The sequence below is a fragment of the Bradyrhizobium sp. USDA 3397 genome, from assembly GCF_054060965.1.
In genome coordinates, this window is record NZ_JBSSDS010000001.1 from 2,689,338 (window position 1) to 2,747,008 (window position 57,671).

Consider the following 57,671-nt stretch of genomic DNA (forward strand, 5'->3'; position numbering starts at 1 on the left):
GAAGCCGCCGTCAGGCACCGTGCTCAGTCATAATGGCAGACATAAATCTTTCGCACGGTCTCGATCGTGCGCCAGACCCCGACAAAGCCCGGCTTCATCACAAAGCTGTCGCCGGCGCGGAAAGTCTTCGTCTCGCCACCCTTTTCCTCGATTTCGATAAGACCCGAGATGATGTGGCAGAACTCGAAGGTGGTGCCCTTGATCGAATGGGTCTCGCCGGAGGTTGCCTCCCAGACGCCCGTCAGCACTTTCTCACCCTTCGAGGCGTCCTGCGCCCAGGTCTTGAAGGACGGATTGCCCGAAATGAGCCGTTCGGGATCCGGCACGGCCTTCTTCGGTGCGAAGTCCGGATTGGTGTCGATGGCGATCAGAAGTGACATGGCATCTTTCCTGTTAGTAGCCGAGCGTTCGATCGACGAGGCCGATCGGATTTCGTCCGGCGCGGTGGCGCCGGATGTTCTGTATGACGGATTGCGCGGCCGTATGCGGCTGCGTCACGGACGCGATATGCGGCGTGATGATTACCTTCGGATGCGACCAGAGCGCATGGGCTTCCGGCAGCGGCTCGGGATCGGTCACGTCGAGCATCGCTGCGGCGAGGCGCCCGCTGTCGAGTGCTTCGATGAGTGCGCCCTGGTCAAGCTGCGGACCGCGGCCGACATGAAGCAGCCTTGCTCCAGCCGGCAGGAGAGAGAACAGTTGTGCGTTCAAGATGCCGCTTGTTTGCTCCGTCAGGGGCAGGAGACAGACGAGAATGTCCGTTCCTTTCAGGAAGCTGCCAAGCTGACCATCGCCGTGGAAGCAGGCGACGCCCTCGATCTTCTTGTTGCTGCGGCTCCACGCGGCAAGCGGAAATCCAAACGGCTTGAGGCGATCAATCGCAGCTTGCGCCAACATGCCGAGGCCCAGAAAGCCGACGCGCCGATCGGCAGCCTCGGTCGTTGCAAGAGCCTGCCATAGGCCTCTTCCCTGCTGCTCCCGATAGGCAAGCATCTCGCGATGGAGTGTCAGCACCCCAAGCACGACATACTCCTGCATCATGCATATGATGCCATCCTCGACCATGCGCACGAGCTTGACGTGGCCAGGTATGGTCTCTGGCTTGAACTGGTCGACCCCGGCGCCGATGGAAAAGAGCATTTCCAGATTTCGAAAGCGTGAGACGTCGTCTGGCGCGTTCCAGGTTATTAGGTACTGTATCTTTTCCGGCTCGAAGCATTCGCTGGAATGATAGAACCCGAGATCAGGGAGCTCGCGCGCAAAGGCCTGCCGGAAAATAGCCGCCCGAGCAGCATCGGAATTGAAAAGGAACGCCATCGACGTGGTCCTCTCAGGTCCTCGCCCGGGATGCGGCGCGTTGAGACCGGCATGGCCGGCCACCGAGGGCTGGAAAGGCGGCGAGCCCTCCAGCGAAGCCTTCAACGTTCACTGGGGCTCACCCTGCGTGCTGTTGCCGGATATCGATAGGCGGCAACCAGTAGCTTTCCCTGCTGAATCGAGTTGCACTGGCGGCGAAACATTCCGAATACCGCCTGCCAAACAGGCGAAACCTGCTGGCGTTCCGCGCTATGCTGCTGCAAAAGAGGGCTTGTGCGGCACGCAGCAGAAGGCCGGCGGGCATAGGCCGCAGGCTTTGAGCCCCGCAAAGGAATGGATGAGCTAAATGGGACGAACGGTACGCGTGAAGTCCTTTGAACTGATGGCCAAGGACATCAACGACGTTGATGTGAAGCTGCTCCACGCGCTTTCGATCGGTGTCGGCTGGCCGCATCGCCCCAAGGACTGGGATTTCCTGCGCCGCGCCGGCCACGGCATCGTCGCCGTTGATGGCATAGACCGCGTTTTCGGCAGCGCGATGTGGTTCCCTTATAGCCAGGAATTCGCGACGATCGGCCTGGTGATCACATCGCCTCGAACCCAGGCACAAGGTACTGGCCGCTGGCTCATGGAACAGGTTTTCGAGCGGTGCGGCGACCGAAATTTGGCCCTCAACTCAACCCATGCCGCCTATCACCTGTATCTGTCGCTGGGGTTCACGAAGGAAGCCACCGCATATATGTGGCAGGGAGAACTCGTCTCACCACCTCCGCCGGTGCCGGCTCTCGACGGTGAATTGACTTCACTGTCCACGGCGAGCATCGGAGAGATCGCGGCACTGGATGAGCGCGCCTTCGGAACTAACCGGCAGAAGCTGCTCGCATTGCTTTCCGATGGCGCGTCAATCTCCGTCTTGCGCCGCGGCGGAGAGGCCGTCGGTTTTTCGATGAAGCGCGAATTCGGGCGCGGTCATGTGATCGGCCCGATCGTCGCCAGCAACGATTGTGACGCGATCCATCTCACCGCCGTGCATCTGAGGGATCTCGCGGGACAATTCGTCCGCGTCGATACGCGGGAGCAGACGGGTCTGTTTGCCGACTTCCTTCAACAGAGCCGCCTCGCGATCACCGAGACCGTCACGACGATGTCTAAGGGCCGGCCATTCCTGAACCGCAAGGAAAATGAGCCATGGGTGTACGGGCTGGCCGGTCACGCTTTGAGCTGAGGCTATGAAGCGAGCTCGGTAAGAACGGGTGCCAACGGTGCCGATCGCGACCCTACAGAGATGGGCCGTGGCCAGGGCGACCAGCAGATGGACGAGTCGCTCGCGAAACGGACCCAAGCGCACGAAATCGTCGTTTGGCGTACAAAACCGCGCAAATGGCGGAGAGAGTGGGAGTCAAACCCACGATCTTCGATCATTACGCGTCGAACAGCTGAGATTGCAAGTAAGCACCCGCCGGCCTGCTGCCCTCGGAAATCCAGATTTTGCAAATGCGCCACAAGCCTGCTCACGTTGGCTGTGGTGAGATTTTTCTTGATCTCGCGGTGCACACATCGGGCCCACGCGGCCCTCTAACCAATTGAAAAACTTAAACTCTCGCTCCAATCCATCATCGGAGCGACCGAGCTGCTGCCCACTGATGCCGGCTGGCAGCAGAAATCGCGCCGGGCAATGGCAGCAACTCAAGAACCCGAACTCTTAGTGATGACTCGGGTGAGCCCATCGCATCGCCAAGTTCCGGTTGATCGCTGCTCAAAAGCCCGTTTGAAAAATCAGCTGCAAACGGTTTTTCTCGCCAAGTCATTGATTTGCTTGGTGGGCGCACCAGGGCTCGAACCTGGGACCCGCTGATTAAGAGTCAGCCTTGGGTTGAGAACAATCAATGACTTGCTGGTCGCACGACCGGGCTTATCCAACTGAAAGTGGGCGTTCGTCGCACGATCAAAGTGCTGCATTTCACCGGCTACCATCCGCGCGGTCGGAGCATCCGCGGGGTAAACCCTGGCATCTGGTTGGCGCCGTATCTCTTCCAAGCTACCGTTAGAGCGGCTCACGCGACGGATTGGACCCTTTTCCGTTCCGATTGATCGGATCCTCGGGTACCCTCATTCCGCCGCGTCGGCGGAACTGGCGGAGTTGATAGATGGCTGCATGGAGAGCGGAGGTGGGCCGGCTCGATAAGCAGATGGATCCGTTCCACCCTGCCGCGCATCTGACGACGGCGGATCGCGTCCCCGACAATCCTGGGCTTGAGCAAGTCGACACGTCGTCGTCCGTTGAACCGGCCCGAGAGAAGGCCGCCTCGTCGCCCGCGCATTTTGGGTCGGGCCGGGCGGGGACCGGCGTAACGGGCTCTACCAATTGGATCGACCGAGCACGTCGCATCTGGCGACGCCATCTCCAGCGCGATCAACTCCCCCGAACGACCGGGGGATCGACGGGAAACTTCGAGCGCTGGTTGATCGCACTGCTGAGCGTCGGCTTCGTCGTGAGTTGCGTTTGCGCCATCATTGTCTTCATGCAGGTCAACGCGCGCAAATTGGAGATCGCGACACTGCAACGTGATATCATCGCACTCAAGCTGCGCGTAGCCAGGCTCGATCAGATCGCAAGCACGAATGAGATGCGCGAAAAGGCAAGCAGTGGAATACCCAAACCGCCGTCGGAGATCCAAGCCGACCAGGCTCCGCTCATCCTGTCACGTGAAGAGATTCAGCTTGTCCGAGACTATATCAAGCCTGCACCAGTTGCTGGCCCCGCGACTGAGACGACAAAGGTCGGCGATCCCGTCGTGGGAGAAACCGTTCCCTTTTCCTCTCCGATCACGGACAAGGTGCGGAAGCTGCTCGGCGCGAGATTTACCGTTCGCAATGGCGTTGTTGTCATCGTCCGCAGCGGCAGCCGTCACGCTGATGCTGTGATTGGGCCCAATTGACGGGAACTGGCCGCGATTGCAGTAGTCGATCGCCCTCTTAAGGCTGGTTGTTTGGTGGTCTTTCAATGAACCGCCGGCTGCCATTGAGAAGCTCGAGGTTATTGGCGATAACCGGGTTGCCTGGGTCGAGCGAATAGGCCTTCTCAAACTTTCGGCGCGCCGCACTCAGATTGCCGCGCAGCATGTACGAATATCCCTGGTCATTCAGGACCTGCACGGTTTCGCCGCCCAGCCGGATCGCTTGGGCATAGGCCTGGTCAGCCAGATCAAACCGACGTATCCGATCATAGCTCGCCGCGAGTCCAACCCAGGCCGTCACGTCCTTCGGCGATTTCTCGACCGCATCCCTGAAATAGCGATTAGCTAACCCGTAGCTGCCGCGGTTGAAATGCTCCAAGCCCAGCCGTACCGGCTCGTCCGAGGGATAATATTTGACGTCGGTCGGCTCCTGCACCGGGTCCCCGCCAGGCGGCTCGACGGGAGCGACGACGGCAGCCTGCCTCAGCGTATGATCACACCCCGCAAGGCCGATCCCCAACCAGCAACAGGTCAGCATGAAGATGATACGTCGCATAACCCCTTGGCCCCCCGCACGTCGCAGCAACTTCACTGCGCCGTTCGCAAACAACATCGCCAAAACCACGCACTAAAAATCGTTACCTGCCGCCTACGCCTACTCCGCCGACCGGCACTGATACTCCTGCAGTCGATCCAGCCCCCAATCCTTCTATGTTGACGTTCTGGGTTGGGGCAGTCCGCACGCCCATTTGTTTCGTCGCATCGCCAATGTCGGGAAGCTGATCCACTGGCTGTTTCGTGTTGCCATAGCGAGTCACGGCGGCGCCCACGCGCCGGGCGTCGTGCACGATCCTGCGATCACCGACGTTTCGCGGCCATGGATGGATTGTGTGGGTGACCGCGTTGACCTCCTTGGCATTGCCGGCACTCATCGTGATGGTGTCTGAACGCTGGAAATAGCGGTCCACCTCGTCATGACCGGCCACCCCGTAACATCCCCCGAGCAGCAGCGGTGCGAACAGAGCCAGATACCTGATGGTCATCTCCCGCTTCCTTCTCAGTTGAGCGTTTTTACGACGGGCTGGTTCGCAACAGCCGGTGCCGGAATGGTCGCAGTGATCTCGGGAGCGATGATGTGACCATAAGGTCCTTTAACGTCGCCGCCGGAGTTAACGTAGTCATTGTAACGCTTGCGGACTTCCATCTGGCCATTGAGGAAGAAATCGACGTCGTTGGCCGGAAGGCGAGAGTCGAGCGGCGACGCCAGTTGCTGACCCGGTGCGGCCGGTGCGACCAGGCGCGGCGTCACGATGATGACGAGATCGGTTTCCTCCTGCTGGTACGACTTGCTGCTGAACAAGGCTCCGAGCACAGGCACGGAGCCGATCCAGGGCAATTGCGAAACGTCCTGACGGTTGCGGGTTTGCAGCAAGCCGGCGATCGCAAAGCTCTGGCCGTCCCGCAGCTCCACCGTGGTCCGTGCATCGCGGCGGGTCAACGCCGGAACTGTCGTCCCCTGAATCGTCACTGCATTGGCGAAATCAAGCTCGCTGACCGACGGCTCCACCCGAAGGTTGATGACCCCCCGCGAGAGCACGGTGGGGACAAAGGCCAGCTCGACACCGAACTTCTTGTAGTCGATGGTGATGGTCGGAAAGCCGGCTGCGGTCGTGTTCGGAATCGGCACTGGAAACTCACCACCGGCCAGGAAGCGCGCTGCATCTCCGGAAAGCGTGGTCAAGTTCGGCTCGGCCAACCTGCGAGCCAATCCTTTGGTTTCCAGCGCAGAGATCAACAAGTCCACCGAACCGCCATTGCTGGTTCGGACGATGCTGGTCAACAAGCTTCCGAACGGGATCGGAGCTATGCCGCCCGCTGTGCCAAGAAGCGTACCAGCTGTTCCGAGTAACGGCAGGCTACCGGTTGGGGGAGCACCGACAGGGCCGCCGCCAATACCTAGGGGACTATTGGCGGTGTTGATACCACCAATCGGTCGCCGGCCCGCCGTAGTGCTCAAATTGCCACGTCCCGTATTCGCGACGTTGGTCCCGTTGGCATTCGCTGCGTACAGGTTCACACCGAGGTCGCGGCCGGCATCCCGGGTGACCTCGAGAAAACGCACCTCCAGCATCACCTGCTGCGGCGCCGCGACACTCATCGCGTTGACGACAGTGCCCCCCTTCGCGACTGTGCTGGTGGCGATCGCCATGGCCCGCTCGGCCGTAACCGCATCGGCGGCCGTTCCGCTGAGCACCACCTGGCCCTCGGAAGCCGAGACGCGGATCCCATGCCCGCCAGTGCTGCTGCGGATGTTCTGCTGGAGATTGCCGGTATCGATCACGACCTCGACGTCGAGGATGCCGATCTGCTTCATCGAGGAGTCGAGCAGGATGACGTTGGTGGTGCCGGTCTGCTTGCCCTGGACGTAGATCAGGTGATCGCTGAGCGACTTCACGTCCACAATGTCGGGCGAGCCGGCCACGATCGTTGCGAAAGCCGTATCGACCTTGAAGGTGCGTGACTTGTTGACCACCACCTTGACCCGCTGGACGTCGTTCATTTCGCTGACGAAGACGCCGCCGCCGGAGGAGCCCCGCCGGTCTGCCGCCATCGCGCGGTCAGCGGACGCAAAGGAGGCGAGCGCCGCGCCAAGACCCATCACGCTGAAGGCGAGAAGCTCCCTTATCTTACCTGAAATGCGATCGCCACCCATTCGAGTCCCCCAACTGCGATCCGCGGCTCCCCCGCAAATCTACGTGCTCGACATCCCCAATAGTTCCCCTCTGCGCACCACGCCGCAGAGCTTACAAGATGTCCGACTACAATTCGTTACTTCGCGTTTCCAAGATCATCGTCCTTGATGCTGCCTGCTTGCAAGAAGAGACGCTTACCGCTCAGCCTCAAGTGGCAAAGAAAACTTTCCAATGTTGCGGGCGCGCATCATTTCTCTCTGCAGCTCCGTTCAGAACTGCTGCAGCACGACCACGTTTGCGCGAGATTCCGTCGTGGCTCACGATCGAACGGCGTCGGCTCGTCGTCTCCAAACGGCACTTGGCCAGGCTCAGATTGCTTTGGCGCAGTTCGATTCCGAGGGGTTTGTCCAGCTCGAGCACCGACCCGAGGCGATGTCGGCCAAGATGGGTAAGGCACGTTGCCATATTTTGCCTAAAAGGGAATCTGCGTTGACGCGCTCGGCGCATTGAGTGCTGTGCCCCATATCGGCATCAGCATGGTGAAGCCGGCTTGAGAAGCGGTCACGGTCAAGTTGCTGCCGCTGGATGCCACGCTCAGCGTCGGCGTGAGACCGCCGCGATACAGGAACGGCGCGGCAGTCTGTTTAGCGGTCGTGGACATCGGATCGCCCCCGCAGATTGACGGCGACTGAGGCGGGCTTTGAAGCAAGGCGGGCGTGTAGCAGCTGATCATGACCGCTCGGGCCCCGGCGCTCGCGAGCGTCCGCAAGGACTGCATCGTGATCGCATAGCGTCCGAGATCGAAGATGGCGAAGATCAACATAAAAAGGGACACAAAGGCGAGGATGAACTCGAACGATGCGATGCCCCGCTGATCGAGCTTTCTCATCACTGCACCAAGCGGACAACTTGGGTGTAAGGGACGGTGACCGGATTACATCCATCCGTGCTCAGGAAGCCGCCACCGCCCATGGTGAGTGTCTGGGCGATCACTTGTGAACAGGTCGTATTGGTACTTTGTGTCGCTCCGTTCCAGGTCACGTCGACATGCGGGAAATACATCGCACCACCCAGCCTTACCGTACCGCCGGTGATGTTGACTTTATTACTGCTCTTGCTCGGCGCCTGATCATCAATCAGAACGCCGTTCAGATCGGAAGAGAAGGTGTTGGTGTAGGGAGCGGACAGCTCAACGCTGGCGCCGCCAGAGATGGAAATGCTCGAATCCCCGAGTAATACCAGAGTGACGCCTTCGCCCGTGCCTGCCGGTGGCCAGGGTCTACAGGCATTGCAGGTGATGGTTCCGCCATTGAACTTTATTGTCCCATTGTAGAAAAAGTACGTGCCCGGACTAAAATCCACCGTGTCCCCGGTCGTGCACGTTAGGTTGCGGTACAGGTTAGTGCTGCTCGGCGGAGTGTTGGGCGTCAACGTACCACTGCATGCCAAATCGTTTGGCCTTCCGCTCGATGTCAAGCTATTGAACGATTGGCTATCCAATTTGCTGAGCGGATTGTTGGCGTACGGCATGAAATAGTTGTGCGTGACGCCGGGATCGGCGCAGGTGCTGGCTGGACTACAGCCCGTTACGCCCAAGACGGCCCACCCCGAACCGGTGAAAGAGGCAGTGCTGGCAAACTGTACACTGGCATCCGACATTATCGGGCAGCCCGTGCCGTTGTTGCTGACGTTACCGGCAATTTTAAGCGCCCCTCCGCCGCCGTTCGGATCAGGTCCGAGCGCCAAGGCGCACACCTTGCTCGGCAGTTCGACCAGAGCGATGGCTTGGGCGGGGATGTTGACGGTCGTCAAACCCAGCACTGCCGATAAGTAGGCCGGCTGTTGCTGACTGACGAGGGCGCGAACGGCGTTACCGCCGCCTCCTGCGGGCGGCGTTGTGAACGCACCCGCACTGTAGCTGCCGATATCGATCTGCACGGCGCGCGAGATTCCTGCTGGAAGGCTTGTCGCACAGTTGGTGCCCGGATAGGCCGTGTCACCGGAGTTGCAGAACCCGTTCTGCGCCGCGAATTCCTTTGCTTGATAATCCACTGATGTATCGCAGAGCACACCAGCATTGTCGCATGCAAGTCGCAGGGCGCCCGAGTAGGCCGCTGCATCGGCGGCATTCTGCGCGTGCTGCCTGGTGACGTACCACGATCCCGCCTCGGCCCCGAGTGCGACCACGCCGATGAGCGGAATCAGCGCGATCACTGTCGCGAATGCGGCCGAGCCTCGTCTGGAACGGAGCAGACTGCGCATGAGAACACCTACTGGAAACGTTCGGAGTAAGGCAGCGTGTACGTGCAACTGCTGGGGCACAGCACCGACGTCAACACAATCGGGGCCAAAGTGACGGTCGTCGAAAACGTAAAGTACTTGGGAGTCAAACCAAGGTTGCCGGAGTTGCAAGCTGTGCTTCCGCACATGACCTGGATGTTGCCGATGGTATGCCCGGCGACCGTTGTCTGCAGCGTCGACACCCAGGTCCCCGGGTTCGCCGGGTCGGGCGGACTCTTGTATTGAATGTATTGTCCGAATGAGCGCAAGGCCGACCACGCAGAGATAAACCGGAAGCCCGCGGCAGCGACGTCGGCGAGCGGCATCAGCAGGAACGACACCATGAAAATGTAAACGATGACTGTCTCAAACGCGACGGCGCCGCGCTGATCGGCGACGAAGGACCCTCTACGATACGCGCGCCTGCCTCCACGGGGACTTGCCACGTGCGATCGCGTCACCCGAGCCGCAGCGATCTGAACCATGTCCACCACAATCCGGCCACGCATAGCCGCTCACCAAACGTAAGGAATCACTCGCCAACGTGATGCTTCGTAACTCGAATATTCAGGGCAATTGCGCCGAAGCAGGTCTTCCTCGTAAAGGATTCGGCAGACCTGAATGCCGATATGCAGGACCAGGACGATCACCGTGACCGGTGTCAGGTATTGCAGCACGACGCCCAGCACCACGATTTCTTCTGCGACATAGAGCGGGTGCTTGATCCATCGATACGGACCGGTCTGGACCACCGAGCGCGCCTGTGGCACCAGGCTGAACGACCGACCCAGATGTCGGATGGTGACAAGCATCATGATCGTGCCGACCAGCACGCAGGCGGTCGATGCCAGGTTGGGCAGCGTGTCGTCGGTTTTGCCGAGGAAGCTGATCGTCCATGGCAGATAGCTGCCGACGAAGGCAGCTATTCTTGGAAGCAGGCCATCGGCATGCGCCTTTGCCGGTGAGCGCGTCATGATCAACAGTGCCAGGAGCATGTAGAAGATGCCGAGGCAAAAGCTCGACAAGAGCGAGGGCCATGGATCGTGCAGCGACGCCCCAATCCTGACGGCGACGCAAAGAGCCAGCAACAAGAACCACAAGCTGCCAAGCAGCCGCATGATCCGGTCGTAAGATCCGCTCTTGGAGAGGGCAATTGTGGTCATGGCTACTTTCCGAAGCTGGCGAACGAACGCACGAGGTGAAGAACGGGACTTCCCCCCATGATGACGAACATGGCTGGGAGCAGGAACAGCACCATCGGAATGGTCAGCTTGGCGCCCAACTTGTGCGCCCTTTCTTCCAGCTTGGTGATGCGTTCCCGCCGCAGGTCGAGCGCGATACTGCGCAGCGCCTGGCCCAACGGCGTTCCGTACTGCAAGCTCTGGCTGATCATCGTGCCAAACCGGCGAAGACCATCCGAAGTGACCGCCAAGTTCTCGAATGCTTCGACGCGACTTGGCAGTATCCGGAGATCATCAAGGAGTCGGTGCAGCACCCAGGCCATGGCAGGATTGGTCGACTTCATTTCTTCGGCGACGCGCCCCAGCCCGCTTTCCAGGCCCATTCCCGCCTCGCTGCACACGATCAGCAAATCGATCATATCCGGCGTACCCAGCCGAATGGCAGCATCAAAGCGCCGCTTCATCACCGACAGAGCCAATCGCGGACCCAAGATTCCGATCACTACACCCATCAGCGTGAAGACCAGCACGTCGGCAGGTCTCCTTCCCGAAAGTTGCGCCAGAAGCAGCGCAATGACCGGCAGCGCGAACATGCTGACGATCTTGATGCCGATCCAGATCGGCAAGGTTCTATGATGATTGAAACCAGATGAGTGGAGGACCGTTCGTAGCTCCTCCAGATTCTCCTCGGCGTAGAAGCGCCGATAGCGCATGCCCAGCCACGAGAACCAACCGGTCAGGTCTTTGAAGGGGGCTGAACGGTAAGGGATACCCATCACGGCGCTTGAGACCCGCGTGTCCAATGCACGGACGTGTAGTTCGCGGATGATCAACATGAAGGCCGCCGTTCCAGCTACGACTGCGAGGGCCGCCAGCCCGAGACCGAAAGTCATAGTTCTGTTTCCCGCCTGACCATCCAACTTATCACCAGATGCCCGATGAGCACCGAGACTACCGCGTAAGCCAGAAGCTTGTTTCCGGTCGGGTCAGTGAACAGCAGATCGACGTTCTGCGGATTGGCCGCGTATAGCAATGCTCCGGCAATCAGGGGCGAGATCGTGAGTGCTCGCGAGGAAAAGATCACTTCTCCCGCCAGCGCCTTGGCGCGAGCAGCGAGCGCAACACGCTGACTCACCGTGTCGCCCAGCGTCTGCAAGGTCTCGGCCAAGCTGCCGCCGGACTTCAATTGAACCGCAAGTGTCACCGCAAACATCGCATACTCTGCCACTTGCGTTCGCCGATAGACGCCTTCGACGGCTTCCTCCGGAGGTCTTCCCAGATTCATTTCGCTGCACACGATTGCAAATTGTCCGGACGTCGGTTGCGGCATTTCGCGCGCGATGGTGCGAAATGCTTCGTGCACAGGCAGACCCGATCGAACCGTACTCGTCACCAGCTGAATGGCGTCAGGCAGCTGCCGGAAAAGTTGACTGGCGAACCGACGTTGCTGCCAGCCAAACAGACCTCGCACGACTACCACGGCGGCAATCGCAGCCGCGACACACACGTAGAAAACGGAAAATCCCAGCAGGCGATTAGCGTAGAAGATCGCTGCTACGGCGATAGCGGCAGCAAGCAGCACATACGCCGGATGCCAGGCGTGAACCATCTCGGGCCTGTAATTGGCCAAACGGTGGAGAAGCAGATACCGGGAGCCGGTCTCCGCCCGGCGAATGGATGGCAGACTGGCCGGATGGGAGGCCGGTAGAGCGACCGCCAGCCGGCGGTCCATGCGTCGCTCCCGGCCGTCGAGCCATAACGAGCCGACGGCTGCGCACATCGCGAGCACCAGAACAGCGACGATCACGGCCTCAGGTATCATATCTGCCTCACTGCCTCGGCCCAGGCGCGATCGAGCCCGAAATAGACGAGACGGCTCTTGAATTTCGGGACTGCAAGGGTGGCCCGGTAAGTGCCCGAGATCCGCCCATTGTCGTCCTCCTCCTGGTATTCGAAAGTTGCGATGTCGTTGGTGGTGATCACATCCGATTCCAGCCCCATCACCTCGCTGATCTGGATAATGCGACGTTGCCCATCGCGCATGCGTTCGACTTGCACGATGAGATCCAGTGCAGCGACAATCTGAGTTCGAATGGCTCGCGACGGCAGATTCACCTGCCCCATCTGCACCATGTTCTCGATGCGGGTCAGGGCGTCGCGAGCACTATTGGCATGGACCGTGGAGATCGAACCATCATGGCCGGTGTTCATCGCCTGCAGCATGTCAAACGCTTCGGCGCCGCGCACCTCGCCCACGACGATCCGGTCAGGACGCATGCGCAGCGCATTCCACAACAGATCGCGCTGTGTCACCTGCCCCGTGCCTTCAAGGCTGGGAGGCCGGGTCTCCAGGCTGATCACGTGCGGCTGCTGGAGCTGCAACTCCGCCGCATCCTCGATGGTGACGACGCGTTCGCTGTGATCGATGAACTGGCTCATGGCGTTGAGCAGCGTCGTCTTGCCGGACCCGGTGCCGCCGGAGACCAGGACATTGAGCCGACACCGGGCGGCAATCTCCAGCAATTGTCCGACGGCTGCCGTCATCGAGCCGTTTTCGATCAGTGCGGCGATATCCAGACGGCGGCTCGGAAACTTTCGAATCGAGATGCAGGGGCTGTGGATCGCCAGCGGCGGGAAGATGATGTTGACGCGGCTGCCGTCGGACAAGCGGCAATCCACCATCGGACTGGATTCGTCGATGCGCCGTCCAACTTGCGCGGCAATTTTCTGGGCCACCGATGCGATGTGATCATTGTCGCGGAAGCGCACCGCGATCCGCTCCAGCTTGCCGGCTCGTTCGACATAAACGTTACTAGGCCCGTTGATCATGATGTCGTTGATCGATTGATCGAGCAGAAGCGGACGCAGCGGCCCATAGCCGGTCATGTCGTCGGCAATCTCGTCCGCCAGTTGAAGCTGCTCGCGACCCGACAGTTCGAGCCGTTCCTCATTGGCGATGCCATGGATGATTTCCTCGATCTGGCGCCGAAGGACGTCACGCGAAACAGTTGCGGCCACCGATGGCTCAATCTGCTCGATGACGCGTTCGCGCAGTGAAGCTGGCATCACCGGCCGGTCAATCGAAGCCTCGTCGCGCCTTGAGGTTGATGCAGGCACGCTTGGCGTCGTTGCAGCCAAGCTCGGCGTCGATGCAGGCAAGCGAACCGGCGTTTCCTCGTCGCGCCTACCAAACCTTCTCATAGCCCCAGCAGCCTCCTCAGCCGTCCCTTCTGCTCGGCGCCGAGCCCCGTGATCTCCCGTACGATCGGCGCGAGATGGCGTCGCAGTGCAGATACGTGCTTCAGCGCGGGTATTCCGAGATTGACCGCCTGGGTCATGCCCTTCCCGAGATCGGGTACGACCATGTCAGGCTCTGTCCCCAACGCCTTGACCACTGCGGCCCTGGGAAGGCCGCCCGGGCGATTGGCACGGTTCAGCAAGGTGAAGACCCGATCCCTGCCGGCAATGTTGGTGACGGCGGTCCGTAGTGCGTGGGCATTGCGAAGTCCGGTCACCTCCGCCTCCAGCAGCACCAGCACGTGCCGGGAAAGAGAGATCACCGGATGGATGGATGACGGAAACGGGACCGGGACATCGACAACGATGTAGTTGAATCGTTGGCGGAGCAGGCCAAGGACGTGCCTCACGCCCGCTTCGGTGATGTCGAGCTGAGCATCCAGCTCCTCATCGGCGGAAATCAGGCTAACCCGCTCGTTGACTGCAATTGCGGCGCGCTCGAGGAACAACGTGTCCGCCCGCATCGGGTTCTCCAGGGCGATGCGCAGGCCTGGTCCGGGCTGAACACCCAGCATCACGGCTGTTTCGCCGCCTTGAAGATGAAGATCGAGCAGCGCGACCTTGGCCTTGGTGGTCTCGGCCAGTTGCAGCGCGAGATTGATGGCGATGCTCGTTGCGCCGGCACCGCCCTGCGCGCCGCAGATCGAGATCACATGCCCGCCTCGGTCGGTCGGCGCCGGCGCACGATCGCCAAGCAGCTTTGGGCGCAGCTGGTCCAGCACCATGTCCCGCGTGATCGGTCTCGGCAGGTACTCGGTCAGGCCGAGCTCCATAAGCGCGCGATAGAAGGTGATCTCCCTGCTTTCACCGATCAGAGCCACCCGGACATCGGGCGGACAGACGCCGGCCAGCCGCTCCAGTTCGGCAAATGGATCATCGATTCCACTGATGTCCGTCACCAGGGCGAATAGTTCGGTGTCCGTTTCGAGCATCCGTATGGCATTGCGGATCGTGCCCCGCTTGATCGAAATGTTGCTGCCTTCAAGGCCCTTGCGCAGAGCCGCGGCACTCAGTTCGTCATTGACGAAGCAGACGATTCGATTGCGCGCGACGACAGACGTTGGTTCTTCAGGTGTACTGATGGCCGCTATGTTAACGCTCATCAACGTTTCTCCAGCAACTTGCCTGCCTGAACCACCATCGTCGCTCCGCGGCGAGACACTTCGGACCCGTCGCAGTTGATCGGAACGTCGCCGTCGGCAGATTCCTGTTTCCTGACCGAGTATTGCTTTATCTGACCACCGGAATGAACAACGACCGCTGCAGTCCGGCCGGCAATCGCATTTTGGCGGGCGATTTCCGGCGACACATCGCAGCTGGACATCGCGCCAGTGTCCGCCGTATCCCACTGTTCGACTGCGGCCCGCACCGCCAGGGAAAGCGTTCCGAGCTGCCTTGCGACCGTGATCTTCTTGACCTGGTCCGGGGCAAGCTCCAACGACACAGTCTGCGCTTGCTTGCCGGCCACCGAGCCGGCTACCGAGCTTACGGTTCGGCCACCCTGCATGATTTCCTGATCAATCGCGATGACTCGAACGTTTCCTAGAACGGTCTCGCTCAGGGCCCGGCGCGCGGGATCTGCCTTCTCGAACACCTGGGTCAACAAGACATCAACATGATCACCCGGCCTGATCAGCCCCGACACGCCAGACTCCTCGTCCACCTTGATGCTGATTGCACGGCTATCCGGTGCCAGGACGCTGGCCAGGAAGCCTCGATCCCGAGGTCGCAATACGTCCTGCAAGGTAATGGGACTGCCAGCGTCGACGAACTTGCGAACCAGAGAGCCGGGAAGTCCGGCCTTCGAGTCCGGTGTTTCCAGGATCGCTCCTGCAGGGAGGCGTTCAGGCGACACCGAGCGCACGGCGAAATCGTCTTCGCGGGTCAATGTACCTTTCGACAGGGGACGTGCCGCGACAAAATACCCGACAGTCGAAGCAGGCGCCGGCCCTTGCGCCGTAACGGTTACAGGAACCTGTTTCGGCAGGTTCATGTTGTAGGCGATCAGCCCGAATGCGGTGGTTGCGAGCAAGAGCACCAGGATGATCGAGAGGCGCAACGTGGATGACATGTCAAAATCCTCTGCTCGAGATGGTCCAGATGCCACCGCACGCTATCGCCACCCCGTAAGGCAGGGGCGCGTGTCGCACGTGGCGCCAGCGCTCGATCGCGTAGACGCGGCGTGCGAGCGACGATCCGACCGGCGCCAACCTCGGATATGGCAGGACGCGCATCACCAGATGCACCAGGGCAAGAACGCCCCCGGCCAGCGTGGTTACCGTCAGCAACTCAATCAAGCCCGTCGGCGGCAGGCCAATGGCCAAAGCTACCAGTAACTTGACGTCGCCCCCGCCAATCCCGCCACGCTGGTAGAGCGCGAGCAGCAGCAGGAACAGGATCGTCGCGGCGATGAGGGATTCGGCAAGTTGCATTGGGCTGGCAAGCTGACGGGCGATCCCGAGCAGCGCCAGCAAGAGACAGACGTCATTTCGGATCGTGCGGGTCGCGACGTCGAGCGTTGCGACATACAGCAACAACGAGATTTCCAGTATCGAGACGATGGAACAAACCCAGCTCATGCATGCCTCAGGGTGGTGGAAGGCACAGCAAGAATAAGAATGGAGAGAAATAACATTCGGAGGGGGACACATTCCGGTGCCCCCCTCTGGCCGGACGGCCGTATCAGACTGCCGCAGTAAAAGCGGTGGTGATCGCGGTGATCCCGCCTGTCAGCGCGGTTCCGATCGCACCGCCGGCACCAACGCCGAACACAGCCGACACTGCGCCGATGATGCAAACCGCGACGATGATGTACTCGAATGACACCACGCCGTCCTGGTCCGTCCGCAGACGCTTCAACGCTTCCTTGGTCTCGATGAAATGATGCAACATAGGAGGAATCCCTTCTTTCAAGATGGATTTTTCAGACACCTTGGCAACTTCAGCGGCTGCGGATTTATCTCCGGCCCCGCCAGCGACAAACTATTCATTAAATGTCTATTATCGTCAACATTTAATATATAATACATATTTCATATTAAGCTACCGCGAAATAACCCGTCGCGACGACCCAACAATCGACAAAACCGTCGCAATACAAATACGATAGCCGACCCAACAATTGAATCCCGACAAGAGCGCCGGCTGAGAGCCGGTAAAGAATCACCGGATTATTACGGATGAGCAGCGTTTAATAAGATTCATCGATGCTGCGCCCAGGCCGGGGCGCATGGAGCAAGTTTCGCCGACGTGCGGCGGCGCGGACAGCACATCTGTGCACGACGGGTGAGGTGATCCCTTCGAAAATTCCGATCGCACTGATCGCTGCCTGTAGCCGCATGATTCCCGTCAGTTGCACCGGTGTGCCGCAATCATAGAGGCTCCTGGACCCCACCTTGCGAGGCGGACCATCGCGGGATGGTGGTACGCTCTAGAGCGTAGCGCGCAGCCAGGACCCGCCATCATTGTTACGGGCTCGGTAGCCGGCGCATCTGCCCTGGGTGCGGAGAAAAGCAAAACAAACGATTATTTTGTTATCGTATATAATCATGATGACTCCATCACAAAATTAAAAAATATGTTGGGAAAAAGAAAACATGGGAGGTTGGAATGGAAGCTGCCCGCCGCTTTCGCGCAATGGCCTTGCTTTGCCGTCAGACTGCCGTACTCCAACCTGCGCGAAGCTGGAAATTGCTTGCAGAGGCAGAGTACTGGGAGCATCTGGCGGCCGCGGCCATAGCTCATTGAGCTTCAGTCGGGCGTTCTTTGTCTTCCGTTTTTCGTCGACTTCCTAGTTAAGTCCTTTTCTGAGGCATGTGATGTCGAGTACGCGTCAAATTTCTTCTAGTGCTGTTCTGAGCGAACGGCACCAGGCGCTTCTGGAGGAGCTCAGAGAGGTGGAGAAGCTTCGAAGTAAGCTCCGACATCTAGAAACAGAACCAATCGGCAGAAGGCGGCGTACCAAAGCGAGCGGCAGAGCTAGAGCCGTTTAGAGACCCGCCGGATCCGAAGGATGACCCGGCTCACTCGCGCGATTCGATGCACGGATTGCCCGCGTTCCTCGCGTCCACCTCTACCTTGAAAGAGGACTGGGCGGCTTCATCTGCGCCTAGCGAGCCTCGGCGATGACGTCGCTACGACGCGTCGCCAACCAGCCAGGCCGGGATGCCTCACAACACTTGAACGAACTCGGCGGCGAGACCGGCCGCCCATTCAGGGTCGGGCGTTAGCTCCGACTTTCATTCGACGTTGCACTTCGGAACACCGCAACGAGCCGATCGCCTTCCCAAAGCTCAACGTCGTGCTCGTCATGCATTTGCTCGGCTCGGCGTCTCGCCGCCTGCTCGTCAATACAGTCGAGCTTTGCAGTGCAGATCACTTGCCGGCTGCCGTCCACCACGAAAACCTTATACCGCATGATGCCGTCCGATCCAAAAAGGTGACGATCATCGTACCCGAATGTCCAGCTAAGGCAGCGCCAAACTAAGTGCGATGCAACGGAACCATTGTACGTGTGGCAGTTCGGCGATACCTCGCGCGGCGGCAATACCTCGTATGTCGCCACCTCAGTGGCGTAGTCTCACTGCGTGCCGAAGCGTGTGGCTCGAGCTTAAGAGCGAGAGGCCACCAAGCGTCATCAGCAGCCCACCGAGCCAGCCCGTCCAGCTGCGCGCTTCGTCGTGCCCCTCTGCAGTGCGCGGGCCCAGCGGCATATCTTGAGGTGGGTCGGCAGGCGCGGCGGCGAGAAACTGCCCAACGTTGACTTGATCCGGCACGGAGTGTTCGTGCTTGAGCTGGTTGCGGGGAATATCTCCGACGGGAGCCTCCGACATCAGGGCAGCACCCGTGCCGAGATCGGAAGTGGCATCTGCTACCTGCATTTCCGTTACAGGCGTCTGAGATTGCTCGGGCGGTGCAGAGCGCAGCAACTCCGCGCGCGCATCAACGATCACGCTCCGCGTGGTCTGCGTGGTCCGGTTCTCGTCGAAACTGGCGCTACGGTCTTTGGCCGCGGGAGCCCGAATGGGCTTCTTCACCGTCGCGATGCCCTCGGCCAGGAACCAGCATCTGCGACGACCGTCCGTTCGGTAGACCCAATGCTGTCCGCCAATGGTCGAGGTACCGGGACGCGGCGCGCATTCGGCTTGCGGCGGAGAGGTGGTTACCGTGGGTTGGGACGTAGCAGTATTGAAGAAATCGGTTAGAGGATTGGAAGACGCAGGCGTCGCCGAAAAACCTCCGACAAGGAGCAAACTGGCGAAGTACAATCGCAACTGTCCGGACATCGGAAACTCCCGGGTGCGCCCCCGCTTGAGCCTTAGCGGCGACAACGGCCCCCATGCGGCTTAAATCGGGCAACGCGATGAATTAATGGTATTCTTGGCCACCTAATTGATATGCCGGTCCAGCACTCCAGGGATGCCTGCAACAAGGGGATAGGCCGATGGATTCATCGGGTCATCTGAGTTGCGCCGGCCTCGATCCGCGGCTTAGCCGCCCGGTCGATCGCGATAGTTGCGCCCGTTCCCGAACACCAAAGCAAAACTTGCCGAGGGATGAGTTCGTGGATGTCGCGATACGTGGACACCCCCGCTACGAATTAAATACTCCATCACGATATTACCATCGTCGCGCCTTTTTCCCTGCCACCTAGCGGATTTAAATGTGGATTGTACGATCAATATTTAACTGACGGCTTGCCTGCTCCCTGATTCCCGACTTGTGTGCCCGGGCCTTCTGCCCAAGATTCGGATTGGAGCCATGAACACCGCGCATTTTAATTCGCTCTCCGTTGACGAGCTCTGGACCCTTCACCAAGAGGTCGCCGCCAAACTCACTCAGAAAATGTTGGTGCAAAAAGCACGTTTGGAGGAAAGGCTGCGCAGCATTAGACTGGCCAGCGAGGTCACACGGCTCAATTACAAGCGCCGCCGTCCATATCCGCCCGTCCGTCCCAAATATCGCAATCCGAAGAACCCAGCGGAGACATGGTCGGGTCGTGGCAGGCAGCCGCGATGGCTGCGGCCGCAGCTTCGAAGCGGCCGAGACTTGGACGATTTCCTGATCGATCAGGCTTCAGCTCAAAAGCGGCAGACAAATTGAGCGCCGATTGCGGCATTTTGGGTTGGGAATGCTGGCGCCGGCTGTTTCCCGATCTGAGATTTTCACATTATCGTTTTAACGCGGGTCATGACTATGGTTGGAGCCATGGCCATAGCGACCGCACTTGCGATCGGGCTGACGGTCTCGCTGAATCGCTCGGGGGGCCCGCGGCGCAGTGAAGACATCGACGAGAACTCAAGCGCACGATGGCCCGACTCTAGTCGTGATGCTCTCTGAAGTGCCGCCTAACCGCATTCCACGCTCGAAGGGCTGGAAGGAGGAGGACGACGAAAAGAACTCTGATTGCAACTGGAGCCATCCGGCGCTGCAGGAGTGGTGGTTCGCGACCATCCGAGCGACCGGCCGTCCCGTTGATCGTCACGGGCGATGGAATTGCTGCGCGCCGAGTAGGTGCCGGTCTGCGCGAGGGCAGGACAGCTACAACGAACAGAACGTTCACCAGCAGCCATATTCCCACTATGAGAAGGAAACTACGCACGAGAACGACCATCGTTGATCTAATCTGCCGAGCTTGTTCCTGCCTCATACCCGGCACGCAGCCGGCAACGCTGCGTTCGCGGACGGAACCGCGTCGCCGCAGCCGGCACATTTGGCATCCGCCGATGCCGTTGGGCCTGTGCGCTTCGCGAACGCCCAGGATCGCTCGCAGCCTAGTCGGGCGCAACACTCGCGTCTGTGCGCTTTCGAACATTCAGGCCCTTCAGGTATGCTAGTCTATGCATCATCGGGCGAGAGCCGGACAGAGATGGCTCATCAGCCAGGACGGCCGACCTCAGCCTGCAATCCCTGAACCGGGGCTGGGTCATGGAGCATGGCTAAATATCGCAGCACTAAGAGCGGCGAATTAGCGGTGCACATAGAACCAGTATCGAGCTTCGGCAGTTGTCTCCCGGTGGATCCGAACAAGCAAACTGATTGTTCGGGCCGAGGATATTACTAAAAGCTACGCCGACACACATGAAGGACCTCCGACGACGTTTGGAAAAGGTCCGCGCTGACGCCAGAGAATTTACGCTGATGAGTCAGCGGGCGACGGACATAGAAAAGCGCGAGCTGTTCAAGCGCTTGGCGGATGAGCTCGCCTTCGAGGCTCTCGAGCTCGAGCTGATCGTGAAGAAAAATCAGCCACCTGATCCGTGCGACAAGCACGAGGTCGTGGAGTTTACGTTACCCTCTGAGCGAAAGCGCGGCTGACGCGAAAGAGGTTAAGCCGGCTAGTTCGTGCGTGCATAACGGATCTTTGCGCGTGACTCCGCCAGCGATCGCTGCGCCGCCGCATCGAACTGCGCATTGCGTTTCGCGGGCCAGATCCGGAACATTCTGCTTCTGGTTGTGGTTCTGCAGCAAGCGGTATCTTGCTGCGAGGGACAGAACACACCGTCCGTTTTGCCCGCTCCGATTTCCTATTCTACGACAAGCACGTGACCGACTTGTCTCATCGGATCTGCGCGCTGTATCGAATGGGTGAAGATATAGAAACTAGGGAAACACCGAATAGCAAACCGGCCGTGTCCAGGGCTCGAACCTGGGACCCGCTGATTAAGAGTCAGCCCCGGGTCGAGAACAATCAATGACTTACTGGTCGCGCCACTCTGGCTTGTCCGGCTGAAAGTGGGCATTCGTCGCACGATCTTAGTGTTTGCATTGCCTGATAGGCTTCCCACTATCAGCGAAGGTCCGTCACTCGTCCTGGTCGGTATCGCGATCTTCGCCGCGCTCAGGTCCCCGCAGCGTCTTTCTCCTCGCCGCTCCGGCGTCACTACTTGCCCAAGCGACGGCGACCCGCCCCAGCGCCTCATCCTTGGTGACGAGGCCTTCTTGCACGAGAACCACGGAACGCTGTTGCGCTCCGTGGTTCGGTTCAGTCCGCGATGGATCAGACGAAGCGGAAGTCGTCTGCCGAGAGCGAGCCCATCTGCACATTGGTCAGCGTCACAGCATTATCGTCATCGAGCGTCACGACGACGTTCTTGCCGACCTGTGTGGTATGCGACATCACGTCGGCAAAGTCGGCGAACAGGCTGTTTGAGAATTGCAGCACATCGGCCGACGCACCGGTGGTGGCGAAGTCGGTAACGGTGTCCTTGCCCAAGCCGGCGGCGAAGATGAACACATCGGCACCCGAGCCGCCCGACAGAATGTCGTTGCCGGCACCGCCCGCGAGAATGTCGGCTCCCGAGCCACCCTTGATGATGTCGTTGCCGGCACCACCATTCAACGTGTCGTTCTCGGAGCCGCCATCGATGTTGTCGTCGCCGTCGCCGCCGGAGACGACGTCGGCACCCGAGCCGCCCTTCAGCGCGTCGTTTCCGAGGCCACCCTCGACCACGTCGTTGCCGGAGCCACCGTCGACGCCGTCGTCGCCGTCGCCGCCGCGCAGCGTATCATTGCCGGCTCCACCGGCGATGACATCGTTGCCAGCTCCGCCATCGAACATATCGGCACCGTTGCCGCCTGTGAGATGGTCCGCACCGGCGCCGAGCATGAAGCCCTCGATATTGCTGAAATGGTCGGTGCCAATGCCTGCGCCGGTCGCGGTGCCGCTCGCCAGGTTGATCGTGACCGCACCGGTGGCGTCGGACAGATCCAGCAAATCCTGACCGCTGCCGCCGTCGATGGTGTCGTCACCGGCACCGCCTCGGAGTACGTCGTCGCCGAGGCCGCCGAGCAGCACGTCGTTCCCGGCGCCGCCATCGACGATGTCGTCACCCGCTCCGCCCTTGATCACGTCGCCGCCGTCATTGCCGTACAACGTGTCGTTGTCGGCACCGCCATCGACTTGGTCATTGCCGGCGCCGGCGTAGATGTAGTCGTTGCCGGCGCCGCCGAACAACACGTCATTGCCGCCGTAAGTGTAGTCCATGGCGATGGTGTCGCTGCCATCGGCACCATCGATGACGAAGCCGCCCGCGGATGTCGAGAGCGCGACGTCGTCGCCGACGCCGAGCAGGATCGTGCCGGTCACCGTGGCGCCGACGTAGAGGTTGACCTGGTCGTTGCCGGCGCCCATGTCGATCGCCGAACCGCCCGTCGCAACGATCGCCCCCGAGTTGTTCAGGGTGTCGCGGCTGCCGCCCATCGAGATGCCACCGACGATCCGCCCGGTGCTGTTGTTGCCGACGAAGTCCTCGTAGTCGCCGACGAGGTTGATCGCCTCGTTGCCGCGGAGGTCGAACCGGGCAGCGTCCTCCGGCGAAACCCCTTCCGGTCCGCGGCCATCGCCCTGGATCAGACCGTCATTGACGATGGTGGTCGCCCCCAGCGCGTTGCTGTTGCTGGAGTTGTCGACCTGGATCGCCCGGCCATAACCGTAGATCTCGCCGGTGGCGCTGTTGACGATCTCGCCGCCGCCGATCGCGATCGCTTCGGACACGTTCGGTTCGCCGTCATGATAGCCTTCGGCACCGAGGCCGGCAATTCGGCCATAGTTCAGCACCTGCACCAAGCCGTCGACGTCGATGGCGTCGCCATCGGAGTCGGCCAGTTCGGCGGAGCGGCCTTCCATCACTCCATGGTTGGTGATGAACGCCTTCTGCGCGAGCGACCCGTCGGTGTCCAAGTTCACGGCGGACCCGTTGCGGCCGATCATCGTGCCGCGATTCATGACGGTGACAGCGTTGTCACCGGTGACGGCATGCCGCGAAGCTTCCATCCAGCCGCCGGCATAGTTGTTGACCTTGCCGCCGGTGTCGCTCTGGAAGTCGATCAGATCGCCTCCGCCCACGAACGTCGGATCCGTCGTGATCGTCCCCCAGTTGTTGACGACGCCGTCAGTGCCGGGGCGGATCACGTCCGTATCGGCGTTGTGCTGGCGGATGATGCCCCCGGCAAGGTTGTTGATCACCGCCGACGCGCCGTTGTTGTCGAAGGTACGGAAATCGAGGACGCGGCCGTTCGCTTCGATCACGCCGGCGTTGTTGACGGTGATAGTCGCATCGGCATGACCGGCCCGTTCCGGGGTCAGCGCGCCGCGGACGACTCCGCCCGCCTGGTTGTTGAGGGTCAACGAGCCCGTCGCCCCCGCCGTGGTGGTGAGCGCACGGGTCGAGCCTGCGATCTCGCCGGCATTGTCGATGACCGCGACGCCACCGCCCTGCCAGACGATCGCGTTGCCGGACACCGCGAGCGCACCGCCGGCCTCGATGACGACGTGGTCGTTGTTGTCGACAATGAGGCTCGAAGCCAGCTTGGCGCCGTCCTGGATCGTCACGTTGTCGTACGACGCCGATCCGGCGGCCGACCAAGTGCCTGCTGCGACCAGCAGGTTTTCGACATCGAGCGTGGCGATCAGCTCCGCCGTGCCGCCACCGATCAGCTTGACCGTGTCATTGCCGTCGCCGCCGTCGATCGAACTCGGCGCGGCGTCGTCGGTGGAGACGATGATGAGATCGTCGCCGTCACCGGCTTCAGCAGTGTCGCCGGCGCCGGCCGCCAGCTCGTCGTTGCCTGCGCCACCTTGCAGGGTGTCATAGCCTTCGCCGCCGACCAGGACGTCGTCGCCCTCGCCACCGGTCAGGGTGTCGTCACCCTCGCCGCCCGCGAGCCGGTCGTCTCCAGCGTCACCGTCGAGCGTATCGTCGCCTGCACCGCCAAGCAGCGCGTCGTCGCCCTCGCCGCCGGACAGGGTATCATCGCCTTCGCCGCCGTCGAGCTGGTCGTCGCCTGCGAGCCCGGCGAGGACATCGTCGCCACCGAGGCCGGTGAGAACGTCGTCACCGATCGCGCCGGTGAGTTCGTTGTCACCCTCGTCGCCGACCAGCACCAGCGGTTCGGTTTCGAGCACCGTGTCTTGACGATAGTCGAGGTTCTGAATGCGCTCGTCGTGCGCCCGGTCGGTGTCGGCGACGTCGTAGGGCGTGTCGGAGTAGTTCGCCGCCATGTATTCGGCCAAAGCATCCTGCTCGGTGCCTTCGGCGGCGAAGTTCGCCACTTGCCCGACATCCGGGACCAGGTCTGGCGAGAGGTTGACGACGTTGGCAAACGTGGGATTGGCCGCGATGAAGCTCGCGAACGGATAGCCGTCGCCGCCGGTGAGCAGGAAGCTCAAGGTCACGACCCGGATCGCCATCTCCGGTTCGACTGCCAGTTCTCCATTGGCGACCAGCGTCAGCACCGCGTTGCCGTTGTCATCGAGCAGCGCTGCCGACTGCACGCGGTTGCCGGCCGGCAAGTCCTTGTCGAACGAGAACGCGATGCCGCCGACCTGGGCGAACTGGCCGGGCGTCGCGGTCGCGGTGGTCGCCGCCACGGCATGCTCGAGCACCTTGAGCAGCTGATCCGCGGTCACCGTGACCATCGACAGCGCGTTGTTGAAGCGCAGCGAGTTGGCGATATCGAGCTGCGACACCTCGCCCGCTTCCTTGCCGACGCTGGTGTTCGCCAGCGGCGGGCTCTCCACCGCTTCGCCGCCGACCGCATAGACGTAGCCGATCGAGTCGCGGATGCCGCCGCCGTTCTTGATCGAAACCAGCACGGTCGGGTCGACCTTCTGGGCGTACCACAGGTTCGCATCGGCGGTGAGGTCGCCGAGGTTGGTCTCCTCGGTGCGCGCCTCGCTGCGACGGCCCTCGAGATAGACGTCCGTCTTGCCGAAAGTGTTGCCGTCCTGCGCGTCGATGACGCCGCCCACCGCCTGGGCGATGTCGTTGACCAGATCGCCGCGGCCGCCGTCGGCAAACGCATCGGCATCGTCGGCATCTACGTCGCCGTCATCGTCGACGTCGACGGTAGTGTTGCCGTCGTACAGCGAGGCGACCACCTCTTCCGTGCTGGCGTAAGCACCGTTGACCGCCGTGTTGGCGGTGTAGATCACGTTGCCTTCAGCATCGAAATCGACCACCAGTCGTCCGACATAGGAGTACTCGCCGGAGGTGTTGACGATCAGCGTGGTATTGCCGTCGGCGTTTGCGGTGACGATCGGATAGGTGTCGGCAGCGGTGTCGCCGGCATGGAGCACGTCGGTCTCGTCCGCCAGCAGCGTGTGCGAGCCGCCGGCGACGATGACGTCGACGCCGTGCAGCAGGGGCGCAAGCGCCTTTTCGAGCGCGAGCTGCTGCAGATGGCTGACCAGGACGATCTTGTTGATGCCCTGAGCCAGCAGGCCGTCGATAGTCGGCTGCAGGATTGCTGCCAGCGCCGCCATGTCATCGACATTGTCGCCGATCACTTCGACGCCGCCGGTCGAGGAGATGCTCTGTACGATCTGGGTGGTCGCGCCGATCACGCCGATCTTTTCGCCGTTCTCCTCGATGACCGTGGCCGGCGCGATCTTCTTGCCGATACCCGCCGCCGGCGGGAAGCCAGTGTAAGCGTCAGCATCCTGGATCGTGCCGGTGTAGAGCGACGCGAGATTGGTATCGCCTGAGAAGTCCAGATTGGCCGAGAGATAGGGGAACTGCGCGCCGGGATAACCGGCGGTCTGCCTGATGATGTCGGCGAATGCCCTGGTGCCAGCGTCGAATTCGTGATTGCCGATCGCGGAGGCCTGCACGCCGATGATGTTCAGCATCGCCATGTCGGCGGTACCGAAGCCGGGCGAGATATTCAGCGTCCCGGCGGCGAGGCCGTAATAGGTCTCAAGTGCCGTTTCATATGCCTCCTTCAGCGAGCTGTCGCTGCCGGCGCTGAAGAACGGGCTGGGAATGAAATTGTCGCCCGACGACAGCGTGATCGAGTTCTCGTAGGTATCCTCGAGATAGTCGACAATCGCCGCGAAGTTGCCGGCGCGATCGACCGCGTTCAGGCCCGCCTCGAAGTCCGAGGCATGCAGAATCTGCAGCGTGTAAGCCGGGGTCGGCTCCTGCTCCCCGAGGTTGAGGCCTACGATCACCGGATCGTGGTCGGACACCCGGACCGGGGCGTCGCCGTCGAAGATCGATGTGTCGCGGTCGTAGTCGGTGTTGTAGTCGAGCGCATCGGCCTCGTCGGCGTTGATGTGCCAGGTGGTCACACCGGACACCTGCTCGCCGAGGCTGGCGTTGGCGAAGGCGTAGTCGAGCGTGCCGGTCTGGCCGTCGAACACATAGGAATATGCGTCGTCCTCACAGGCCTGCAAATCCTCATAGCCCGCGCTCTCGATGATCGCGGTCGACTGCTCCTTGGCGTAGCCGTTGAAATCGCCGAGCAGCATGACGTCGGGATCGCCCGAGCCGGTCGGATCGGTGGCTGCCCACGCGGTCAGCGCGGTGGCGGCCAATTCCCGCTGGTTCTGCCAGTTGCCCTGGCCATCGCCCTGATCGGAATCGGCGCCGGAGCCGGTACCGCTCTTGGACTTGAGATGGTTGGCGATCGCCGTGAAGGTTTCGCCGGTCGCAAGCTCCTCGAAGGTCACCGCGAGCGCATTGCGGCTGGTGTTCTCGCCGTCGAACACGGCGCCGACCGTGCTCTGCTCGAGCAGGCCGCCGAGGCCGAGGCCGGGCAGATCGGCGTCGTTAAGGATCTCGATAGTCGTGCCGTCGGCGATCTTCACCGCGGTGGTGTCGTAGATGAAGCCGACCGCGATGGCGTCGCCGCCGACGAACTGCTGGCCGGGATCGACCCAGGCATAGGTACCGGCCCCAGCCACGGCATTGAGCTGCTCGACCAGATACTTGATTGCGTTGCCGGACGATGCGGCGGAGAAGTCGTTCTCCAGTTCGGTCAGCGCCAGCACGTCGACGCCCATGTCGAGGATGGTCGCGACCAGCTTCTCGGTCTGACGTGCGAACTCCGCGGCGTTGTCGGCGCCGCGCGGCGCTTGGCCGATCGCGGTGGTGCCGCCATTGTCCAGCGTGGTGAAGTAGTTCAGCACGTTGAAGCTCGCCACCTTCAGACGGCCGCCGACGTCTTCCGGCGCATCGGTGCGCGGATTGTCGCCGGCTCCGAAGGTGTTGGCGCCGTCCTCGACCGAACGGATCCGCCAAGTCGCCCCCGAGGCGGAGTTGCCGGCCCATTGATAGTCGAGCACGCCGGTCAGGCCGGCGATGGTGTCACCCATCCGGACCGCGTCGGCGGTGCCGTAGTTCGGCGCGGCGGAGGGGTTGTCGTTCGGATCGAAGCCATCGAGGTTGTTGATCGCCGCATTCTGGACGTTGAGGCCATCGTCATAGGTGATGGTGCGAGCACCAAGCTCGGCCAGATACGCCTGGTAGGCGGCGGCGTCGGGCGCGTTCTCCTGCGTGAACTGTTCGGGCCGTTCGCCCGCCACAAGCTTGATCTCGTTGAAACGGTCGAGATTGAACTGCTCGGTGACGGTCAGGGTCTCCGGAATCGTGACCAGCATGCCTTCATAGGCTTCAAGATCGGGCTGGTAGTCGCCGTCCTGGCTCAGCGTCGTGCCCATCGTCGGCAGGTCGATCTGCGTCGCCATCGTGTCAATGTCGGCCACCGCGCCGGCCTGAACGACCGAAATGCTGCTCGCGGTGAGCTCGGTCAGGCCGAAATATTCGCTGATCGAGCCGGTGACGCGGACCCGGTCGCCGATTTTGACGTCGGTGGCGCCGCCGTACACGAAGATCGCCTCGGAGGTCAGCAAGTTGCCGTCGGAATCGGTAGTCTCCTCCTGGAGATAGAAGCCGTTGAGATTGCGGCCGGCGTCGGCATCGCCGTTCTGGAAGTCGCCAACCACGATGGCTTCGACGGTCACAATCTGACCGACCATGGCGCTGCTGCCTCCGCTGCCCTGAATCGCGCTGATCTTGGTGATGCCGATGTCGTCATTGACGATGGTGCCGGTCGCCGTCGCAGCGCTGCCGATCGTGGTGGTCACGGCCGCCGAATTGGAAACGTTCTGCAGCGTCAGCGTGAAGCTCTCGTTCGCCTCATTGTCGGTGTCGCCGGCGACGGTAACGGTCACGACCGCGGAGGTCTCTCCCGCCGCGATGCTGCCGCTGAAGCTGACCGGCTCGCCGCCGACATAGTCGGCCGCATCGGTCTGTGCCGAAGCGATCGTTCCCGAGAACGCGACGTTGCCCGTGGTGCCGCCGCTGCGCTCAACGGTGAACTGAAAGACGGTCGGACCGCTGCTACCTTCGTCATGCGACACCGTAAGCGAATCCGGCGCGAATGCGACGTGCTGCATTTCGATCGCCGATTCGGACGAACTGGTGACGCGGATGTCGTCGATGCCGACCCACTCGTCATTGCCGACGGCGTTGGTGGTGAGAATGCGAACCTGGAGGTCGCTGCGGCCGTTGACGGCGTCAGGCAGCAGCAGATCGAACGGTGTCACCTGAGTCGCGGCACCGCCGGTGGTGACGTCAGCAGCGTAACCGCCGGGAACATTGGTCCACGGCCCACTCGAACCGAGCCGGTACTGCACGTTGATCTGCTGTGCAGAGTCGTCCGTGCTGGCGTCGAGGTCGCGTGCGTTGAAGCTCAGCCGGACATCCTTGCGGTCGGTGGCGTCGAGATGGATCACGAGGCCGGGGGCATCCGCACTGTTGGAACCGTTCAGCGCCACTGTCGGGTTGGCGATCTGGAACTCGGCCACACCGCCGTTGGTGATGGCGGTGTTGGTTTGGTTGGCGACGACGTCGACATCTCCTGACGACGGTCCGCTAGCCGTACGCGCGTCCACCCCGGTGGCCGAAACGACCTCGTTGCCGAGATAGCCGACGATCGATGCGACCCCCGACCAGTCATCGTTGGTCGTGACAAGGCCGGTATTGGACCAATCCTGCAGGAAATCGCCGTTCGCCAGGACATGAGGGTTTGTCGACATTTATGGCCACTCCAGCGCTTGAGAGAAGACGTCGCAGATCACCGCCTCACGGCATGCGCGAGGGCGTGGTCCAGACGGCCGATGGTTAACGTATCGTTACTGAGTTGATAGAACGCAGATGACAACAGATCGGTGACTGCTTCTTAACGGGCCGGTGAAGTCGCCACCCGAAGAGCCCCGCGAAGACCGAGAGAACCAACTACCAGCTTTGCGCGCGGAGGCGCGCTCGACCTCTCGGCCGGCGGCAGTTGCCAATGGGTCATCGCGTGACAGCTCAATCAGCCCGCCGCGAGGAGCGACCACGCCAGGTTCGATTGCCGGTCTGCGCGGCCGACTTTCGAACCAAGGCGGCGTTTCGCCGCAGAGCATCGCCGCCTCGTTGGAACCGCTCGCGTTTTCGTAGCGGTCGCTTTGTCATGCGCCTGACGTTGAACCTCGCTAACGAACGCCGACCGCATCCGACGGTGGCGGTCCGACGTCGTTTCTGAATTGAGTGTCATGAGCGCAGCAACGTCCTCCGCGTCGACTCCCGCGTCCGGCGATCTCGCGTCGGCCGCGATCGCCTCCTGCAGAACGGCCTTTTTGACGGTGGGACTGTTCTCGGCGGTGCTCAATCTGCTGATGCTCACCGGTTCGATCTACATGCTGCAGGTGTACGACCGGGTCATTCCATCGCACAGCATTCCGACCTTGATCGCGCTGTCGATCGCGGTGGCGGCGGCTTATGCGATGCAAGGGCTGTTCGATCTGTTGCGTCAGCGCATTCTGACCCGGATCGGATCGGCGCTGCACGCGGCGCTGTGGCAACCGGTCGTCTGCAATATCCTGCGCGGGCCGCTGCGCGGCGGCGCGAATCGCGGCCTGCAATTGTCGCACGATCTGGACTCGGTCCGGTCGTTCCTCTCCGGGCTCGGCCCGACCACCTTGTTCGACTTGCCGTGGATGCCACTGTATCTCGCCGGCTGCTTTCTCCTGCATCCTTATCTCGGCTGGACGCTGGTCGTGGGCGCGGTGCTGCTGTTCGGGATCGCGCTGCTCACCGAGGTGCTGACGCGGGCGCCGACCCGGGACGCCTCGCGTGCCGGCGCAATCCGCGGCGTCCAGCTTGAAGCGGGTCGGCGCAACGCCGAAATCGTGGCCGCGCTGGGCATGGAGCAGCGGTTGATCGACCGGATGGGCGCCGCCAACGAAGATCTCGTCGCCGCGCAGCAACGCAACGCGGACATCGCCGGATCGCTCGGCGCGTTATCAAAGACGCTGCGCTTCATGCTGCAATCGGCGCTGCTCGGCCTCGGCGCCTATCTGGTGATCGAGGGGCTGGCCAGCGGCGGCGTGATGATCGCCGCGTCGATCATGGGCAGCCGCGCGCTCGCGCCGGTGGAACTGGCGATCTCCATCTGGCGACCGTTCATCGGCGCGCGACAGGCGAGCCAACGACTTCGTGCCGCTCTGGGCAAGGGCGACGCCTCGAACCCTGACGTCGCGCCCGAACGCGCCGTCCATCGGCTCACGGTCGAGCAGGTCACAATCGCCGCCCCCGGCGGCACCACCGCGATCGTGCACAACGCCTCGTTCGCACTCGAAGCCGGCCAGGCAGTCGGCATTATTGGCCCGTCAGCCGCCGGCAAATCGACGCTGGCACGGGCGCTGGTCGGAATCTGGCCGATCGCACGCGGCGAGATCCGCCTCGATGGCGCCACCCTCGACCAGTGGCCCGCAGAAATTCGCGGCGGCATGATCGGCTACCTGCCGCAGGACGTCGAATTGTTCGACGGAACGGTTGCGGAAAACATCGCGCGTTTCGATCCTGAGATCGACGAGGCGGCGGTGATCGCCGCGGCGAAGGCCGCCGGCGCCTACGAGATGATCCTGAAGTTGCCGAAGGGGTTCGAGATGCGGATCGGCGAAGCCGGCGCCACCCTGTCGGGCGGCCAGCGGCAGCGGATCGCGTTGGCGCGCGCGCTCTACAAGGATCCGTTCATGGTGGTGCTCGACGAGCCGAACGCCAGCCTCGACGCCGAAGGCGACGCCGCGCTGACCGATGCCATCCGGCGCGTCCGGGCGCGCGGCGGCATTGCCGTCATCATTGCGCATCGGCCGGCGGCGCTCGCCGAAGTCGATCTCGTGCTGACGCTGGCGAACGGCCAGGTACAGGCGTTCGGCCCAAAGGACGAAGTGCTGCGCAAATCGCTCGCCGCTCATCCGCCGCCGGGCGGCGCGACGCTGCAGGCGGTGCCCGATGCGCGCTCGGTTCCGGCCGCCGCCGCCAGTTGAGGACTCCCATATGGCCGTACCCCGCAAGCCCGAAGCTCGCCGTAGCGATCCGTTTCGCGATATCCGGCGCGCCACTGGGCTCGGAATTGGCACGCTGGCGATCGTGGTGTCCACCGCCGGCGTTTGGGCGATGACCGCACCGCTCGCCAGCGCCGTGATCGCGCCGGCGCAGGTGGTGGTCGACAGCAACGTCCGCCGGGTTCAGCACCCGACCGGCGGCGTGGTCGCCGAAATCTCCGTCAACGACGGCGATCAGGTTCAGGCCGGCGACATGCTGGTCCGACTTGACGAGACGCTGCCGCGCGCCAACCTTGCGCTGATCGAAAACCAGCTCAACCAGCTCGGGGTGCGTCGTGCCCGGCTGCAGTCCGAGCAGAACGGCCGCGACGCGGTGGTGCTGCCCGGCGAGATCGTCGCACGCCGCGCCATCGCCTCGATCGCGGAGATGATCGAGGGCGAGACCACGCTGTTCGACCGGCGGCGCGAAGCTATCAGCGGCCAGCAATCGCAGTTGCGCGAACGCAAGGCGCAGATCGCGGACGAAATCCGCGGCCTGGAGGCGCAGATCGCGTCGAAGCGTGCACAGATCCGCTGGATCGAAACCGAGCTGGAGGGCGTGCGCCAGCTGTACGACAAGCGCCTGGTGCCCTATGCGCGCCTCACCGTACTCGAGCGCGAGGCCTCCCGCCTGACCGGCGAGGAAGGCCAGATGATCGCCGAGATCGCGCGCGCCAAGGGCCGGATCACCGAGACCGAACTGCAGATCATCCAGCTGGTTCAGGACCAGCGCCGTGAAGTCGCGACCGAACTGCGCGACGTCGAGACCAAGCTTGCCGATCTCGGCGAACGCCGCATCGCCGCGATGGACCAGCTCGATCGCGTGGTATTGCGCGCGCCGCAGGACGGTCTGATCCACCAGAAATCGGTCTTCACCGTCGGTGGCGTGATCACCGCGGGCGAACAGCTGATGCTGATCGTGCCGAAGGATTCGCTTGTGGTCGAGGCCCGGGTCGATCCGCAAATGATCGACCGGCTCAAGCTCGGGCAATCCGCCAAGCTCCGCTTCAGCGCGTTCGACGCCGCCGTGACCCCCGAGCTCGACGGCACGCTGACGCGGATCGCCGCCGATCTGACCAAAGACCCGCAGTCCGGCGCGGCTTACTACGTCGCCCGCATCAGCATTGACGCGAGCGAACTCGCCAAGCTCGACGGCAAGGCTTTGGTGCCCGGCATGCCGGTTGAAGCATTCATCCAGAACGGCGTGCGGACGGCGATCGCCTACCTGCGCAAGCCGCTGGAAGATCAGCTCGCCCGTGCACTGCGGCAGAAATAATAGAAGCCCCTGTCGCCAGCGTTGATCGGCATGCCGCCACATTGCCGCCGGCGAGATATCCCGAATTTCGAAGCCGTTTGATCTTCGGATCCTCGCCAAGCGAGCAGGCGTGGTGTGCTGATGTTGCCCGAATCTGTCTCTGGCCTTGAGGAGATCAGGGGATCGTCCCATTCTACAGCATCGCGTACGTACCAAGGCCGCTCGTCGGCGCCTTAGTATCGATTGTCATGGAATGGAAGTGCACGGGTTCTACCAGCTGAGCCAGTGGTACCCTGCTGGAATGCTGTGGGCGAGTTTTCGTACCAAAGGCGGCCCCAGTAACTATCAGCTGATCACGTTTATCGATCAGCCATTCAACTTCGTCGGCTTGTTTGGGCTGCATCTGCATCGTTGTAGGCTGCTTAGGATGCGTGCTCCTCGCGCGAGAGATACGGGGTTGGCTGAAACAGCACAGATTCGGCAGATAAGGAGTCGATTGTTGCGTTCGCGGGCTGATCCTCATCCTTTCGGGTGGCTTCACGGTGTGGTATTCGCCAAGGTTCTTGGGACATCAGTCATGAAATTACGCTTCCGCAGTACGCTTTGTCGCGCTCCCCTTCATCAGGACGGACAGGCCGGATGAAAACGTTTATGTTTGCCTTCGCGCTTTGCACAGTCATGACTTGCGCGACGGCATCCCCCAGCTCCGAACCGCAACTGTTTGCTTGGCCGGTTGCCTGCGACTTGGGAAGGACGTGCTTCATCCAGAACTACGTTGACCATGATCCCTCCGACAAGACCTTGGACTTTCGATGCGGGCGCCGAACCTATGATGGTCACGACGGCACCGACATCCGGCTGCCCGATCTGGACGTTCAGAGAACAGGCGTCGCAGTCGTTGCGGCCGCTTCAGGGCGCGTTGCTCACACCCGAGACGGCATGGATGACGTATCGGTCAAAGTCGCAGGAAAAGCCGCAGTCGCCGGCAGGGAATGTGGCAACGGCGCAGTCGTCGAACACGGAAACGGCTGGAGCACGCAATACTGCCACATGGCCAAAGGCAGTCTCAGAGTGAAGCCTGGCGACAGCGTGAGCGCCGGGCAGACACTCGGACTGGTGGGTCTCTCCGGAAACACGGAGTTGCCGCATCTCCATTTCACGGTGAGGCAGAGCCGGGCCGTCGTAGATCCATTCGCTGAGGGGAGGCGTCAAAGGCGAATGCAACGTTGGTCGTTCGCTGTGGCTGCAAACCGGGAGCGCTGCTCCCGGCTACCGGCCGACCGAGATCATCAACGCCGGTTTTGCCGATCGAGCGGTGACCATGGACGGGATCGAGGCAGGAGAAATCAAGCGATCTCTGCCTGGCCCTCACTCTGCGACCATCGTCGCGTATGTTCGCGCTATCGGACTGCAGGCGGAGGACGAGCAAGTGATCGAGCTGAGATCGCCTCAGGGGCAAGTCATCGCGGAGTATCGCGCACCGGAGCTGCCGCGAGACCAGGCCCAATATTTCATTTCGGCTGGACGGAAGCGGGCGGGCGCCGCCTGGCCGCCTGGCACCTACACGGCAACTTACACGCTACGTAGAAATGACATTGAAATCGAGCGTACAGTTTTTAAGGTAGCAATCGGGGAGCCACGTTGATTGACCTACTTTGCCAATCGAACGCGGGCTCTAGATCATCCCTGGTTTGTCTCAGCACGCTGGCGGCAAGCTGCCAGTCCGCCGAGCCGCTATCGAGGAGGTTCGCATGCCAAGTCGTGCCTTCTCCGACGATCTCAACCGGCGTGACCGCGATTTCCTTCACCAGCTCACACCCATGATGCGCTCGGACGGCGTCACCCTCGGCGCGGCTTCTGAGCATTGCCAGAATTTGTTTACAGGACTCCCAAACGACGATTTTGCAAACGGCTCCCGCGTCAGCTCGCGTTCGTAATGCTTCTCAGATCGTAAGTTTGCTGAACAAGCGTATGCAACGCTTTGACGGCAGCCTCCCGGTTCTCCACAGAGAGAAAAAGACTGACCGAATGCGGGGACAATACGTACCTGTCAGGGACAATCCTGTGATGTTCGAGAACCTGCAACGCCCTGAACGGCAATTCCGATGAAACGCCGCCGAAGCAGGTGAGACTAACCGAGCTTGACGCCTCGCGCTGCTTGCGCAGATCCGTAGCGCCCTCCAGCGTGCGCAGCAAGGCATCCAGCCACTCCGTATCGCAAGCCACGGTCATGCTGGTTTTTCCCGCAGCGAAGTGTGATGCAAGGAGCTGCGGCCAGGACAGGCTGTTTTGCTTGAGATGCTGCGCGAGTTTCTCGAACCCGTGATTGAGATCCCTGGAATCGATTTCCACATGCTCAATGCGAGCTATCGAGTTGACGGCTAGAACTCTCCCGTTTTCCATGCCTAAAACCCCTTTCATCACTTGTGTGCTGTGCTCGACGCCATCCCACTGCTTGAGAACCAGAGGCACATCCTGACTTTGCGCCAGCTCTACGCTGCGAAAATGCAAGATCTTCGCACCCCAGAAGCACATCTCCGACAGGGATGCGAAATCTACCTGCCGGAGCGGCTTTGCGTCCTTCACGATGCGCGGATCGGCCGAACAAATGCCGTCGACCTCTTTGATGATTTCACAGCGTTCGGCCTTCAGCGCCGCGGCCATCGCGACCGCCGTGGTGTCGCTGCCGCCGCGGCCGAGTGTAGTAATTTCCCTGGTCGCGGGGTTCACGCCTTGAAATCCTGCCAGCACGACAACGCGCCCGCGGTCGAGTTCCTCACGCACGCGAATCGGCCGAACATCCAGAATGCGTGCGGCGGAATGCGAGTCGTCGGTCATCACGCCAGCCTGGCTGCCGGTGAAGCTGATCGCAGGGACGCCGAGATCGGAAAGCGCCATGCTCATCAGGGACATGCTGATGCGCTCGCCAGTCGTCAGCAGCATATCGAGTTCACGGCGGTTGGGAGCAGGGCTGACCTGATGAGCCATCTGGATCAACTGGTCGGTGGTCGTGCCCATGGCGGAGACGATCGCGACGACACGATGACCGCGGCCATGCAGGTCGGCGAGACTGCGCGCAACCGCGCGAATCTTCGCCGGTGTTTCAAGGCAGACACCGCCATATTTCTGCACGATGATCGGATGGTTGCCCATCTAACCTCGCTCGGAAGCCTTGGTTGCCTCGCCCATCGAACCGACGCCGCCGATCCATGTGTCGACGACCTCAAAGCTCGGATTGAACGCGACAAAGTCCGCGCGGTATCCGGCCGCGATCCGTCCGAGCTCGGACCCAAGGCCCAGAAATGCCGCCGGCGTCCGGGACGCCATGATGAGGGCATCGACGAGCGCGATTCCAATGAGCGTAACAGCGTTGCGGACCGCCTGGATCATGGTGAGGTGAGCGCCCGCGAGTGTGCCGTCCGGGCCGGTCAGGCGACCGTCGTGCAATGTTATCTCCCTGCCTTGGAGCAGGAATTGCCGGTCGTCCGTGCCGACCAATGGCATGGCATCGCTGACCAGCATCAATCGATCGCGTCCCTTGCAGCGGAAGGCAACACGCAAAGCAGCGCGCTCAACGTGAATGCCGTCGCAGATGATTCCAGCAAACAACCGGTCTTCCTCCAGCGCGGCGCCCACCACGCCCGGCTCCCGGGCGCTCAACTGCGACATGGCGTTGAACAAATGGGTCACCCCCAAGAGACCGCGACCGACCGCCTGCCGGATTTGTTCTGCGCTGGCATCACTGTGGCCAGCTGCGACACGCAATCCAGCACCGACCAATTCATCGATCATCGACGCAGGCACGCATTCCGGGGCCAAGGTCACAATGGAGCGGCCGCGATCGCCGAAGCTCTTGATGGCGGCGAGATCGCGCCGATCGGGCACGCGTATCTCGGTTTCCGGATGAATGCCCTTGCGAGACCTGTTGAGGGCCGGACCTTCCAGATGAAAGCCGAGCACGCCAGGAATATCGAGGCACGCCTGAGCTGCGACGGCCAATCGTTCGACGACCTCGGGTCGATCGGTGATGAGGGTTGGCAAACAGCCCGTGGTCCCGGCCTTGCGGTGCGCCTCGACGATGCGCCGAACGCCGGCCTCCGTCGGCTGGTCGTTGAGAAGCACGCCACCGCCTCCGTTCAGCTGGATGTCGATCAATCCGGGTGCAAGGATCGCATCTCGGGGAAGGCGGATTGACGCTGGCGCGGCCTCGTCGAAGCTGATGCTTTCAATCCGTCCCTGCGAGATCCTGACCGACCCGGGCCCGCGCATGTCAGTCCCATCAAAAATGTGCTGTGCAGCAATCGTGAGAGAGGCAGAACCAGCATGGCCCATCAGTATCGATCCTGGAATGGCCGTCACGGACTCGTGAGGCGAGTCTGCCACAAGCGTTCATATGTACGCCACGGGGACCTGTGCGGACCCGAAGCGAAACCCTTGCGTTAACGTTCCATGAGAACAAAAGGTACCACGTATCTCGGCATTGATGGGGGCGGAACCCGCTGTCGCGCCCGGATCGAAGACGAAAACGGCACGGCGCTCGGAGAAGCGATCTCGGGACCGGCCACGACACGAATTGGCATCGACAAGGCCTGGCGGTCCATCATGGAGGCCACCGAAGCGGCGGCCACACAGGCCGGACTGAGCCGCGAGGATTTCGGCCAAATGCACGCCGGAATTGGCCTTGCCGGGATTGGCCGCCGGGGGGCGAAAGCGGCGCTCAGCAAGATCGCGCATCCCTTTGCGTCCGTTGACTTCATCAGCGACGGCCTCGCGGCCTGTCTTGGCGCCCATAGCGGCGCGGACGGGGCAATCGTTGTGGCCGGCACGGGTTCGGTCGGTGTCGGCCTGGTCGACGCCCGCGAGATCCGTCTCGCCGGTTACGGGTTTCCCGTATCGGACGAAGGCAGCGGCGCCGACATCGGCCTGCAGGTCGTTCGACTGGCGCTGCGGGCTGCGGATCGCCGCCGCGAGTTGACGCCATTGCTCGCAGAGGTGCTGGGCGCATTCGATCATGATCCCTATCAGGCGGTGGCCTGGTCCGAACAAGCCAGAGCAACGGACTACGCAACATTCGCACCGATCGTGATGCGGCACGCCAATCAGGGCGATCCGGTCGGCCGTCGCATTGTCGAACGCGCGGCCGATGCCATTGGCGATCTGCTCGATCTATTCCTGGCAAGAGGAATCGATCGGCTCTCGCTGGTGGGCGGGCTGGCGGATGCCATGACGCCATGGCTGACGCCCGACCTGCGCGCCCGCCTGAAGCCTCCTGACGCGGACGCGGTAGCCGGCGCGCTACTCGTCGCGCGAGAGCGGCTGAACCTACCCACGCTGGCTTTGACCGAGAGAGAAACTGACCATGAACAGGCTCCGAAGTTCCGCGTTTGATGGCGCTTGGATCAACAGTATGGCCACCGAAGACGTCGATCCTAGATTTGCCGACCTCGATGCATGGCCGCTGGTGTCAGCGATGGAAGCGATGTGGGAGGGTCAGCTTGCGGCGGTCGCTGCGATCGGTCATGCCCTCCCCGCGATCACGGCGGCGACCGAGGCGGCCCAAGCGGCGCTGGGCGATCACGGTTGCCTTGTCTATGTCGGCGCCGGCACCTCGGGGCGCGTGGCGGTCCAGGACGGCGCCGAGCTAACGCCGACCTTCGCCTGGCCCAAAGAGCGCGTCCGCTTCATCGTCGCCGGCGGAGACAGTGCCTTCGTCAAGAGCATCGAGGGCGCGGAGGATGACATTGATGATGCGGTCACACAGATCAATGCCGCGCGGCTCACACCGCATGATGTGGTGATCGCGGTCGCCGCCAGCGGCACAACGCCATTCACGGTCGCGGCGCTGCAGCAGGCAGGCTCGTGCGGTGCAGTGACGATCGGTATCGCCAACAATCCTGGCACCGCACTGCTGGCATCGGCCAAGTTTCCGATCCTGATCGAGACCGGCCGCGAGCTGATCGCCGGCTCCACGCGGATGAAGGCGGGCACCGCGCAGAAGGTTGTGCTCAACCTGATCTCCTCGGGAATCATGCTGCGTCTTGGCCGGGTGTATCGCGGCATGATGGTGAACATGCAGCCGACCAATGCCAAGCTGAAGCGACGCGCCGAGGCCATGGTGGCGCAAATCGCCGACTGCGATCCGTCGCACGCGGCACGCTCGCTGGAGCAGGCCGAGGGAGACGTCAAGACGGCGGTCCTTCTGGCGCTGGGCGTCGGCAGGACCGAAGCGGAGACTATTCTGAAGGACGGCGACGGCAATCTCAGGCGCGTGTTTGCCGAGCTCGCCAAGGATCGGGACTCGGATCGGGACTCGCATCCCAAGGCACCGGCAGCACGCAAGCAAGGCGGAGCGGTTGAGCCGTGACGACATCCGCGATGGCGAACGAAATCGGGGAAAGCGCCGATGTTGTCGCCAACATTGTTCGTAGCCGCCCGATCACGCGCGACATCGCGCAGCGGATTGGGATTGGCTCAGCTCCCCTGTGCGTCGTGTGCGGTCGGGGAAGCTCCGGGCATGCCGGCCTTTTCCTGAGATACCTTGTCGAGACGCGGCTTCGCCTGCCCGTTTCAGCAAGCGCCCCCTCGGTGATCACGGCATTTCGCACACCTTTGATGCTGCGCGATGCGCTGTTCATCGTGATCTCGCAATCCGGGCGCAGCCCGGATCTCGTCGCAGCAACAAGGTCGGCGCGCGCTTCGGGCGCCCGCACCGTTGCCATCGTCAATACGACGTCGTCGCCGGTGGCCGACGAAGCGGAGTTCGTCGTTCCGATCGAAGCCGGCGAAGAGCACTCCGTCGCGGCGACAAAGACCGTCATCGGCTCGATGGCCGCCGGCGCTGGACTTGTTGCCGAGCTGGCGCAAGATCGTGCGCTGGGGTCAGCCCTCGACCGGCTGCCCGAGCGCCTGCACCGTGCGCTGGCGCTCGACTGGTCCGAGATTGCCGATGATCTCGTCAAGGCGTCAGCCGTGTTTGTGGCAGCTCGAGGCCTGGCCCTGGGTTCGGCGAGGGAGATTGCGCTTAAACTTTCGGAGATCCTGCGCCTGCCCTCCATCGGCTTGAGCGCCGCAGAGCTGCAGCATGGGCCACGTGCCGCGCTATCGTCGCGCACGCCCGTTGTCATGATGCGCCTCATGGATGAAACTGCGGCCACGGTGGACGCTCTTGCAGAGGAATTGCGTGAGCAAAACGTCGCGCTGCATCTCTGCGGCGGACCGCATGGCTCGCTGCCCTGGTTGGTCCAGGATGATCCTGCCACTGATCCGATCGCCATGCTCGTTCCGGCCTATCGGATGATCGAGGAGGCGGCATGCGCCCGCGGACTTGACCCGGATCGCCCTCCTGGCCTGAGCAAGATTACCGAGACGTTTTAACAGCTGACTGATCGGTGGCTGGCGACCAAGACGACATCTCTCCGCAGAACGTTGAGCGGGATTACGTCCATGGATGGCTCTTGCGCGAGATATTCGCGCATCGTCGTCTTTCGAATCTCTTGGTCCCGAAAGGTGGCAGCGGCATACGCAAAGGATACCTTCCGGGCACGCGATATTCCAAGGACCTGGATTTCTCCTGCGAGAATGCGCTCAATGAAAACCAGCTGCATTCCGATCTGAGCGAAATCCTCGAAGCTGCTAAGGCCGGAAGCGGCGTTCAGTTCGCGATGGACCGGACACGCGTCGCCGAGAAGAACCTCAAAATCCCCGGCGTCCAGGCCCTGGAAGTGCGGATCTATTTCAAAGGCTTCTATGCGGAAGAGAGCGTAACCCTGCGTTCGCATCTGGAAATTAGCGAATTCGAAAAGCCTTACCTGCCGATCCAGACACGGCCGCTGTTACACCCGTATTCGGACCAAGCTGCGTGCACGGGCCCGATCCGCTGCCAAAAACTCGAAGAGCTTCTGGCAGCGAAACTGACCACGCTGCTTTTTCGACGCAAAGCCCAGGACCTGTTCGATCTGTTTTACTCGATCGTATTCAGCGGAGACTTTCCGGTCAGCCGCGCCGAGGTCGTGCGCACCTTCCTCAAGAAGTCCACCTACGATGCCGAAGCGCAACAAGCGCGAATGCAATTGCTTGCCGTCCCGCTTCAACTCTTCCGTGACCTGCGGGATGATCTTGTGACGCCAAAAGCCAGCCGTATCACGTTTGACATGATACAGGGGCGCTTCGGTTCTCTCATCGAAGAACTCTTCGAGTTATCGAGCCGGTGGTACCTCCCCGCATTGTCGGCGGCGGTGTCCGGCCTTCCTTGGTGCGCGCCTTCGGCTACGGCGGGAGCTTTATTCCCGCCGCGAGGCAAGTCATCATTGAAGCAGGGCGATCACTGACAATGATCGAAGCCGATTATCACGGCGTCCGGAGGCTGATGGAACCCTATAAGCTTGAATATAAGATCCGAAAGAAGGACAACCGCGGCTTCGAATATTTCTGGGCCTATGATTGTACCGGTGGCCGCAAGAGTGGACTTGGCATCAAAAGCTTCTTCTCCGAAGAGCTCAGAAACATCAGTGCGACCAACCGATCATTCGTACCTCGGGATCAGGTTATGTTTTGAGGCCACGTTCCACGCGGCCCAAATGGCCTTAAAGCATCTCGGGAGGACAAATTGAACAACAAGCCCGAGCCGCTTCTGCCGATCACATTGTCGAGAATAGACGTCCGGAAGGATCGACAGAAACACCGTTCGAAAAACCGTTTTAGTCTGGCTCTCTCAAACGGTTTGTCTCGCTAAAGTCTTGATTTATATGGTGGGCGCACCAGGGCTCGAACCTGGGACCCGCTGATTAAGAGACATGCTGCTCCCATTGATTTCTCAAGAGAATTTTTCCAACTAAGCCAAAATCCGATCATTGGAGATCAATGGCTTACAGCGAAACGTCCAACTGCAAAGGCGCATGGACGCCCGAGCGCCTCCTTTCCAAAGATGGATTGGTGGCGCTTCTGAACGGACGAAGCTACTCGGCACAAGGTCGGTCACAATGGCGTTGGACTGGACTCGCTCCGGCCGAGCCAGCGTTGTGTCGGAAATAGCTGCAATTGCCAGCAGCGGGCTGCCACGCCCCACATACCCCTCGGCATGAACAGCATGATCAGGATGGCGAGCGTGCCGAGCACGACCAGATAGAGACTGCCATACTGGGCGAGATAGGTGACGAGCCCCCACAGCAGCAGCACGCCGACCATCGGGCCTTCGATGGTGCGCACCCCGCCGATCACGACGATGAAGATGACATAGGCGGTCCAGTCGGTGACGCTGAAGGCTGCATCAGGCGAAATACGCGCCTTCTGCAAATAAACCACCGCGCCGACCATGCCGGTGGCGAACGCGACGGCGACCCACAGCACGTGGCGGACCCGCGCGGTGCGGACGCCGACGCTGCGCGCCGCCGCTGCGTTGTCACGGCTTGCGGCCAGCGCAAGGCCGTGATGTGAGCGCATGAAGGCGTAGATGCCGAGCGTGACCAGCACGGCAAGCAGCAGCGCCAGCCAGTAAACCAGCACGTCACGCGCGGCCGCCGGGCGCAGGCCAAGCAGCGCCTGCACCGCCTTCAGCCCGACCATCTGCGACAGTTCGCCCGGCGAGATCGACATCCCGGTGCCGCCGCCGAGCGACTTGAACTGGGCGCAGATCAGCCGCAGCGCTTCGGCGGCGACCCAGCTGCCGATCGCGAAATATGGCCCTTCCAGCCGGAACAGCAGCGGCCCGAGCACCGCCGCGACCAGCGCCGCGAACAGTCCGGCCAGTGGGATCGCCGCAACCGGATCGAGCCCGGCCATCACGATGCCGGCAAACAGCGCATAGGCGCCGAGCCCGACAAACGCCTGCTGCCCGACCGATACCAGCCCGCCCCACCCGGCCAGCACGTTCCAGAGCTGTGCCAAGGTCAGCATGGTGAAGACGAAGATCAGATCCTGGATCAGGTTGCGCGAGGCGATCGCGGGCAGCGCGGCCAGCGCCACGATCAGCGCGATGCCGGCCACGGCCGCGACGCGCGACAGCCGTGTGCCGACCCGAACCTGCCACACCGGCGCCTCCGCCGGGCACTGCTCGCGGCTTGCCGGGATACGGATGCTTTCGACGCTCATGTCCGCCTCGCCGGGAACAGGCCGCGCGGCCGCACCATCAGCACGGCAAGGAAGGCGAGATGGCCGGCCAGGATCTGCCATTCCGGATTGATGCGCCCTCCGATCGCCTGCGCCAACCCGAGCACGATGCCACCCGCCAGCGTCCCCCACAGGCTGCCGAGCCCGCCGATGATCACCGCCTCGAATGCGTAGAGCAGCCGCGCCGGGCCGATCGACGGATCGAAGCTGGAGCGGATACCGAGCACAATAGCGGCGATCACCGACACTGCGAGCGACAGTCCGACCGCGATGGCGTAGACATTGCGCTCGTTGACGCCCATCAACTGCGCGATCGCGGGATTATCCGCAGTGGCGCGGAAGGCGCGGCCGAGCGAGGTGCGATAGAAGATGAGCTGGAGCAGCGCGACGGCGGCAACAGCCGTCACCAACGCGGTCAGCGGCGCCAGCCCGACGCTCAGGCTGGGGGCAAGCGCCACCGACGAGGATTCGAAGGCGCCTGCCTGCAGCCTGCGGCTGTCGGCGCCGTAGCCAAGCAGCAGTCCGTTCTGAATCACGATCGACAGGCCGAAGGTGACGAGCAGCGGTGGCAGGATGTCGTCGCCGAGCACCCGCTCCAGCACCAGCCGCTGCAGCACGAAGCCGAGCACGAACATCGTGATGACGACCAGCAGGGATGCGGCCGCAAGCGGCAGACCGAGCGCGGTGGTGGCGCTGAGCACCAGATAGGCGGCAAGCAGGATCAGATCGCCATGAGCCAGATTGACAAGGCGCATGATGCCGAAGATCAGCGACAGGCCGAGCGCGAACAGCGCATAGACGCCGCCGAGCAGCACGCCTTCGATGATGGTGTCGAACCCGCTCATCGCTTCCTCATGCTCCGAAATAGGCCGCGCGGATGGTGTCCTGGTCGACATCCCTTGGCCGTCCGCTCAGCGTCACCCTTCCCTCCTGCAAACAGTAGAAGCGATCCGAAGCCCGCAATGCGCGGGCGATGTCCTGCTCGACCAGCACGACGGCGGTACCGCCAGAGCGGATCTGCGGCAGCATGCGGTAGATGTCCTCCACCACGATCGGCGCGAGGCCGAGGCTGATCTCGTCGCACAGCAAGACCGACGGGTTGGACATCAGCGCGCGGCCGATCGCCACCATCTGCTGCTGCCCGCCCGACAGCGCGGTGACGGCGCCGCGCCGCCGCTCCTTCAGCACCGGGAACATGCGGTAGACCGCGGCGAGATCCCACGGCGCCCTGCGTTCGCCGCCATAAGCGCCGATCAGGAGGTTCTCCTCGACGCTGAGCGAGGGAAACAGCTGGCGCCCCTCCGGCACCAGCGCGAGGCCGAGCCGGACGATGCTGGCGGCGGACGCATCGCCGATCGCCCGTCCCTCGAGGCAGATCGCGTCGGGACGGTTCTTGACCAACCCCGCCAGCGATTTCAGCATGGTCGACTTGCCGGCGCCGTTGGCGCCGATCACTGCGACTGCCTCGCCCTCGTTCAGCTCGAAGTCGATGCCGAACAGCGCCTGGAAATCGCCGTAGAACGCATCGAGCGCCGTGACATTGAGCAGCGCGGTCATGCCGGCACGCCCATATAGATGGTCTCGACCTCGCGCGAGCGCATCACCTCGTTCGGCACGCCCTGCGCCACGACCTTACCGAAGTTCAGCACGACCAGTCGCTGCACCACGGCGAGCAGCGCGTGCACGACATGCTCGATCCAGATGATGCCGACACCTTCGGCATGGATGGTTCTGATCGTCTCGACCAGCTCGTGGCATTCGGCATCGGTGAGGCCACCCGCGATCTCGTCGAGCAACAGCGTGCGCGGCCGGGTGGCGAGCGCCCGCGCCAGTTCGAGCCGCTTGCGATCGAGCAGCGGCAGGCTGCCCGCGAGCCGATTGGCCTTGGCTTCGAGGCCGGTCAGATCGAGCATGCGGCCGCAATGCTGGATCGCATCCGCCTCCGACAGGCCGCCGCCGAACAGCGCGGCGACCGCAAGGTTCTCGAACACCGAGAGATGGTCGAACGGTTGCGGAATCTGGAACGAGCGTCCGATGCCGGCGCGACAGCGTGCCTCGGGCGAGAAACCCGTAATGTCGGCGCCATCGAGAACGATCCGGCCGGCATCGGGCCGCAGCAGCCCGGTGATCAGGTTGAACAGGGTCGATTTGCCGGCGCCGTTCGGTCCGATCACGCCCAGCGCCTCGTCCGAGGACAGCGTCAGGTCGATCGCGTCGGCAACCACGATGGCGCCGAACCGTTTCGAGATGGCGTGGAGTTCGAGCATGGTCGTCCACATCTGGTTTCGGCGGAGAGGAGATGCGCAGCAACGCCACGCATCTTCTGCCTTCGATGCTTGGGCTAACTCAGCGCCTGCATATCGCCGCCGAGCGGAATTTGAGGCGCCAGCTTGTTGTCCGTGATCACCATGTTGTACTTGTCGCCGCTGAGCCGCCACTGGCCGCCGACCAGCGGCGTCTTGGCGATGTTCTTCGCGGCAAAGGGCGGCACCGCGCTGGAGCCGAATGCGACCTGGCCCACAATCGTATCGAGCTTGGTGGCCCCGATCGCCTTCGCCAGCGCCGCGCCGTCGCTCGGGTCGCTAGAGCGCTTGATGGCGTCGATCGCGACCTCGAACAGCGAATGCACGAAGCCGATCGGCTGGGTCCATTGCTTGCCAGAGGCCTGCTCATATCCCTTGGCGAGATCGACCGCGCTGACGCCGCTGAGGCTCGACTTGTAAGGATGGGTCGGCGTCCACCACACCTCGGTCGAGATGTTGTTGCCGCCCTTGCCGAGCGCCTGCACCGATGCGGGGAACAGCAGCGCCTTGGCGACCGATACGACTTTCGGCTTCAGCCCCTTCTGCCGCGCCTGGTTCCAGAACGTAGTGAAGTCGGGCGGGATGATCACGCCGGTGACGATCTCGGCATCGGCACCACGAAATGCCGCGATCTGCGAGCTGAAATCGTCAGTCAGGTTCTGGAAGCGGCCGGGATCGGTGAGCTTGAAACCCTGTTTGGCCAGCACGGGCGGGAAGCCGATGGTGGTGTCGCCCCAGGCGTTGCCGTCGGCGTCGTTGGGGAACAGCGCGCCCACCGACTTGTTGGTCGCGACCTGGCTCCACATGCTGGTGAAGACGCCGATCACGTCCTCCAGCCCCCAGAAATAGTGGAAGGTATATTCGAACGGCTTCCAGCTCTTGGGATCGCCCGGATTGGCCTGCCGGCCGATGAAGTTGGTCTGCCACGGCGCCACGCTCGAGATGCACGGCACCTGCTCGAGCTCGCACTGCGTCGCCACAGGGTTGTTGGTCTCGGGCGTGGCGCCGACCACGATCAGCCTGACATTGTCGCGGGTGATCAGCTCCTTGGCGACCTCGGCGGCGCGGTTCGGATTCGACTGACTGTCTTTCGTCACCACCTCGATCGAGTAGGTCTGTGATCCGACCTTGACGCCATCCTTGATGAACTTCCTGAACTCACCGAGCACGAAATCGTCAGCTTCGGCAAAGGCCGCCAGCGGACCGCTCTTTGGCGAGACATAGCCGATCTTGATCGGCTTGCTTGCCGCCCGCACCGGCGGCGCGAACAAGGTCGTCGCGCCCGCGGCGGCGAAACCACCGGCGATGCCCTGCAGCACACGGCGGCGATCGAAAGACTTTATGTTCAGTAGGTCCTTGGTCATTTTCCCCTCCCTTGAGGCAAGCCGGTCTTCAAGCCGGCTGCCTTTCATTCCGTTTTGAAGAATTTATCCGCGCAGCTCGCATCACGCGGCGGCGACGGACTTCGCCTGCTCCTTCGCACCACGGCCGAGGATCTGGCCAAACACGTCGAGCAGCACGTCGGGGGCATTCACTGCCGCCTCTCTGGCGCGCCAGGCGACATACATGTCGGGCCGTACCAGCACGCAGCCGTCCTCGTCGACTTCGCTCTGGCGATACCAGTCAGCATAGATGTCGAGCGCATCGCAGCCTTGCGGGCCGATGGTGACGACATCCACCGGCAGGCCGTAGGTCTTCTCGACTGCGGCAGCCGCCGCCTTCCAGCCATCGCCCCCGATCCCGGTGAGCAGCGTGAAACGGCCCTTGCCGACAAGATCGAGCGTCGATTTGCGCTGGCCATGATGCTCGACCCAGACATGCGGCAGATGCGCGCCGGGCCAGGTCGTTGCCTGATAATACAGTTCGTGATCCCTGGTGAAGGCCGGCATCGGCGTGCCGTCGGACACCACGGCGGTCGAGCCGTAGCGCTGGTTCAGCTCTACGCCGTGGCAGTTGAACTCGTAGCTCTTGTTGGCGATGGCCTCATAGAGCTTCTTGCGGCGCGCCTTGCCCTCGGCGGTCGGCGCCTTGCGCGCGGCGATCGCCTTGCGTGCTTCCGCCGGATCGGTCGAAGCGACGAGGCCCACTGCCTCAAAGATCGGCGGGAAATCGCCGATGCTCTTGTTGGCGCGGGTCACGATCTGCTTGCCGACCGGCTGGCGCTCGGCCGAATAGGTCTCGAGCAGCGACGGTGCCGCGTGGCCCTCGAGCACCAGCTTGAGCTTCCAGCACAAATTATAGGAGTCCTGGATCGAGGTATTGGAGCCGAGGCCGTTGGTCGGCGGATGGCGGTGCACGGCATCGCCGACGCAGAACACACGGCCGGACGCGTAGTGGCCGGCATACATCTCGTTCACGGTCCAGGTTGAGGTCGAGCGAACCTTGACCTCCAGCGTCTCGTCGCCGACGAGATTGCGCACGATCGAGATCGCCTCGTCATTGCTGAGCTTGCGCTCGCCCTGCTCGATGTCGTAGCCCCAGATGATCAGCCATTCGTTCCAGGGCCGCACCATGCGGATCAGGCCGGCGCCGATGCCGCCGATCTGCGCGCCCGGCTGCAGCACCCAATAGAGTACACTCGGCCTGTGCGCGACGTATTTGCTCAAGTCCGCCTGCACGATGATGTTCATGCTGCCGGCGCGGCCCATCTGGCCCTCCATCGGCAGCCCGATCACCTCGGCAACCCGGCTGCGGCCACCATCGGCGCCGATCAGATACTTCGCGCGGATCTGGTAGGTCTCGCCGGATAGCCGATCCTTCACCGTTGCCGTGACGCCGTCGGCGTCCTGCACCAGATCGACGAACTCGGTGTTGAAGCAGAGCGAAGTGCCGCGCTGGCCGGCGGCCTCGATCAGGATCGGCTCGAGCAAATTCTGCGGCAGGTCGCAGATCCGGGTCGGGCTGGCGAGATCGTAATCCGCCTTGCGCGAGGGATGATTGCCCCAGGAATAGAGCCGGCCGAACTCCTCGCCGGCGAGGCTTTCGCAGAACACGTTGTTGGCCATCAGATGCTGCGGCACCGCCTGCGCCACCGCCTTGTCCTCGAGGCCGAGATCGCGCAGCACCTCCATCGCACGCTGGTTGGTGATGTGGGCGCGCGGCGTGTCAGCCAGCCAGCCATATTTCGTCACCAAGATGTGCTTGACGCCGTACATGCCGAGCAGCGCCGCCGCCGTCGCGCCAGCCGGGCCGCTGCCGACGACAAGCACGTCGGTCTCGATCGGTTTGCTGGTCATCATCCTCTCCTTGGTCGTGTTGTTGGTTGCGATCGTCATTCCGCCGCCATCATCGGCCGGGGCACCAGCCCCGCGCCGGGCTTCATCTGGAAATCGTAGGTCATCAGGTGCCACGGGCCGGAGACCCGCTCGCCGTTCGGGAGCGCTGCTTCGTTGCGCGACTCGACGCGCGCGATGAGCTCGTCCTTGACGCCGAACACCACGTCGCTGCGCAGATATTGGTCGCCATCGAGGAAGACGTGGGTGATCAGCGGCTCGTAGCCTTCGGCCTTGACCAGGAAGTGAACATGCGCGGGGCGCATCGGATGACGCTGCGTGGCGGTGATGAGATCGCCGACCGGGCCGTCGGTCGGGATCGGATAGCTGCACGGCAAGATCGTGCGGAACGAAAAGCGGCCGTCGGCATCGGTGACGAAGCGCGCGCGCAGCGACGGACCGTGGGTCGCGTAATCGGCCTTCTGCGAATCGTAGAAGCCGTCGTCGTCGGCATGCCAGACGTCGATCTCGGCACCGGCGAGCGGCTTGCCGGCGAGGTCGGTGACGCGGCTCTGCACGAACATTACTTCACCGACGATGCCCTCGGAGATATTGGCGCCGTGCGGCGTAACGCGGTGCTCGCCGACATAGAACGGGCCGAGCACCGTGGTCTCGGTCGCGCCCTCGCGCTCGCGGTGATTGACGGCGTCGACTAGCATCGAGACGCCGAGCACGTCGGAGAGCAGGATGAACTCCTGGCGCAGCGGCGTGCAGGTCTGGCCGGTTCGGGTCAGGAACTCGATCGCCTGATTCCATTCCTCGAAGGTGAGTTCGGTGCGGCGCACCAGATCATGCAGCGATTTCACCGTCTCCTCGATGAGGAACTTCAGCCGCTTGTTCGGCGTGTTGGCGAAGCTGCGAACCACTTCGTCAGTGAGATTGTGCTCGTTGAAATTGGCCATCGTATTGTCCTTGATCCCTGAGGTTCAGTCCTGCGCGGGCGCATCGCCGCGCCAAGCTGCCGCGATCAATTGCTCGATCAGGGCGCGATCAATCGGTCTGGGGTTGGCATACGGGTTGCGCACTGCCGTCTCCGCGGCGCGTGCGATGCCGTCCTCGGGCATTCCGATGTCGGCGAGCGCGCGCGGCAGCGCGAGCTGCCGGGCAAGGTCAAACAGGCCCTGCGGAGCATTGGCGCTGTGCAGCGCCCGCGCGACGCGAGTCATGGCCTGAGGCGCCGCGGCGGCGTTGTAGGCAGCGGCGTGCGGCAGCACGATCGCGTGAGTTTCGGCATGCGGCAGGTTGAACACGCCGCCCAGCACGTGGCAGAGCTTGTGGTGCAGCGACATGCCGACCGCGCCGAGGCAAACGCCGCACAGCCAGGCGCCATAGAGAGCATCGCGACGGGCGCCGGGATCGGCGGGCGCCACCATGATGCGCGGTAGCGCGCGGGCAAGCGCGGCGATACCATCCTCCGCCATCAGCGAGGTCAGCGGATTGGCGTCTGGCGCATAAAGCGCCTCGACGGCGTGGGCGATCGCGTTCAGGCCGCTGGCGGCGGAGATGCGCGGCGGCAGGCTGACGGTGAGATCGACGTCGTAGATGACGGTATCAGGCACCAGATCCTGGGATTGCTGCGTGGTCTTGATGCCGTTGCTGGTCTCGCCAAGAATCGGCGTCATCTCGGAGCCGGCATAGGTGGTCGGCATCGCGATATGCGGCAACCCCGTGCGCAGCGAGAGCGCCTTGCCGAGTCCGACCGTCGAGCCGCCACCGATCGCGACCAGCCCGTCGATGTCGCGGGACTCCACAATGCGAAGCGCTTCGTTGGTGACTTCGACCGGCGTATGCATGCGTGCGCCGGCAAACAGTCCGGCGAGCCTATCACCGAGGCCCACGCCGAGCCGTCGCCCGACCTCGTGCTGCTCGCTTGTGGTCAGCACCAGCGCCCGTTTGACGCCGAGGCGCTTTGCCTCCTCGCCGAGTCGCGCCGAGGTGCCAGTACCGAACAGGACGCGATATTGCTGCGAGCAATAGGCAAACGCGCCCTTGCCGGCATCACCGGCCGTCGCAACGGACGCGCCTCCGGCATCGGCCAGCGCGATGCTCATGGCAATCCTCCCAAGCCGGCGAACCGGCGTTCTCATGTCGTTGGGAAGGAAGTTAGGGGCGGGCTGGCGCGGCGGGCCTGCACGAAACCGAAGAAAATCTGCACAAAACCGGAAAAATAATGCAGGGCCGGATCGGGCCTTCGACCGCCCGGGGCCGAGATCAGCGGGACCTAGTGGCTGTGTCGGTATCGTCCGGGTGTTATGCCGGTGAAGCGGCGGAACATCCGCGTGAAATGCTCTTGATGGGAGAAGCCGCAAGCCAGCGCGATCTCGGCCAGACTTAAGGTCTCGTCGGCAAGCAGCGCCCGGGCGCGCTCTATGCGCAAATTGAGCACGTATTGATAAGGCGAGACGCCGCTGGTCGCCTTGAAAAGCCGCACGAAATACTCGGTGCTGCGGCCGCACAGCTCCGCCAGCTGGTCGAGGCGGATATCGCCATCGATATTGGCATCGACGAATTCGCGAATGCGTGCCATCTGCCTGCCACTGAGCAGGTTCGGGTGCTTGCCGGCTTCCGTGCTCGGTTTGTGGAAGTTGATCGCCACGAAACGGTTAGCGATCGCTTGCGCGATCGGATCGACGAAGAGCGACGAGGCCGGCAGACCACCGGTGATGGTATCACCGATCGCCGAGGCAAGATGCTCCAGCACCGCGTCCTGATCGCCGAGCATCGGCGCGAGGGCGCCGATCACGGTAGGCGACCCGTCAGGGCCGGCGAAAAGGTCGGAGCGCAGATAGATGTGGGTAGATTCCAGCGGTTCGCGCAGGAGCACGTTGCATGCATGGCCCGCCGGCAGGAAGAAAACGCCACCGCGCGGGATGTGCCGAGCAACCGACTTGCCCTCCATCACATACGTGATGTCGACCGGGCCACCCCGATGTAACACCATCAGATTGTCGGATAGTGCGTGGAAGTGCCCCTCGAACGGCCGTTCGCGCTGAACCGAGGCAAATGCGGATGACCAGCCGAGCCCTTCGCTCGAGCCGCGGAATTCGGCCTGGAAGCGGTTCAGGATCCCGTGCGTCTCCTGCACCCCAAAATTCGACGTCGCCTGCATCCGACAGACCAAGGGTTCGAGGCTTCGGTGCCGCGGAGTAAAACCCAATGGCCCTCGATTTTCAATACAATCGCTCCCGTCGTTTGCTGCAGCGCAATGGCAACACCCGCGGACCAACCTGCCTCGACATCATTGCATGCGGTTCGATATCGGCGCTACTTGGTCGAGAGCACCTCGCCGAACCGCTCCCACTGCTTGCCGGTGAAGCGCATGAACTGCAGCTGCTCGACCGGCAGATGGTCACTCTCGCCGGTGTTGACCTTGATGCCGGGCAGCAGCATCGGCAACTCCAAATCTTTGATCGACAGCGCCTGCCGCAGGATGTTCTCGCGACTGAGGTCGTTGCCCGCCGCCTTGAGCACGTGCTCCAGCGCCATGCCATTGTTGTAACTGTTGACGTAGTTGGCATCGCGGATGTCGCCGTCAGGCACGTATTTGGCCATGAAGTCGCGCCACCCCTTTACGCCGGGATCGTCCGCCCATGCCGGATCGAGCGGATCCTTGACATAGGCGCTCGAGATGATGCCGGTGCCGGCGTCGAGCCCGGCCGGCTCCATCACCGAGGACATCCATACCGACACATTGGTCAGGAACATCATCGGACGCCAGTTGATCTCGTAAGTCTTGCGGATCGCCTGCGCAGCGAATTTCGGCGCCGCGGCGATCACGAGCGCATCCGCACCGGTCGATTTGAGCTTCACGATCTGGGAATCGATCGTCGGCTCAGTCGTCTCGTAGGCCGCCGCCGTGACTGCCGTCTCGTAGCGACTGCCGAGGACGTCCTTGAGCCCGGCGAGGTAGTCGCGTCCGAAATCGTCGTTCTGCGCCAGCACCGCGAAGGTCGCGTCGGGTTTCTTCTGCAGGGCATAGCGCGCATACAGGCGGGCCTCGTTCCGGAACGGCGCCATCACGCCCATCAGCGTGAGGGGAAACTGCGCGGGGTCGCCGAACTTCGAGGCGCCCGAGGCGACGAACAGCTGGGGCACCTTCTTGCCCTGCAGATATTTGGCGATCGCCGTGTTATGCGCGGTCCCCATCGTCGAGAAGATGAACGAGACGTCGTCGCTCTCGATCAGCCGGCGCGTCTGCTCCACGGTCTTGGGGGGCACGTAGCTGTCGTCGAGCGAGAGCAGGTTGACCTTGCGGCCGTTGATGCCGCCGCGGTCGTTGACCATCTTGAAATATGCGACCTCGCCCTTGCCGAGGATGCCGAAGGCGGAGACTGGCCCGCTATAGGGCATGGTCTGTCCGATGCGGATCTCGGTGGCGGTGATACCGGGCTGGTCTTCGGCTACGGCCGGCGCCGCGAGAACGGACCAGACCACGCACAGCCCTGCAGCTGCGATAACACTTCGCATCGACACCTCCCTGATAGGCCGCGCTGAGAGCGGCTGTTTGTCCGGAGGATTGCTTCCCTCCGATTCTTGCGACGTCTTTCGAATGACTCGGGCGAGCGGGCGTCCAATGGAGATCGGCGCCCTCCTCGATCGCCAGACCGAAGTTCTAACCGATGCTTGCAGCCAAGCGCTTGGCCTCCGTCGTCGCTTGCCGGCGCATCGCTTCGAACTGTTGCCGTTTCGGATCGATATCTCGATCGATGGGGAACGACTGAAGTATCTCTCCGAACGCTTCTGCGACTTCGTCTTTGAATTCGCCGTGCGGAAGAATGTATGGCTCGTTCCCGACGATTCCTTCGACCACCCGTTCGCCTACGGCGAGAGGGTCCATCCCGGCTTCCAATGGCGAACCGCCGACCGCGAACGGGCCACCCGCCGGTTGAGCAGAACCGGACGTGTTGAGGTGAAGCGTCGTGTCGACGAGATTGCTGCGAACCAGACCGGGACAAAGGAGCGAAACGCCAATGTTGTGCGGTCCGAGCGCCATACGCAACGACTCCGTCAGGCCGCGCACCGCGAATTTGGATGTCGAGTAGATGCCGCCGGGATTTGGAAGAGCGAGAAAGCCGGCCATCGAGGAGGTGTTGACGATGTGACCACCTTCTCCATGCGCCCGAATCCGGGGAACGAACGTCGCGACGCCGTTGACGACGCCCCCGACGTTGATGTTCATCACAAAATCCCAATCCGCGAAGCTCGCGTCTTCCATAGCCACCATGCTCGATACGCCTGCATTGTTGCAGAGTATGTGGACCTTGCCGAATACCTTCTCGGTCTCCGTCGCGGCCCGTGCCATTGAGTCGCGGTCGGTAACGTCTAGACGGATCAGATGGTAGTTCTTGTTGGAGCGATCGAGGGCGGAAGCCGCCGCATCCAGATGCGATTGACGGACGTCCGCGATAACGACCTTTACCCCATGTTGCAAGAACGCGCGGGCCATTCCGAACCCGATCCCACTCGCGCCTCCCGTGATGAACGCGACCTTATCTTCGATATCTTTCATTTGATGGTGCTCCTGATCCTTGCGCACGCCCCTCGACGTCATCGCGCCTTCTCCAGCATGAGCGAGAAGGTGGAGTGCAAGCCCCGCCGCTACGGCGACGGATACTGACCGGCATACTGTGGAACGAATTAGCGTCTCCACCTCCGGCTAGGCTCTTAATCGTAAGTTGCCAGTCCCCGCCGCGGATCGCTGTTAGTCCTCGTGGCCCTCGATCATGACGAAATCGGAGGTGCTGGCTTCGTCGCGAATCTTGGCCGCCGCCTGATACTCGGGTGAGTCGTGGCAGGCCTTGGCTATTGCGTAGCTTTCGAACTCGATGACGACGTGGCGACGCCCTTGAAGTGCGTCGCCGTGCACTTCGCATGCACCGTTTCGGACAAGGAACCGCGCCCCGTACTTCTTCAATGGTGCGGCGTTGGCCGCGATGTAGTCCTTGTAGCGCTCCGGGCTCGTGACGTTGATGTGACCGACCCAATATCCCTTCTTCGCCATCTCGCACTCCTCTTGCGCTAACGGTCTGCTGACAAACCGGACCATCTCACTCGCACCTTCCAGCCGCTGCTTCACCACAAGTGCGGCGCGAAGAATCGAATTTATGTTGGTCGTGACCTCACATATTCCGAGATCCACCTTTCCAGGAAAGCAGCGATGTCATCGCTGTTCCTTTCTTGCATCATCAGGTGGCCGTTGCCGCGCAGGCCATGGTCTTCGAGCCGCAGATGGACGGCTCGCACCCCTGCCTGAACGAGATAGTCGACGGTGCCGTGGTCGTGCATGGACCAGGCCGACGCCTCGGATGTCACGACAGCAATGGGAATCGACGCCAGGTTGGGAAGACGCCTCGCCGGCTGTTTCTGAACGAAGCAGTCCGCCAGCCCCGGCTTCTGAGCCTTGCGGATTTCGCGCCGCAGTTCAGTTGGGCCTTTCACGGGCGGATCGAACGTCATCGGGATCGCAGTGAGTCCGTAAGAGAGGTCACCGAGCCCCATCGGCAATTGGGCGAAAGGCGGCCCCATTGGCTCGACCGCCACAATGCCTTTCACCAGGTTCGGTCGACTATCGGCCACGAGCCAGCCGAACGGAGCGCCCATGGAATGGGTGAGCAGGATCGCCGGACCGATACGATCCAGCAATTCGGCTCCGGCTCGCTGCATCAGCTGTTGCGTCTGTGCCAAGAAGACAAGGAACGGACCTTGGGTCGCGATGAATTGGTCCAGAACTGGATCGCCGATGACGCCCGAACCAGGCCACTGATTGTGCTTTTGCGCGTTCGGCCAGCTGTTCGCCTGCTTGCCAGGCGCGGTAAACAAGGTCATGGCAAATTCGTAGGTCAGCGGAGGTGTCATCGGACCCAGGGCCTCCGGATGCAGCGGCGAGCGACCGTGCCCTGGGCGGTCGACGACATAGACCGCGTAACCCTGTTTCAGAAAGTAAGTGGCCCATCCCGGCCGTCCATCGGCAGTACCGAGAAAATCCGTTCCCTGCCCCCCACCTCCGTGGACCATCACGATAGGATATGGATGCCGGATGTGCTCCGGGATCTGATACTGTACGAACATCTGGCCCGCAGCGATGGTGCCATTCGGTGTCTGCTGGCGGACCAAACCGGTCCAAAAGAATCCCTGATCTGACAGCACCAACGGAGCAGGTTTTGCTTTAGTTTGGGTCACGTCCCCCTCCGACTTTCTTCAGAGATCCAGAAAACCGGTCGGCAGCCCGAGATTGCTGCGACCAATGTACTTCGCGAAGGTCATGTATTGGGAGGACATGTGTCCTCGATACATCTGAGCGTCGCCAAAGTATCGAAGCATCCTCGAGCCCTTCCGCGCCGCGGTCGACCCGGCGGTCTGGAACAAGAGTTCGATGGCTTCACAGGCAAGACGTGCGCCGGTCTGCAGCATTCCCCAGAGTCGCAAGTTTTCTTCCGCGGAGGCTTGCAAACCCGTCTTCGCCCACCGCTGACAGTAGTCCATGTGCTTACGCAAGCCCTGGAGCAGCACGCCTTCGGCTGCATCGGTCAACGCTATGGCGCGGCCATAGTTGACCTGGAAATCAGTCTCGAAGGCGCGCTTGATGAAAGGTGGAACAAATGTGTTTTGCGAGAACAGGATATCGCGATATTCATCGATCGCCGCGCGCGCGGCACCGATGATAGGCGATGTCAGAGACGCGTGATAGGGACCCATGAGAACGCCAAGATACATGGGGTTGCCATGCAATCGCGTTCCGGGTGTGCCGTCGGAGAGATCCTGCTTCACACCCAGCGCGTCGAAAAACGCGGTCATGTGCTCGGGCACGAAGACATTGTCCAGCTTGACGCTGTTCGAGCCGGAGCCGCGCATGCCCAAGGTGCGGTCTCCACCCCAATCGCCCAGAATTGTGTATTGCCCCTGCGGCACAACAAAGTTCAAAATGCGTGGTGGGAACGACGTTTGAAGCAACGTTGCGCCCAGGAAATGCGTGCTGTGCGGTATTCCCGACGAATATGGCCAAACACCATTGATGATATAGCCGCCCTCGACCGGCAGGCATGTGCCCCCGGGGGCAGCCCGGTGCGGTGACGCGAAATGTCCGGATGAACCGAAGATTTCGATCTGCGCGGCTTCCGACCAGTGCGCGGCTATGACCGGCGCATGAGAAGCGGCCAATGTCAAGCACCACCCTGCAGACGGATGACCGCGCGATATCTCCACCATGACGCGAAAAAATGTTTCGTAATCGAACTCGTAGCCACCAAACATTTTGGGCTGCAAGATCCGATAGAATCCAGCATCGATGAACTTCTGCTGGATTTCGTCCGAATAATGTCCCCGCTCATCGGTCTCGTCTTGCGATTCCCGCAGCAGCGTCCTCATCGAAGCCGCACGATCGATCAGTTCCTGCGGAGTGAGGCGAGGTTCCGGTACCGGCAGGCTCTTGCGCATGGCCTGAACGTTCATTTCTATCTCCTGACGTTTCCGTTGAGCGCGATTGCGGCTAACCGTCGATAAGAATTTATGCCGGCGAACTCACAATCATTCTTTTGTGGCGCTCGAGCACCCGCGGAGCAGTTTCGTCCAGCATCAGGCAGAGCAAGCCTGCACAGATGCAAAGCGTAGCGGCGATCCACATCGCGCTGGACGGACCGAACACGTCGGAAGCGATCCCGGCGAGGGCCGGGCCAGCGAAGCCTCCCGCGAGCTCGCCAACCCCCATGATGAAGCCAAGCGCGGTAGCAACATGGGTCGGCGGGATTGTTTCGGACGGCACGGTGGCCATAAACAACGAGAAGCCGCCAATGGCGAGATAGCCGACACCCATGAACAACACCATCAACGGCAAAGGTCCGTCGAACATGACGGTGGTCACC

47 protein-coding genes, 1 tRNA gene and 1 pseudogene (1 of these 49 only partly in view) are annotated in these 57,671 nt (G+C 62.2%); 13 read left to right on the plus strand and 36 right to left on the minus strand.

What is annotated here, in order from left to right:
* Nucleotides 1–23: 23 nt before the first annotated feature.
* Nucleotides 24–380, minus strand: coding sequence for a cupin domain-containing protein (locus tag ACVWYQ_RS12800; protein ID WP_456725677.1), 357 nt, complete (start codon nucleotides 378–380; stop codon nucleotides 24–26).
* Between the two features lie 13 nt (nucleotides 381–393).
* The gene (locus ACVWYQ_RS12805) at nucleotides 394–1,317 is read right to left on the minus strand and encodes a 2-hydroxyacid dehydrogenase (protein WP_456727140.1); all 924 of its coding nucleotides are present in this window, start codon (nucleotides 1,315–1,317) and stop codon (nucleotides 394–396) included.
* Nucleotides 1,318–1,663: 346 nt separating this feature from the next.
* On the opposite strand from ACVWYQ_RS12805, the gene ACVWYQ_RS12810 reads away from it, so the two are divergent.
* Nucleotides 1,664–2,542: a GNAT family N-acetyltransferase gene (locus tag ACVWYQ_RS12810; RefSeq protein WP_271543939.1), complete on the plus strand. Its 879-nt coding sequence runs from the start codon at nucleotides 1,664–1,666 to the stop codon at nucleotides 2,540–2,542.
* 943 nt (nucleotides 2,543–3,485) lie between these two features.
* Nucleotides 3,486–4,256, plus strand: a complete 771-nt coding sequence (locus ACVWYQ_RS12815; protein ID WP_271543937.1) for a hypothetical protein — start codon at nucleotides 3,486–3,488, stop codon at nucleotides 4,254–4,256.
* A gap of 37 nt (nucleotides 4,257–4,293) precedes the next feature.
* Here ACVWYQ_RS12815 and ACVWYQ_RS12820 read toward each other — a convergent pair whose 3' ends face one another.
* From ACVWYQ_RS12820 to ACVWYQ_RS12890, 15 genes are all read right to left on the minus strand, one after another.
* Nucleotides 4,294–4,830 carry a tetratricopeptide repeat protein gene (locus ACVWYQ_RS12820; protein ID WP_085969012.1) on the minus strand — a complete coding sequence of 179 codons (537 nt, stop codon included), beginning with the start codon at nucleotides 4,828–4,830 and terminating at the stop codon, nucleotides 4,294–4,296.
* 82 nt (nucleotides 4,831–4,912) lie between these two features.
* A complete protein-coding gene (locus ACVWYQ_RS12825) occupies nucleotides 4,913–5,317 on the minus strand; it encodes a hypothetical protein (RefSeq protein WP_157284106.1) in 405 nt (134 codons plus the stop codon).
* Between the two features lie 14 nt (nucleotides 5,318–5,331).
* Nucleotides 5,332–6,987, minus strand: coding sequence for a type II and III secretion system protein family protein (locus ACVWYQ_RS12830; protein ID WP_456725678.1), 1,656 nt, complete (start codon nucleotides 6,985–6,987; stop codon nucleotides 5,332–5,334).
* 452 nt (nucleotides 6,988–7,439) lie between these two features.
* Entirely contained in the window at nucleotides 7,440–7,856 is a 417-nt protein-coding gene (locus ACVWYQ_RS12835) for a TadE family protein (RefSeq protein ID WP_225143018.1), read from the minus strand.
* Nucleotides 7,856–9,229 carry a pilus assembly protein TadG-related protein gene (locus tag ACVWYQ_RS12840; RefSeq protein WP_271543927.1) on the minus strand — a complete coding sequence of 458 codons (1,374 nt, stop codon included), beginning with the start codon at nucleotides 9,227–9,229 and terminating at the stop codon, nucleotides 7,856–7,858. The genes ACVWYQ_RS12835 and ACVWYQ_RS12840 overlap by 1 nt, the downstream gene beginning before the upstream one ends.
* 8 nt (nucleotides 9,230–9,237) lie before the next feature.
* Nucleotides 9,238–9,732, minus strand: coding sequence for a hypothetical protein (locus ACVWYQ_RS12845; RefSeq protein ID WP_271543925.1), 495 nt, complete (start codon nucleotides 9,730–9,732; stop codon nucleotides 9,238–9,240).
* A 30-nt stretch (nucleotides 9,733–9,762) separates the two neighbouring features.
* On the minus strand, nucleotides 9,763–10,365 hold the full coding sequence (locus ACVWYQ_RS12850) for a methyltransferase family protein (RefSeq protein WP_225125395.1): 603 nt from the start codon (nucleotides 10,363–10,365) through the stop codon (nucleotides 9,763–9,765).
* Nucleotides 10,366–10,412: 47 nt separating this feature from the next.
* Nucleotides 10,413–11,321 carry a type II secretion system F family protein gene (locus ACVWYQ_RS12855; RefSeq protein ID WP_271543921.1) on the minus strand — a complete coding sequence of 303 codons (909 nt, stop codon included), beginning with the start codon at nucleotides 11,319–11,321 and terminating at the stop codon, nucleotides 10,413–10,415.
* Complete coding sequence (locus ACVWYQ_RS12860) at nucleotides 11,318–12,250, minus strand: type II secretion system F family protein (RefSeq protein ID WP_271543919.1); 933 nt, start codon at nucleotides 12,248–12,250, stop codon at nucleotides 11,318–11,320. Before ACVWYQ_RS12860 ends, ACVWYQ_RS12855 begins: the two co-directional genes overlap by 4 nt.
* Complete coding sequence (locus ACVWYQ_RS12865; RefSeq protein WP_271543917.1) at nucleotides 12,247–13,629, minus strand: CpaF family protein; 1,383 nt, start codon at nucleotides 13,627–13,629, stop codon at nucleotides 12,247–12,249. Before ACVWYQ_RS12865 ends, ACVWYQ_RS12860 begins: the two co-directional genes overlap by 4 nt.
* The gene (locus ACVWYQ_RS12870) at nucleotides 13,626–14,828 is read right to left on the minus strand and encodes an AAA family ATPase (RefSeq protein WP_271543915.1); all 1,203 of its coding nucleotides are present in this window, start codon (nucleotides 14,826–14,828) and stop codon (nucleotides 13,626–13,628) included. The genes ACVWYQ_RS12865 and ACVWYQ_RS12870 overlap by 4 nt, the downstream gene beginning before the upstream one ends.
* Nucleotides 14,828–15,796, minus strand: a complete 969-nt coding sequence (cpaB, locus tag ACVWYQ_RS12875; protein ID WP_271543913.1) for a Flp pilus assembly protein CpaB — start codon at nucleotides 15,794–15,796, stop codon at nucleotides 14,828–14,830. The genes ACVWYQ_RS12870 and cpaB overlap by 1 nt, the downstream gene beginning before the upstream one ends.
* A gap of 1 nt (nucleotide 15,797) precedes the next feature.
* Nucleotides 15,798–16,304, minus strand: a complete 507-nt coding sequence (locus tag ACVWYQ_RS12880) for an A24 family peptidase (RefSeq protein WP_275511574.1) — start codon at nucleotides 16,302–16,304, stop codon at nucleotides 15,798–15,800.
* Between the two features lie 103 nt (nucleotides 16,305–16,407).
* Nucleotides 16,408–16,656 carry a Flp family type IVb pilin gene (locus ACVWYQ_RS12885; protein ID WP_404539074.1) on the minus strand — a complete coding sequence of 83 codons (249 nt, stop codon included), beginning with the start codon at nucleotides 16,654–16,656 and terminating at the stop codon, nucleotides 16,408–16,410.
* A 1,634-nt stretch (nucleotides 16,657–18,290) separates the two neighbouring features.
* On the minus strand, nucleotides 18,291–19,010 hold the full coding sequence (locus ACVWYQ_RS12890; RefSeq protein WP_404539071.1) for a hypothetical protein: 720 nt from the start codon (nucleotides 19,008–19,010) through the stop codon (nucleotides 18,291–18,293).
* 475 nt (nucleotides 19,011–19,485) lie between these two features.
* Here ACVWYQ_RS12890 and ACVWYQ_RS12895 point away from each other — a divergent pair, with 475 nt between their 5' ends.
* A complete protein-coding gene (locus ACVWYQ_RS12895) occupies nucleotides 19,486–19,827 on the plus strand; it encodes an H-NS histone family protein (RefSeq protein WP_074448231.1) in 342 nt (113 codons plus the stop codon).
* A gap of 978 nt (nucleotides 19,828–20,805) precedes the next feature.
* A complete protein-coding gene (locus ACVWYQ_RS12900) occupies nucleotides 20,806–21,042 on the plus strand; it encodes a hypothetical protein (RefSeq protein WP_157284130.1) in 237 nt (78 codons plus the stop codon).
* Nucleotides 21,043–21,352: 310 nt separating this feature from the next.
* Here ACVWYQ_RS12900 and ACVWYQ_RS12905 read toward each other — a convergent pair.
* Together ACVWYQ_RS12905 and ACVWYQ_RS12910 are read right to left on the minus strand one after the other, a co-directional pair.
* A tRNA-Ser gene (locus tag ACVWYQ_RS12905) sits at nucleotides 21,353–21,445 on the minus strand.
* Nucleotides 21,446–21,724: 279 nt separating this feature from the next.
* Nucleotides 21,725–29,548: an ExeM/NucH family extracellular endonuclease gene (locus ACVWYQ_RS12910; RefSeq protein WP_456725679.1), complete on the minus strand. Its 7,824-nt coding sequence runs from the start codon at nucleotides 29,546–29,548 to the stop codon at nucleotides 21,725–21,727.
* A 498-nt stretch (nucleotides 29,549–30,046) separates the two neighbouring features.
* Here ACVWYQ_RS12910 and ACVWYQ_RS12915 point away from each other — a divergent pair, with 498 nt between their 5' ends.
* The 4 genes and pseudogenes from ACVWYQ_RS12915 to ACVWYQ_RS12930 all read left to right on the plus strand — a co-directional run bounded on the left by ACVWYQ_RS12915 (nucleotide 30,047) and on the right by ACVWYQ_RS12930 (nucleotide 34,779).
* Complete coding sequence (locus tag ACVWYQ_RS12915) at nucleotides 30,047–31,822, plus strand: type I secretion system permease/ATPase (RefSeq protein ID WP_456725680.1); 1,776 nt, start codon at nucleotides 30,047–30,049, stop codon at nucleotides 31,820–31,822.
* A 10-nt stretch (nucleotides 31,823–31,832) separates the two neighbouring features.
* Entirely contained in the window at nucleotides 31,833–33,155 is a 1,323-nt protein-coding gene (locus ACVWYQ_RS12920; protein ID WP_456725681.1) for an HlyD family type I secretion periplasmic adaptor subunit, read from the plus strand.
* 657 nt (nucleotides 33,156–33,812) lie between these two features.
* Nucleotides 33,813–34,313 (plus strand): annotated as a pseudogene (locus ACVWYQ_RS12925) (M23 family metallopeptidase); the annotation flags it as partial.
* A 142-nt stretch (nucleotides 34,314–34,455) separates the two neighbouring features.
* Nucleotides 34,456–34,779: a hypothetical protein gene (locus tag ACVWYQ_RS12930; RefSeq protein ID WP_456727239.1), complete on the plus strand. Its 324-nt coding sequence runs from the start codon at nucleotides 34,456–34,458 to the stop codon at nucleotides 34,777–34,779.
* A gap of 275 nt (nucleotides 34,780–35,054) precedes the next feature.
* Here the strand turns inward: ACVWYQ_RS12930 and ACVWYQ_RS12935 are convergent, their stop codons facing one another.
* On the minus strand, nucleotides 35,055–36,287 hold the full coding sequence (locus ACVWYQ_RS12935) for an aspartate kinase (RefSeq protein ID WP_271543892.1): 1,233 nt from the start codon (nucleotides 36,285–36,287) through the stop codon (nucleotides 35,055–35,057).
* Nucleotides 36,288–37,466, minus strand: coding sequence for an N-acetylglucosamine-6-phosphate deacetylase (gene nagA / locus ACVWYQ_RS12940; protein ID WP_271543890.1), 1,179 nt, complete (start codon nucleotides 37,464–37,466; stop codon nucleotides 36,288–36,290). It lies immediately after the preceding gene.
* Between the two features lie 117 nt (nucleotides 37,467–37,583).
* On the opposite strand from nagA, the gene ACVWYQ_RS12945 reads away from it, so the two are divergent.
* From ACVWYQ_RS12945 to ACVWYQ_RS12965, 5 genes are all read left to right on the plus strand, one after another.
* Nucleotides 37,584–38,522, plus strand: a complete 939-nt coding sequence (locus tag ACVWYQ_RS12945; RefSeq protein ID WP_271543888.1) for a BadF/BadG/BcrA/BcrD ATPase family protein — start codon at nucleotides 37,584–37,586, stop codon at nucleotides 38,520–38,522.
* 19 nt (nucleotides 38,523–38,541) lie between these two features.
* Entirely contained in the window at nucleotides 38,542–39,498 is a 957-nt protein-coding gene (locus ACVWYQ_RS12950; RefSeq protein ID WP_157284148.1) for an N-acetylmuramic acid 6-phosphate etherase, read from the plus strand.
* Nucleotides 39,499–39,509: 11 nt separating this feature from the next.
* On the plus strand, nucleotides 39,510–40,508 hold the full coding sequence (locus ACVWYQ_RS12955) for an SIS domain-containing protein (protein WP_271543885.1): 999 nt from the start codon (nucleotides 39,510–39,512) through the stop codon (nucleotides 40,506–40,508).
* An 80-nt stretch (nucleotides 40,509–40,588) separates the two neighbouring features.
* Nucleotides 40,589–41,461 carry a nucleotidyl transferase AbiEii/AbiGii toxin family protein gene (locus ACVWYQ_RS12960; RefSeq protein WP_271543883.1) on the plus strand — a complete coding sequence of 291 codons (873 nt, stop codon included), beginning with the start codon at nucleotides 40,589–40,591 and terminating at the stop codon, nucleotides 41,459–41,461.
* Between the two features lie 2 nt (nucleotides 41,462–41,463).
* A complete protein-coding gene (locus tag ACVWYQ_RS12965; protein WP_271543881.1) occupies nucleotides 41,464–41,688 on the plus strand; it encodes a hypothetical protein in 225 nt (74 codons plus the stop codon).
* Nucleotides 41,689–42,107: 419 nt separating this feature from the next.
* Here ACVWYQ_RS12965 and ACVWYQ_RS12970 read toward each other — a convergent pair whose 3' ends face one another.
* The 15 genes from ACVWYQ_RS12970 to ACVWYQ_RS13040 all read right to left on the minus strand — a co-directional run.
* Nucleotides 42,108–43,220, minus strand: a complete 1,113-nt coding sequence (locus tag ACVWYQ_RS12970) for a branched-chain amino acid ABC transporter permease (RefSeq protein ID WP_456725682.1) — start codon at nucleotides 43,218–43,220, stop codon at nucleotides 42,108–42,110.
* A complete protein-coding gene (locus ACVWYQ_RS12975) occupies nucleotides 43,217–44,083 on the minus strand; it encodes a branched-chain amino acid ABC transporter permease (protein WP_404655558.1) in 867 nt (288 codons plus the stop codon). Before ACVWYQ_RS12975 ends, ACVWYQ_RS12970 begins: the two co-directional genes overlap by 4 nt.
* A gap of 7 nt (nucleotides 44,084–44,090) precedes the next feature.
* Nucleotides 44,091–44,795, minus strand: coding sequence for an ABC transporter ATP-binding protein (locus ACVWYQ_RS12980; RefSeq protein WP_135162188.1), 705 nt, complete (start codon nucleotides 44,793–44,795; stop codon nucleotides 44,091–44,093).
* Nucleotides 44,792–45,517, minus strand: coding sequence for an ABC transporter ATP-binding protein (locus tag ACVWYQ_RS12985; protein ID WP_456725683.1), 726 nt, complete (start codon nucleotides 45,515–45,517; stop codon nucleotides 44,792–44,794). The genes ACVWYQ_RS12980 and ACVWYQ_RS12985 overlap by 4 nt, the downstream gene beginning before the upstream one ends.
* Before the next feature lie 62 nt (nucleotides 45,518–45,579).
* Nucleotides 45,580–46,905, minus strand: coding sequence for an ABC transporter substrate-binding protein (locus ACVWYQ_RS12990; protein WP_404655553.1), 1,326 nt, complete (start codon nucleotides 46,903–46,905; stop codon nucleotides 45,580–45,582).
* 81 nt (nucleotides 46,906–46,986) lie between these two features.
* A complete protein-coding gene (locus ACVWYQ_RS12995; protein WP_456725684.1) occupies nucleotides 46,987–48,816 on the minus strand; it encodes an FAD-dependent oxidoreductase in 1,830 nt (609 codons plus the stop codon).
* The gene (locus tag ACVWYQ_RS13000; protein WP_404655549.1) at nucleotides 48,813–49,715 is read right to left on the minus strand and encodes an intradiol ring-cleavage dioxygenase; all 903 of its coding nucleotides are present in this window, start codon (nucleotides 49,713–49,715) and stop codon (nucleotides 48,813–48,815) included. The genes ACVWYQ_RS12995 and ACVWYQ_RS13000 overlap by 4 nt, the downstream gene beginning before the upstream one ends.
* Before the next feature lie 24 nt (nucleotides 49,716–49,739).
* A complete protein-coding gene (locus ACVWYQ_RS13005) occupies nucleotides 49,740–50,864 on the minus strand; it encodes a maleylacetate reductase (RefSeq protein WP_271543865.1) in 1,125 nt (374 codons plus the stop codon).
* Nucleotides 50,865–51,034: 170 nt separating this feature from the next.
* Entirely contained in the window at nucleotides 51,035–51,922 is an 888-nt protein-coding gene (locus ACVWYQ_RS13010) for a helix-turn-helix domain-containing protein (protein WP_404655546.1), read from the minus strand.
* Nucleotides 51,923–52,077: 155 nt separating this feature from the next.
* Entirely contained in the window at nucleotides 52,078–53,280 is a 1,203-nt protein-coding gene (locus tag ACVWYQ_RS13015) for an ABC transporter substrate-binding protein (protein WP_271543861.1), read from the minus strand.
* Nucleotides 53,281–53,425: 145 nt separating this feature from the next.
* Complete coding sequence (locus ACVWYQ_RS13020; protein ID WP_456725685.1) at nucleotides 53,426–54,322, minus strand: SDR family oxidoreductase; 897 nt, start codon at nucleotides 54,320–54,322, stop codon at nucleotides 53,426–53,428.
* A 192-nt stretch (nucleotides 54,323–54,514) separates the two neighbouring features.
* Nucleotides 54,515–54,814 carry a DUF1330 domain-containing protein gene (locus ACVWYQ_RS13025; protein WP_271543858.1) on the minus strand — a complete coding sequence of 100 codons (300 nt, stop codon included), beginning with the start codon at nucleotides 54,812–54,814 and terminating at the stop codon, nucleotides 54,515–54,517.
* A gap of 101 nt (nucleotides 54,815–54,915) precedes the next feature.
* Nucleotides 54,916–55,992: an alpha/beta hydrolase gene (locus ACVWYQ_RS13030; protein ID WP_456725686.1), complete on the minus strand. Its 1,077-nt coding sequence runs from the start codon at nucleotides 55,990–55,992 to the stop codon at nucleotides 54,916–54,918.
* A gap of 18 nt (nucleotides 55,993–56,010) precedes the next feature.
* On the minus strand, nucleotides 56,011–57,261 hold the full coding sequence (locus ACVWYQ_RS13035; protein WP_271543854.1) for an acyl-CoA dehydrogenase family protein: 1,251 nt from the start codon (nucleotides 57,259–57,261) through the stop codon (nucleotides 56,011–56,013).
* A gap of 55 nt (nucleotides 57,262–57,316) precedes the next feature.
* Nucleotides 57,317–57,671, minus strand: the end of a protein-coding gene (locus ACVWYQ_RS13040; RefSeq protein ID WP_275502663.1) for an MFS transporter. It continues 893 nt past the right edge of the window; 355 of the gene's 1,248 nt are visible here — the last part of the coding sequence; its start codon lies off the right edge, out of view; its stop codon occupies nucleotides 57,317–57,319.

Coding starts and splice junctions, on each gene's coding strand:
- ACVWYQ_RS12800 (WP_456725677.1), bottom strand. CDS start 380: ATGTCACTTCTGATCGCCATCGACACCAATCCGGACTTCGCACCGAAG.
- ACVWYQ_RS12805 (WP_456727140.1), bottom strand. CDS start 1,317: ATGGCGTTCCTTTTCAATTCCGATGCTGCTCGGGCGGCTATTTTCCGG.
- ACVWYQ_RS12810 (WP_271543939.1), top strand. CDS start 1,664: ATGGGACGAACGGTACGCGTGAAGTCCTTTGAACTGATGGCCAAGGAC.
- ACVWYQ_RS12820 (WP_085969012.1), bottom strand. CDS start 4,830: ATGCGACGTATCATCTTCATGCTGACCTGTTGCTGGTTGGGGATCGGC.
- ACVWYQ_RS12825 (WP_157284106.1), bottom strand. CDS start 5,317: ATGACCATCAGGTATCTGGCTCTGTTCGCACCGCTGCTGCTCGGGGGA.
- ACVWYQ_RS12830 (WP_456725678.1), bottom strand. CDS start 6,987: ATGGGTGGCGATCGCATTTCAGGTAAGATAAGGGAGCTTCTCGCCTTC.
- ACVWYQ_RS12835 (WP_225143018.1), bottom strand. CDS start 7,856: ATGAGAAAGCTCGATCAGCGGGGCATCGCATCGTTCGAGTTCATCCTC.
- ACVWYQ_RS12840 (WP_271543927.1), bottom strand. CDS start 9,229: ATGCGCAGTCTGCTCCGTTCCAGACGAGGCTCGGCCGCATTCGCGACA.
- ACVWYQ_RS12845 (WP_271543925.1), bottom strand. CDS start 9,732: ATGGTTCAGATCGCTGCGGCTCGGGTGACGCGATCGCACGTGGCAAGT.
- ACVWYQ_RS12850 (WP_225125395.1), bottom strand. CDS start 10,365: ATGCGGCTGCTTGGCAGCTTGTGGTTCTTGTTGCTGGCTCTTTGCGTC.
- ACVWYQ_RS12855 (WP_271543921.1), bottom strand. CDS start 11,321: ATGACTTTCGGTCTCGGGCTGGCGGCCCTCGCAGTCGTAGCTGGAACG.
- ACVWYQ_RS12860 (WP_271543919.1), bottom strand. CDS start 12,250: ATGATACCTGAGGCCGTGATCGTCGCTGTTCTGGTGCTCGCGATGTGC.
- ACVWYQ_RS12865 (WP_271543917.1), bottom strand. CDS start 13,629: ATGAGAAGGTTTGGTAGGCGCGACGAGGAAACGCCGGTTCGCTTGCCT.
- ACVWYQ_RS12870 (WP_271543915.1), bottom strand. CDS start 14,828: ATGAGCGTTAACATAGCGGCCATCAGTACACCTGAAGAACCAACGTCT.
- cpaB (WP_271543913.1), bottom strand. CDS start 15,796: ATGTCATCCACGTTGCGCCTCTCGATCATCCTGGTGCTCTTGCTCGCA.
- ACVWYQ_RS12880 (WP_275511574.1), bottom strand. CDS start 16,304: ATGAGCTGGGTTTGTTCCATCGTCTCGATACTGGAAATCTCGTTGTTG.
- ACVWYQ_RS12890 (WP_404539071.1), bottom strand. CDS start 19,010: ATGTCCGGACAGTTGCGATTGTACTTCGCCAGTTTGCTCCTTGTCGGA.
- ACVWYQ_RS12895 (WP_074448231.1), top strand. CDS start 19,486: ATGAACACCGCGCATTTTAATTCGCTCTCCGTTGACGAGCTCTGGACC.
- ACVWYQ_RS12900 (WP_157284130.1), top strand. CDS start 20,806: ATGAAGGACCTCCGACGACGTTTGGAAAAGGTCCGCGCTGACGCCAGA.
- ACVWYQ_RS12910 (WP_456725679.1), bottom strand. CDS start 29,548: ATGTCGACAAACCCTCATGTCCTGGCGAACGGCGATTTCCTGCAGGAT.
- ACVWYQ_RS12915 (WP_456725680.1), top strand. CDS start 30,047: ATGAGCGCAGCAACGTCCTCCGCGTCGACTCCCGCGTCCGGCGATCTC.
- ACVWYQ_RS12920 (WP_456725681.1), top strand. CDS start 31,833: ATGGCCGTACCCCGCAAGCCCGAAGCTCGCCGTAGCGATCCGTTTCGC.
- ACVWYQ_RS12930 (WP_456727239.1), top strand. CDS start 34,456: ATGGACGGGATCGAGGCAGGAGAAATCAAGCGATCTCTGCCTGGCCCT.
- ACVWYQ_RS12935 (WP_271543892.1), bottom strand. CDS start 36,287: ATGGGCAACCATCCGATCATCGTGCAGAAATATGGCGGTGTCTGCCTT.
- nagA (WP_271543890.1), bottom strand. CDS start 37,466: ATGGGCCATGCTGGTTCTGCCTCTCTCACGATTGCTGCACAGCACATT.
- ACVWYQ_RS12945 (WP_271543888.1), top strand. CDS start 37,584: ATGAGAACAAAAGGTACCACGTATCTCGGCATTGATGGGGGCGGAACC.
- ACVWYQ_RS12950 (WP_157284148.1), top strand. CDS start 38,542: ATGGCCACCGAAGACGTCGATCCTAGATTTGCCGACCTCGATGCATGG.
- ACVWYQ_RS12955 (WP_271543885.1), top strand. CDS start 39,510: ATGGCGAACGAAATCGGGGAAAGCGCCGATGTTGTCGCCAACATTGTT.
- ACVWYQ_RS12965 (WP_271543881.1), top strand. CDS start 41,464: ATGATCGAAGCCGATTATCACGGCGTCCGGAGGCTGATGGAACCCTAT.
- ACVWYQ_RS12970 (WP_456725682.1), bottom strand. CDS start 43,220: ATGAGCGTCGAAAGCATCCGTATCCCGGCAAGCCGCGAGCAGTGCCCG.
- ACVWYQ_RS12975 (WP_404655558.1), bottom strand. CDS start 44,083: ATGAGCGGGTTCGACACCATCATCGAAGGCGTGCTGCTCGGCGGCGTC.
- ACVWYQ_RS12980 (WP_135162188.1), bottom strand. CDS start 44,795: ATGACCGCGCTGCTCAATGTCACGGCGCTCGATGCGTTCTACGGCGAT.
- ACVWYQ_RS12985 (WP_456725683.1), bottom strand. CDS start 45,517: ATGTGGACGACCATGCTCGAACTCCACGCCATCTCGAAACGGTTCGGC.
- ACVWYQ_RS12990 (WP_404655553.1), bottom strand. CDS start 46,905: ATGACCAAGGACCTACTGAACATAAAGTCTTTCGATCGCCGCCGTGTG.
- ACVWYQ_RS12995 (WP_456725684.1), bottom strand. CDS start 48,816: ATGACGATCGCAACCAACAACACGACCAAGGAGAGGATGATGACCAGC.
- ACVWYQ_RS13000 (WP_404655549.1), bottom strand. CDS start 49,715: ATGGCCAATTTCAACGAGCACAATCTCACTGACGAAGTGGTTCGCAGC.
- ACVWYQ_RS13005 (WP_271543865.1), bottom strand. CDS start 50,864: ATGAGCATCGCGCTGGCCGATGCCGGAGGCGCGTCCGTTGCGACGGCC.
- ACVWYQ_RS13010 (WP_404655546.1), bottom strand. CDS start 51,922: ATGCAGGCGACGTCGAATTTTGGGGTGCAGGAGACGCACGGGATCCTG.
- ACVWYQ_RS13015 (WP_271543861.1), bottom strand. CDS start 53,280: ATGCGAAGTGTTATCGCAGCTGCAGGGCTGTGCGTGGTCTGGTCCGTT.
- ACVWYQ_RS13020 (WP_456725685.1), bottom strand. CDS start 54,322: ATGAAAGATATCGAAGATAAGGTCGCGTTCATCACGGGAGGCGCGAGT.
- ACVWYQ_RS13025 (WP_271543858.1), bottom strand. CDS start 54,814: ATGGCGAAGAAGGGATATTGGGTCGGTCACATCAACGTCACGAGCCCG.
- ACVWYQ_RS13035 (WP_271543854.1), bottom strand. CDS start 57,261: ATGAACGTTCAGGCCATGCGCAAGAGCCTGCCGGTACCGGAACCTCGC.